Source organism: Saccharothrix sp. 6-C (assembly GCF_016695385.1).
Lineage (GTDB): Bacteria > Actinomycetota > Actinomycetes > Mycobacteriales > Pseudonocardiaceae > Actinosynnema > Actinosynnema texasense.
Window position 1 is genome coordinate 7337279 of record NZ_CP064192.1, and the last position, 55996, is coordinate 7393274.

Annotated in this window: 55 protein-coding genes (2 of these 55 cut by a window edge); 32 read left to right on the forward strand and 23 right to left on the reverse strand. The window is 72.6% G+C overall.

Annotated elements, in window-relative coordinates:
• The 4 genes from IOD16_RS31400 to IOD16_RS31415 form a co-directional block, all read left to right on the forward strand.
• Nucleotides 1–103: the 3' end of a hypothetical protein gene (locus tag IOD16_RS31400; RefSeq protein ID WP_201437380.1), read on the forward strand. The gene continues 299 nt to the left of window position 1, outside the view; 103 of the gene's 402 nt are visible here — the last part of the coding sequence; the start codon falls outside the window, past its left edge; the stop codon is at nt 101–103.
• 16 nt (nt 104–119) lie between these two features.
• The gene (locus IOD16_RS31405) at nt 120–674 is read left to right on the forward strand and encodes a DUF3558 family protein (RefSeq protein ID WP_201437382.1); all 555 of its coding nucleotides are present in this window, start codon (nt 120–122) and stop codon (nt 672–674) included.
• 20 nt (nt 675–694) lie between these two features.
• Entirely contained in the window at nt 695–2239 is a 1545-nt protein-coding gene (locus IOD16_RS31410) for a hypothetical protein (RefSeq protein ID WP_201437384.1), read from the forward strand.
• Between the two features lie 76 nt (nt 2240–2315).
• Nucleotides 2316–2849 carry a DUF3558 domain-containing protein gene (locus IOD16_RS31415; protein ID WP_201437386.1) on the forward strand — a complete coding sequence of 178 codons (534 nt, stop codon included), beginning with the start codon at nt 2316–2318 and terminating at the stop codon, nt 2847–2849.
• 11 nt (nt 2850–2860) lie between these two features.
• On the opposite strand, the gene IOD16_RS31420 is transcribed toward IOD16_RS31415, so the two are convergent.
• The 5 genes from IOD16_RS31420 to IOD16_RS31440 are packed head-to-tail and all read right to left on the reverse strand — an operon-like array spanning nt 2861 to nt 10335.
• Nucleotides 2861–4927, reverse strand: coding sequence for an alpha-galactosidase (locus IOD16_RS31420; RefSeq protein WP_201437388.1), 2067 nt, complete (start codon nt 4925–4927; stop codon nt 2861–2863).
• A complete protein-coding gene (locus tag IOD16_RS31425) occupies nt 4924–5787 on the reverse strand; it encodes an ABC transporter ATP-binding protein (RefSeq protein WP_201437389.1) in 864 nt (287 codons plus the stop codon). Before IOD16_RS31425 ends, IOD16_RS31420 begins: the two co-directional genes overlap by 4 nt.
• Nucleotides 5784–7610, reverse strand: coding sequence for a dipeptide/oligopeptide/nickel ABC transporter permease/ATP-binding protein (locus tag IOD16_RS31430; RefSeq protein WP_236594493.1), 1827 nt, complete (start codon nt 7608–7610; stop codon nt 5784–5786). Before IOD16_RS31430 ends, IOD16_RS31425 begins: the two co-directional genes overlap by 4 nt.
• 18 nt (nt 7611–7628) lie before the next feature.
• Complete coding sequence (locus tag IOD16_RS31435; protein WP_123745673.1) at nt 7629–8618, reverse strand: ABC transporter permease; 990 nt, start codon at nt 8616–8618, stop codon at nt 7629–7631.
• Nucleotides 8619–8646: 28 nt separating this feature from the next.
• Nucleotides 8647–10335 carry an ABC transporter substrate-binding protein gene (locus IOD16_RS31440; protein ID WP_123745672.1) on the reverse strand — a complete coding sequence of 563 codons (1689 nt, stop codon included), beginning with the start codon at nt 10333–10335 and terminating at the stop codon, nt 8647–8649.
• Between the two features lie 156 nt (nt 10336–10491).
• Between IOD16_RS31440 and IOD16_RS31445 the strand changes: the two genes are divergently transcribed.
• A complete protein-coding gene (locus IOD16_RS31445) occupies nt 10492–11763 on the forward strand; it encodes an ROK family transcriptional regulator (RefSeq protein WP_123745671.1) in 1272 nt (423 codons plus the stop codon).
• 37 nt (nt 11764–11800) lie between these two features.
• On the opposite strand, the gene IOD16_RS31450 is transcribed toward IOD16_RS31445, so the two are convergent.
• Nucleotides 11801–12433 (reverse strand): ThuA domain-containing protein, encoded by a 633-nt coding sequence (locus IOD16_RS31450; RefSeq protein ID WP_236594494.1) that lies wholly within the window; start codon nt 12431–12433, stop codon nt 11801–11803.
• 23 nt (nt 12434–12456) lie between these two features.
• Nucleotides 12457–13101 (reverse strand): TetR/AcrR family transcriptional regulator, encoded by a 645-nt coding sequence (locus tag IOD16_RS31455; protein ID WP_201437393.1) that lies wholly within the window; start codon nt 13099–13101, stop codon nt 12457–12459.
• An 85-nt stretch (nt 13102–13186) separates the two neighbouring features.
• On the opposite strand from IOD16_RS31455, the gene IOD16_RS41340 reads away from it, so the two are divergent.
• The 5 genes from IOD16_RS41340 (at nt 13187) to IOD16_RS31480 (ending at nt 17279) form a co-directional block, all read left to right on the forward strand.
• A complete protein-coding gene (locus tag IOD16_RS41340; RefSeq protein WP_201437395.1) occupies nt 13187–13882 on the forward strand; it encodes an MSMEG_6728 family protein in 696 nt (231 codons plus the stop codon).
• Nucleotides 13883–13962: 80 nt separating this feature from the next.
• Nucleotides 13963–14400, forward strand: coding sequence for a DoxX family protein (locus tag IOD16_RS31465; RefSeq protein WP_123745670.1), 438 nt, complete (start codon nt 13963–13965; stop codon nt 14398–14400).
• Between the two features lie 176 nt (nt 14401–14576).
• On the forward strand, nt 14577–15416 hold the full coding sequence (locus tag IOD16_RS31470) for an SDR family oxidoreductase (protein ID WP_201437397.1): 840 nt from the start codon (nt 14577–14579) through the stop codon (nt 15414–15416).
• A gap of 133 nt (nt 15417–15549) precedes the next feature.
• Nucleotides 15550–15981: a YciI family protein gene (locus IOD16_RS31475; protein WP_123745668.1), complete on the forward strand. Its 432-nt coding sequence runs from the start codon at nt 15550–15552 to the stop codon at nt 15979–15981.
• Between the two features lie 56 nt (nt 15982–16037).
• On the forward strand, nt 16038–17279 hold the full coding sequence (locus tag IOD16_RS31480; protein WP_201437399.1) for an RNA polymerase sigma factor: 1242 nt from the start codon (nt 16038–16040) through the stop codon (nt 17277–17279).
• 24 nt (nt 17280–17303) lie between these two features.
• Here the strand turns inward: IOD16_RS31480 and IOD16_RS31485 are convergent, their stop codons facing one another.
• Nucleotides 17304–18473 carry an MFS transporter gene (locus IOD16_RS31485; RefSeq protein ID WP_236594495.1) on the reverse strand — a complete coding sequence of 390 codons (1170 nt, stop codon included), beginning with the start codon at nt 18471–18473 and terminating at the stop codon, nt 17304–17306.
• Nucleotides 18474–18503: 30 nt separating this feature from the next.
• Between IOD16_RS31485 and IOD16_RS31490 the strand changes: the two genes are divergently transcribed.
• Genes IOD16_RS31490 through IOD16_RS31505 form a run of 4 tightly spaced genes read left to right on the forward strand, consistent with a single transcriptional unit; the run spans nt 18504 to nt 20820 of the window.
• Entirely contained in the window at nt 18504–19541 is a 1038-nt protein-coding gene (locus tag IOD16_RS31490; RefSeq protein WP_236594496.1) for a substrate-binding domain-containing protein, read from the forward strand.
• Nucleotides 19538–19930: an MFS transporter gene (locus tag IOD16_RS31495; RefSeq protein WP_201437400.1), complete on the forward strand. Its 393-nt coding sequence runs from the start codon at nt 19538–19540 to the stop codon at nt 19928–19930. Before IOD16_RS31490 ends, IOD16_RS31495 begins: the two co-directional genes overlap by 4 nt.
• The gene (locus tag IOD16_RS31500) at nt 19927–20286 is read left to right on the forward strand and encodes a hypothetical protein (protein WP_201437402.1); all 360 of its coding nucleotides are present in this window, start codon (nt 19927–19929) and stop codon (nt 20284–20286) included. Before IOD16_RS31495 ends, IOD16_RS31500 begins: the two co-directional genes overlap by 4 nt.
• A gap of 27 nt (nt 20287–20313) precedes the next feature.
• Complete coding sequence (locus IOD16_RS31505) at nt 20314–20820, forward strand: GNAT family N-acetyltransferase (RefSeq protein WP_201437404.1); 507 nt, start codon at nt 20314–20316, stop codon at nt 20818–20820.
• Here the strand turns inward: IOD16_RS31505 and IOD16_RS31510 are convergent.
• Nucleotides 20817–21485 (reverse strand): helix-turn-helix domain-containing protein, encoded by a 669-nt coding sequence (locus IOD16_RS31510; protein WP_201437406.1) that lies wholly within the window; start codon nt 21483–21485, stop codon nt 20817–20819. The genes IOD16_RS31505 and IOD16_RS31510 overlap by 4 nt on opposite strands.
• A 61-nt stretch (nt 21486–21546) precedes the next feature.
• On the opposite strand from IOD16_RS31510, the gene IOD16_RS31515 reads away from it, so the two are divergent.
• The gene (locus IOD16_RS31515; protein WP_201437408.1) at nt 21547–22314 is read left to right on the forward strand and encodes an NAD(P)H-binding protein; all 768 of its coding nucleotides are present in this window, start codon (nt 21547–21549) and stop codon (nt 22312–22314) included.
• Here IOD16_RS31515 and IOD16_RS31520 read toward each other — a convergent pair.
• Entirely contained in the window at nt 22311–24977 is a 2667-nt protein-coding gene (locus IOD16_RS31520; protein WP_236594497.1) for an ATP-binding protein, read from the reverse strand. The genes IOD16_RS31515 and IOD16_RS31520 overlap by 4 nt on opposite strands.
• Before the next feature lie 424 nt (nt 24978–25401).
• On the opposite strand from IOD16_RS31520, the gene IOD16_RS31525 reads away from it, so the two are divergent.
• The 3 genes from IOD16_RS31525 (at nt 25402) to IOD16_RS31535 (ending at nt 28650) form a co-directional block, all read left to right on the forward strand.
• Nucleotides 25402–25923, forward strand: coding sequence for a hypothetical protein (locus tag IOD16_RS31525; RefSeq protein WP_201437410.1), 522 nt, complete (start codon nt 25402–25404; stop codon nt 25921–25923).
• A gap of 72 nt (nt 25924–25995) precedes the next feature.
• Nucleotides 25996–27291 (forward strand): PepSY-associated TM helix domain-containing protein, encoded by a 1296-nt coding sequence (locus tag IOD16_RS31530; RefSeq protein ID WP_201437412.1) that lies wholly within the window; start codon nt 25996–25998, stop codon nt 27289–27291.
• A gap of 195 nt (nt 27292–27486) precedes the next feature.
• On the forward strand, nt 27487–28650 hold the full coding sequence (locus IOD16_RS31535) for an alginate lyase family protein (RefSeq protein ID WP_201437414.1): 1164 nt from the start codon (nt 27487–27489) through the stop codon (nt 28648–28650).
• A gap of 139 nt (nt 28651–28789) precedes the next feature.
• On the opposite strand, the gene IOD16_RS31540 is transcribed toward IOD16_RS31535, so the two are convergent.
• Entirely contained in the window at nt 28790–30076 is a 1287-nt protein-coding gene (locus IOD16_RS31540; protein WP_201437415.1) for an isocitrate lyase/PEP mutase family protein, read from the reverse strand.
• Nucleotides 30077–30140: 64 nt separating this feature from the next.
• Between IOD16_RS31540 and IOD16_RS31545 the strand changes: the two genes are divergently transcribed.
• Entirely contained in the window at nt 30141–30818 is a 678-nt protein-coding gene (locus IOD16_RS31545) for an ArsR/SmtB family transcription factor (protein WP_201437417.1), read from the forward strand.
• 14 nt (nt 30819–30832) lie between these two features.
• On the opposite strand, the gene IOD16_RS31550 is transcribed toward IOD16_RS31545, so the two are convergent.
• Nucleotides 30833–31582: a PP2C family protein-serine/threonine phosphatase gene (locus tag IOD16_RS31550; protein ID WP_201437419.1), complete on the reverse strand. Its 750-nt coding sequence runs from the start codon at nt 31580–31582 to the stop codon at nt 30833–30835.
• A 66-nt stretch (nt 31583–31648) separates the two neighbouring features.
• Nucleotides 31649–32689, reverse strand: coding sequence for an ROK family transcriptional regulator (locus IOD16_RS31555; RefSeq protein ID WP_201437421.1), 1041 nt, complete (start codon nt 32687–32689; stop codon nt 31649–31651).
• A gap of 54 nt (nt 32690–32743) precedes the next feature.
• Here IOD16_RS31555 and IOD16_RS31560 point away from each other — a divergent pair, with 54 nt between their 5' ends.
• Together IOD16_RS31560 and IOD16_RS31565 are read left to right on the forward strand one after the other, a co-directional pair.
• The gene (locus IOD16_RS31560) at nt 32744–33763 is read left to right on the forward strand and encodes a Gfo/Idh/MocA family protein (protein WP_201437423.1); all 1020 of its coding nucleotides are present in this window, start codon (nt 32744–32746) and stop codon (nt 33761–33763) included.
• Complete coding sequence (locus IOD16_RS31565) at nt 33760–34221, forward strand: heme-degrading domain-containing protein (RefSeq protein WP_201437425.1); 462 nt, start codon at nt 33760–33762, stop codon at nt 34219–34221. Before IOD16_RS31560 ends, IOD16_RS31565 begins: the two co-directional genes overlap by 4 nt.
• Before the next feature lie 85 nt (nt 34222–34306).
• Here the strand turns inward: IOD16_RS31565 and sigJ are convergent, their stop codons facing one another.
• Nucleotides 34307–35212 (reverse strand): RNA polymerase sigma factor SigJ, encoded by a 906-nt coding sequence (sigJ, locus tag IOD16_RS31570; protein WP_201437427.1) that lies wholly within the window; start codon nt 35210–35212, stop codon nt 34307–34309.
• Nucleotides 35213–35415: 203 nt separating this feature from the next.
• Here sigJ and IOD16_RS31575 point away from each other — a divergent pair, with 203 nt between their 5' ends.
• Nucleotides 35416–35910 (forward strand): carboxymuconolactone decarboxylase family protein, encoded by a 495-nt coding sequence (locus IOD16_RS31575; protein WP_201437429.1) that lies wholly within the window; start codon nt 35416–35418, stop codon nt 35908–35910.
• Between the two features lie 68 nt (nt 35911–35978).
• Here IOD16_RS31575 and IOD16_RS31580 read toward each other — a convergent pair whose 3' ends face one another.
• Entirely contained in the window at nt 35979–37085 is a 1107-nt protein-coding gene (locus IOD16_RS31580) for a serine hydrolase domain-containing protein (protein ID WP_201437431.1), read from the reverse strand.
• Between the two features lie 275 nt (nt 37086–37360).
• Here IOD16_RS31580 and IOD16_RS31585 point away from each other — a divergent pair, with 275 nt between their 5' ends.
• The gene (locus IOD16_RS31585; protein WP_123745651.1) at nt 37361–38989 is read left to right on the forward strand and encodes a glycosyl hydrolase family 18 protein; all 1629 of its coding nucleotides are present in this window, start codon (nt 37361–37363) and stop codon (nt 38987–38989) included.
• 447 nt (nt 38990–39436) lie between these two features.
• On the opposite strand, the gene IOD16_RS31590 is transcribed toward IOD16_RS31585, so the two are convergent.
• Nucleotides 39437–41203: a M14 family zinc carboxypeptidase gene (locus IOD16_RS31590; RefSeq protein WP_236594498.1), complete on the reverse strand. Its 1767-nt coding sequence runs from the start codon at nt 41201–41203 to the stop codon at nt 39437–39439.
• Between the two features lie 154 nt (nt 41204–41357).
• On the opposite strand from IOD16_RS31590, the gene IOD16_RS31595 reads away from it, so the two are divergent.
• The gene (locus tag IOD16_RS31595) at nt 41358–41600 is read left to right on the forward strand and encodes a DUF2630 family protein (protein ID WP_201437433.1); all 243 of its coding nucleotides are present in this window, start codon (nt 41358–41360) and stop codon (nt 41598–41600) included.
• A gap of 73 nt (nt 41601–41673) precedes the next feature.
• Complete coding sequence (locus tag IOD16_RS31600; RefSeq protein WP_201437435.1) at nt 41674–42516, forward strand: MerR family transcriptional regulator; 843 nt, start codon at nt 41674–41676, stop codon at nt 42514–42516.
• Here the strand turns inward: IOD16_RS31600 and IOD16_RS31605 are convergent.
• Nucleotides 42513–42698 carry a DUF397 domain-containing protein gene (locus IOD16_RS31605; RefSeq protein WP_201437437.1) on the reverse strand — a complete coding sequence of 62 codons (186 nt, stop codon included), beginning with the start codon at nt 42696–42698 and terminating at the stop codon, nt 42513–42515. The two genes, IOD16_RS31600 and IOD16_RS31605, sit on opposite strands and share 4 nt — an antisense overlap.
• A 21-nt stretch (nt 42699–42719) precedes the next feature.
• The gene (locus IOD16_RS31610; protein WP_236594499.1) at nt 42720–43577 is read right to left on the reverse strand and encodes a helix-turn-helix domain-containing protein; all 858 of its coding nucleotides are present in this window, start codon (nt 43575–43577) and stop codon (nt 42720–42722) included.
• Between the two features lie 124 nt (nt 43578–43701).
• Between IOD16_RS31610 and IOD16_RS31615 the strand changes: the two genes are divergently transcribed.
• Nucleotides 43702–43917 carry a hypothetical protein gene (locus tag IOD16_RS31615; protein WP_123745646.1) on the forward strand — a complete coding sequence of 72 codons (216 nt, stop codon included), beginning with the start codon at nt 43702–43704 and terminating at the stop codon, nt 43915–43917.
• 2 nt (nt 43918–43919) lie between these two features.
• Here IOD16_RS31615 and recD2 read toward each other — a convergent pair whose 3' ends face one another.
• Both recD2 and IOD16_RS31625 read right to left on the reverse strand, forming a co-directional pair.
• Nucleotides 43920–46085, reverse strand: a complete 2166-nt coding sequence (recD2, locus tag IOD16_RS31620) for an SF1B family DNA helicase RecD2 (protein ID WP_201437441.1) — start codon at nt 46083–46085, stop codon at nt 43920–43922.
• Nucleotides 46086–46121: 36 nt separating this feature from the next.
• Nucleotides 46122–47228, reverse strand: coding sequence for a hypothetical protein (locus IOD16_RS31625; RefSeq protein WP_201437443.1), 1107 nt, complete (start codon nt 47226–47228; stop codon nt 46122–46124).
• A 168-nt stretch (nt 47229–47396) separates the two neighbouring features.
• Here IOD16_RS31625 and IOD16_RS31630 point away from each other — a divergent pair, with 168 nt between their 5' ends.
• The 3 genes from IOD16_RS31630 (at nt 47397) to IOD16_RS31640 (ending at nt 50692) form a co-directional block, all read left to right on the forward strand.
• Complete coding sequence (locus tag IOD16_RS31630) at nt 47397–48071, forward strand: response regulator transcription factor (protein ID WP_123745643.1); 675 nt, start codon at nt 47397–47399, stop codon at nt 48069–48071.
• A 2-nt stretch (nt 48072–48073) separates the two neighbouring features.
• Complete coding sequence (locus IOD16_RS31635) at nt 48074–49156, forward strand: sensor histidine kinase (protein ID WP_442978136.1); 1083 nt, start codon at nt 48074–48076, stop codon at nt 49154–49156.
• 204 nt (nt 49157–49360) lie between these two features.
• On the forward strand, nt 49361–50692 hold the full coding sequence (locus IOD16_RS31640; RefSeq protein ID WP_201437445.1) for a DUF4153 domain-containing protein: 1332 nt from the start codon (nt 49361–49363) through the stop codon (nt 50690–50692).
• On the opposite strand, the gene IOD16_RS31645 is transcribed toward IOD16_RS31640, so the two are convergent.
• Nucleotides 50667–51509, reverse strand: coding sequence for an alpha/beta fold hydrolase (locus tag IOD16_RS31645; RefSeq protein ID WP_201437447.1), 843 nt, complete (start codon nt 51507–51509; stop codon nt 50667–50669). The two genes, IOD16_RS31640 and IOD16_RS31645, sit on opposite strands and share 26 nt — an antisense overlap.
• Nucleotides 51510–51721: 212 nt before the next feature.
• On the opposite strand from IOD16_RS31645, the gene IOD16_RS31650 reads away from it, so the two are divergent.
• On the forward strand, nt 51722–52879 hold the full coding sequence (locus IOD16_RS31650) for a mechanosensitive ion channel family protein (RefSeq protein ID WP_123745639.1): 1158 nt from the start codon (nt 51722–51724) through the stop codon (nt 52877–52879).
• Nucleotides 52880–52923: 44 nt separating this feature from the next.
• The gene (locus IOD16_RS31655; RefSeq protein WP_201437449.1) at nt 52924–53340 is read left to right on the forward strand and encodes a hypothetical protein; all 417 of its coding nucleotides are present in this window, start codon (nt 52924–52926) and stop codon (nt 53338–53340) included.
• 11 nt (nt 53341–53351) lie between these two features.
• Here the strand turns inward: IOD16_RS31655 and IOD16_RS31660 are convergent, their stop codons facing one another.
• Entirely contained in the window at nt 53352–53720 is a 369-nt protein-coding gene (locus tag IOD16_RS31660; protein ID WP_201437450.1) for a VOC family protein, read from the reverse strand.
• A 62-nt stretch (nt 53721–53782) separates the two neighbouring features.
• On the opposite strand from IOD16_RS31660, the gene IOD16_RS31665 reads away from it, so the two are divergent.
• The gene (locus IOD16_RS31665) at nt 53783–54238 is read left to right on the forward strand and encodes a MarR family winged helix-turn-helix transcriptional regulator (RefSeq protein ID WP_123745636.1); all 456 of its coding nucleotides are present in this window, start codon (nt 53783–53785) and stop codon (nt 54236–54238) included.
• Nucleotides 54239–54599: 361 nt separating this feature from the next.
• On the opposite strand, the gene IOD16_RS31670 is transcribed toward IOD16_RS31665, so the two are convergent.
• Nucleotides 54600–55996 carry the 3' portion of a S8 family serine peptidase gene (locus IOD16_RS31670; protein WP_201437451.1) on the reverse strand. 1849 nt of this gene lie beyond the right edge of the window, so 1397 of the gene's 3246 nt are visible here — the last part of the coding sequence; the start codon falls outside the window, past its right edge; its stop codon occupies nt 54600–54602.

Sequence of the window (55996 nt, forward strand, 5' to 3'; positions counted from 1 at the left end):
GCTGCGGGACCAGGTCCTGCAGGCGATGGACCTCTACCGCACCACCGACCAGGGCGCCGCGCACGGCGTCACCGACGCCGGCGGACCGAGCCTCTCCGCCTGACCGCGAGGACGTTGCCGTGGACTCCCGGATAGTCGTGATCGGCCTGGCCGCGGCGGCGCTCTTCGCCGTCACGGCGTGCGGCGCGATCGAGGGCACACCGTCGCCGAACGCGGGCGCGGGCACTGAACCGTCGACGTCGACGGGCACCACCTCGGCCACGACGGGCACCACGTCGGCCGGTGCTCCGGCCGCCCTGCACGACGCCGACCCGTGCGGGCTGGTGACCGAGGAAGACGTCGAGCGGGCCGTGGGCGCGCTCGACGGCGAACCCCGGCGCAACGACCTGGGCACCGCCCGGAGCTGCGAGTACGAGGTGGACAAGCGGCTGCTGGTGGTCGATGTCCGCACCAACGTGGGGCTGGCCGGGGTGAACGCCACCGGGCCGGTGACCGACCAGACCATCGGCGGCCACCGGGTGAAGTCGTGGGTCAGCCAGGGCGGCACCTGCTTCTTCGTCCTCGGGGTGACCGAGTCGTCCCGGGTCGACATCACGCTGCAGCCGAAGACCGGCGGGGTGGAGTGCGAACCGGCGAAGCGGCTCGCCGACGTGGTGGAGCCGAAGCTGCCGTAGCCATCCGGGGAGGGACAGCGATGAACGAGGGAGCACCGGGAAGACCGTCCGCCTACGACAAGTACGACGTCGACCACCGCGCCAAGGTGGCCACGGGCCAGGAGGTGCGGGAGCGGGTCGAGCGGGAGTACGAGCGCTTCGGGCCGTTCGCCGGGTACCTGGCCCACCTGCTCGGCCGGGGGCAGGTGGACGACCTGCTCGACGCGCAGGCCGCCCAGCTCAAGGGTCAGGTGACGACGCGGACCGCGCCGCCGGACCCGGGCGCGGACTACCTCGGCATCTCCCACCGGGAACTGCACGACGGCGTGCACGTCGGCGGCGACCCGGGGCGCGTCGGCGAGCACGGCGACCTGTGGACCGCGCTGGGCAACGAGCTGGTCGAGTTCAACGACGCCATCGTGAAGGCGATCGCCGACAGCGAGCCCGACTGGACGGGCGAGGCCGGTGACCGGGCGCGGCACGCGATGGCCGACCTGGCGCGCAAGGCCGGTGAGACGGCGGTCGCGGCGCAGATGGCGGGCACGTTGTTCGCGCAGCAGTCGAGGGCGTTGTCCACCGCGAGGGCGACGGTGCCGCCACCTCCCGCCGAGCCGTTCGACGTGGAGGCAGCGAACCGGCGGTTGATGACCATCACCGACCCGGTCGCGCTGGCCACCCGGGCGGCGGCGGACCGGGCGGAGTTCGCCAAGCAGCAGGAAGAGCACCGGCAGGCGGCACGGGCGGTGGAGGTGTACGACCGGACGGTGGCGCAGACGGCCGCCGCCCAGCCGTCGTTCGCGCCGCCGCCGGCCGCGCCGCCCACTCCGCCGCGCGGCGAGCCGTCGCCGGCGCGGCCACCCGGCCAGGTGCCGGGCGACCGCGCCGCCGTGCCGCCGCCACCGAGGGTGGGTGACGGCACGGTTGTCGCTTCCGCGGAGCCGGGGGGGCGGCACCGGGGCGCCCACCGGCGGGACGACCACCACCAGCGGCAACGGTTCGGTCCCGGTCACCCCGGGTGGCCGGGACGGTGTGCCGGGCGGGCCCGGTCCCGGAGGTCCGGCGGCGGTGGGCGTGCCGGGCGTTCCCGGGGGTGGATCGGCCGCGGGACGAGGCGGGTCGGGTGCGGGACGCGCCGGGGGCGGGTCGGGTGCGGGACGGGTGGGGCGCGGCGGCGGGTCCGCCGGCAGCGCGGGCGTCGGGGGGCGCGTTCCCGGTGGCGCGGCGCCGGGGTCGGGGTTGCCGGGAGGGCCGGGATCGGCGGTGAGGGGCGCAGCGCCGGGCGGTGCGCACGGGGAGGCAGGCGCGCGGCGCGGCGGTGCGGGGCAGGGCTTGGTCGGTGGAGCGGCGGGCGCGCCGGCCGCCGGCCGGGGCGAGGAGGACGTCGAGCACCAGTCGCCGTCCTACCTGCTCGAACCCGACCCCGAAGCCCTGTTCGGCGGCGGCGGGGCGACGGCTCCGCCGGTGATCGGCGACTGGTCCGACCGGGACTGACCGCAGCGTCGCGCCGATTCCCCGGACCACGGTCTGGTAGCGCTCCCAGAAGGTGCGCTACGGTCGGCGGCACGACGTGTCGGTGCCGGTTGTGAGCGTCACCGGGGCGAGGACCGACCGGAACGCCGGCGGCACGCCCCTCACCGCCCTGACCGACCGGGGAACGACCAAGTGAACCCTCGCACCACGGTGGCCGCGCTCGCGGTCCTGTTCGCGGCCGTCGCCTGCGGCGGGCCCGCCGCCGAGCAGTCCGCCCCCACCGGCGCCACACCGTCGTCCGGCGCCACCGCGCCCGCCGTCGGTCCGTCCAGGGGCGGGCCGCTGGACGGCCTCGACCCGTGCACCCTGCTCACCAAGGCCGAGGCCGAGCAGGTCACCGGCGCGCAGGGGGCCGACCCGGTGGTCGAGCAGCTCGGCTCGGCGCGGGTCTGCAACTTCTCGCCGGCGGCCGGCCGGCTCGGGGTCGGCGTCAGGACCACGTCCGGGCTGGCGGCGGTCCAGTCGAACGGCAACGTGGTGCAGGACCTCGTGGTCGGCCGGCACCAGGCCAAGCAGGCGGTCGGCGCCACCGGCAGCTGCGGCATCTTCCTCGGCGTCACCGAGTCGTCCCGGGTCGACGTCGTGCTGGGCGCGGGCAGCCCCGACGAGGACCCGTGCCCGGCGGCGATGCGGGTCGCCGAGCTGGTCGAGCCGAGGCTGCCCTGACGCCCGCCGGCTCAGGCCGCCAGCCGCACGACGACGGCGGACGGGCCGGCGCCCGCGTGGGTGGCTCGCAGCACCCCTCGGGCCGCGTCCCACTCGAAGGCCCACTCGGGTGACGTCACCGGGAACACCGGCGACACCGTGACGTCCTGCCCCCGCAGGTGCGGCACGGGCAGGTCCGCGGACGGTGGCGCGTCGGGCAGCCGCCACGCGGTCACGTAGCTGTTCGCCGCCGCGCGCAGCCCCTGCGCCACCCACGGGCCGGTGCGGTCGGTCAGGCCGAGCGGCCAGAACGGAACCGACGTGGCGACCTCCGGTCGCAGTCCCTTGTGGACGGACACCGCCTCGCGCACCAGCGCCCGCCGCCCCTCGTCCATCAGGTCCACCCGGCCGGCCAGGTACAGCCGTCCCAGCACGCCGGTGGCCAGCGTGAACGCGGCCTCCGACGGCGTCATCCCCGGCTGCGCGTACGCCCAGTTCCCGGCCTGCTCCGGCAGCACCGACGCCGGCGCGGCGGCGGCGATCGGCGGGTACAGCAGGGGGTTCTGCTGGTCCGACGTGGACTGGAGGTGCAGGCGCGACAGCATCGCGTAGTCCATCCGCATCGCGCCGGACGCGCAGTTCTCCAGCAGCAGCCCCGGGTGCCGGGCCAGCAGCGCGTCGAGCCACGCCAGGTGCGCCCGGTTGTGCCCGAGCAGCCCCTCCCCCGGCGCCAGGCCGCCGACGTCGGTGCCCGCGCCGGGCATGATGTTGTAATCCAGCTTGAAGTACCCGATGCCGAACTCGCCGACCAGCCGGTCGACCACCTCGTCCACGTGCCGGACCGCCTCGGGGTGCCGGAAGTCCAGGTGGAACCGGCCGTGCTCGCCCACCCGCGCGCCCTGGCGCTGGAAGAACGCCTCGTCCGGCAACGACCGGGCCAGCGCCGAGCGCACCCCGACGACCTCGGGCTCCAGCCAGATCCCGGGCACCATGCCGCGCTCCCGGATGCGGTCGGCGACCTCGCCGAACCCGCCGGGGAACCGGGTCCGCGACGGCCGCCACTCGCCGACGCTGTCCCACCACTCGCCGTCTTCGTCGTACCACCCGGCGTCGACGCAGAAGTAGTCCGCGCCGACCGCGGCCGCCGCGTCGATCAGCGGCAGCAGCTTCTCCGTGGTGGGGTCGCCCATCAGGGTGTTCATGTAGTCGTTGAAGACCACCGGCAGCTCGGGGGCGCGCCGGTTGCGCAACGTGGCCCGCCGCTGCCGCGTCAACGCGCCGAACGCCTCGTCCACGCCGCCGGCGACGACCGCCACCGACACGGGCACGGTGGTGAAGCCGTTCCCGGCCGACACCACGCGACCCCACTGGTGCTCGCCGTCGCTGGGCCCCAGCAGCGCCAGGTACGCGCCGGCGACGGTCTCCCCCACCTCGAAGTGCCACGCGCCGTTGTGCTCGATCTGCCACGCGAGCGCCCAGCTGTCGTCCCGCGCCACCAGCACACCGGTCGGCAGGTGCTCACCCGTGGACCACGAGCTGCGCGACGTCAGCGCGAACCGGCTGCGCGACGCGTGGTGGTGCACGGTCGGGTCCATCGCCACCAGGCCGGCCTCGCGCAGCGGCGTGCGGTGCCAGCGCGACTCGGCGACCCAGTCGGAGTCGGCGTGCACGAGGTCCACCTCGTCCACCGAACGGCCTGCGTCCACCAGGAACGCCCCGGTGGACAGCGACGTCACGGCCTGGAGGTGGACCGGCTCGCCCTCGACCGCCACCTCGGTCCAGGTCCGCACGGCGGGCACGCCGGCGACGCCCTGGAACACCGAGGTCACCACCAGCCCGCTCCCCGGGTCGTGCTGCACGACCCGCAGCTCGTCCGCGGACGCGGTGTGCGAGCGGTAGCGCAGGCGGGCGCCGATCGTCGTGTCGGCGTAGCGGTGGCTGCCGGGGAACCGGCCGTGCCCGACGGCCTGGACCTCGACCAGCGGCACCCCGATCCCCTCGACCGGGCCGTCGGGGCGCAGCGAGAGCAGGCTCACCGGGCGGTCGTCCCCGTGGGTCAGCAGCAGCCTGATCGCGCCGGTGGACCAGGTGACCGTCATGTGGCGACTTCCTCCCACGCCCCGGTGTTGTGGTCGTACGCCGCCGCGGCGCCGGCCCGCTCCACGTCCGCCGGGTCGATCTCGACGGCACGGCCGCGCGCCTCAGGGTTCGGCGCGGCGGAGGCCAGGATCTTGGTGTACGGGTGCTGCGGGTTGAGGATCACCTCGTCGGCCGGTCCCCGTTCGACCACGCGCCCCTTGTAGAGCACGAGGATGTCGTCGGAGAAGTGCCGCGCGGTGGCCAGGTCGTGGGTGATGTAGAGGACGGCCAGGTTCTCCTCGCGCTGCAACCGCGCCATGAGGTTGAGCACGCCGAGCCGGATCGAGACGTCCAGCATCGACACCGGCTCGTCGGCGACCACGACCTTCGCGCCCGGCGCCAGCGCCCGCGCGATGGCGACGCGCTGCCGCTGGCCGCCGGACAGCTCGTGCGGCCGTCGCCCGGCGATGTCGCGGCCGGGCAGGGACACGCGCTCCAGCAGCTGCACGACCTCGTCCCAGCCGTGCGGCCGGCCGTGCAGCTTCAACGGCCGCGCCAGGTGGTGCTCGATGGTGTGGAACGGGTTCAGCGACGCGAACGGGTCCTGGAACACCATCTGCACGTTGTCCCGGTACGCGCGTTCGGGCACCTTCGCGCCGTCCGGGCCGGTGAGCGTGATGGCGCCGCCGCTCGGCTTCTCCAGCCGGGCGATCATCCGGGCGATGGTCGACTTGCCCGAGCCGGACTCGCCGACCAGCGCGACCGTGCGACCGGGCGTGAGGGTGAACGACACGTTGTCCACCGCGCGCAGCCGCACCCGCCGCAGGCCGACCCGGACGTGGAAGTCCTTGACCAGCTCGTGAGCTTCCAACGTGGTCATCGGACGCCTCCGGACGAAGTGGTCTCGCCGGACCGGTCGACCGGCGTCAACTGCTCGCCGGAGCGGACGAACGAGCCGCGCTCGCCGGTCAGGCTGGGGAACGAGTCGAGCAGCTGGCGGGTGTAGGGGTGCGCGGGCTGCTCGAACATGTCCTGCGCGGTGGCGTACTCGACGACCTCGCCCTCCTTCATGACCGCGATGCGGTCGGCGAGTTCGAGCAGCAGCGGCAGGTCGTGGGTGATGAACAGGACGGCGAAGCCGATCTCGTCGCGCAGCCGCAGGATCTCGCGCAGGATGCCGCGCTGCACGACGACGTCCAGCGCGGTGGTCGGCTCGTCCATGATCATGACCTGCGGGTCGAGCAGCAGCGCCATGGCGATCATCACGCGCTGCCGCATCCCGCCGGACAGCTCGTGCGGGAACGAGCTGAGCCGACGCACGTCGACGCCGACCAGCTTGAGCACCTCCTCGCACTTGGCCTTGCGCTGCGCCTTGGTCATCTCGGGCCGGTGCGTGGTGAGCACGTCGTCGAGCTGCGCGCGGACCGTGAGGACGGGGTTGAGCGCGTTCATCGCGCCCTGGAACACCATCGACAGCTTCGACCAGCGGAACTCCCGCAGCTCGCCCGGCGTGAGGGCCTGCACGTCGACGTCGCCGCCCTCCCGGTCATGAAACGTGACCGAGCCGGTGGTGACCTCGGCGGGTGGCCGGTGCAGCCGGTTGATCGCGTAGGCCAGGGTGGTCTTGCCGCAGCCGGACTCGCCGGCCAGACCGAGGATCTCGCCGCGCCGCAGGGTGATCGACACGTCCTTGACCGCGTGCACCGGGTTCTCCACCTGGTAGACGACGGACAGGTCGGTCACGGTCAGCACCACGTCGTCGTCCGCGCGCGGCACGGGTTCGGGCGTGCGGGCCGCTACGGCCTCGGTGCGGCGGGGGATGTCGCGCAGCTTGGGGTTGATGATCTCGTCGATGCTGAAGTTGATCAGCGCGAGGCCGCAGCCGAACAGGGCGATGATCAGGCCCGGCGGCACGAACCACCACCACGCGTCCCGTTGCAGCGCGAAGCCGTTCTGGGCGTAGTAGAGCATCGTGCCCAGCGTGGACGAGTTGGACGCGCCCAGGCCGAGGAACGACAGGCCCGCCTCGCTCAGGATCGCGTAGATCACCGAGAACACGAACTGCGAGGCCAGCAGCGGCAGCAGGTTCGGCAGGATCTCGACGGTGATGACGCGCCAGGGCTTCTCGCCGGAGACCTTGGCCGCGGCCACGTAGTCCCGGTTGCGCAGCGACAGCGTCTGGGCGCGCAGCACCCGTGCCGACGCGGCCCACCCGGTGATCGCCAGCACCACCGCGATCGTCCACGAGCCGCGCTGGTCGGCGGGCACGAACGCGGAGATGACGATCACCAGCGGCAGGCCGGGGATCACCAGCATCACGTTGGAGAACAAGGAGAAGCCCTCGTCGACGTACCCGCCGATGTAGGCGCCGACGATGCCGAACAGCGCCGACAGGGCGGTCGCCATCACGCCGACCATCAACCCGATGTACAGCGAGCCCCTGGTGGCGTGGGCGAGCTGCGCCACGATGTCCTGGCCGGTCTGCGTGGTGCCGAGCCAGAACTCGCCGCCCGGCCCGGTGAGGCTGATGTCGCGGATCGTGTTCGGGTCGCCGACCAGGAAGGGGCCGACCAGGCCGATGAACGCGATCAGCCCGACCAGGACCAGGCCGACGCCCAGTTTCGGCGACCAGCGCGGCAGCATCGACCGCCACCCGGCCCGCCCGCGCGGAGCCTCGACGGTGACAGCACTGGGATTCGTCACGGTGTCCGTTTCCCCTTCTCAGCCGCTGACGCGGGTGCGCGGGTCGATGACGGCGTAGAGCAGGTCGACCACGAGGTTCGCGCCGAGCACGGCGACCGTGATGACCAGGAAGATGCCCTGCATGAGGGCGTAGTCGTTGTTCTGCACCGCTTGCAGCAGCTTCGACCCGATGCCCGGGTAGGAGAACACCTGCTCGGTGATGATGGAGCCGGCCACCACGAACCCGAGGGAGATGGCGAACCCGGCCACGGACGGCAGCACCGCGTTGCGGGCCGCGTACTTGATCATGATCCGGGAGTCGCGCAGGCCCTTGGCCTTGGCCGTGAGCACGTAGTCCTCGGCGGTGGCCGACACCATCATGTTGCGCATGCCGAGCAGCCAGCCGCCGACCGAGGAGATCACGATGGTCAACGCGGGCAGCGTGCCGTAGTAGATCGCCGAGCCGATGAAGTCGGCGTTCCAGCCCGGCGAGAGGATGACGTCGTAGCCGCCCTGCAGCGGGAACCAGCCCCACGCCGAGGACAGCACCGCGACCAGGATCAGGGCCAGCCAGAAGTACGGCACGGCCGCCAGCACGGTGGTGGCGGGCACCAGGCTGTCCAGCCAGGTGCCGCGCCGCCAGCCGACGAGCGTGCCGAGGACGATGCCGAGGACGAACGACAGGAACGTCGCGATGCCGACCAGCATCAGGGTCCAGGGCAGGGCGCCCGCGATGATCTCGGACACCGGCGTCGGGAAGCTGCTCACCGAGATGCCGAGATCACCGCGGAACATGTTGCCCAGGTACGAGACGTACTGGCTGAGGAGCGACTCGCCGCTGTTCGTGCCGAGCAGCAGCTCGTACGCCCTGCGGGCCGACGGGTCCACGGTTCCGCCGCGTTGCGCGAGCTTCGCCATGAGGATGTCCACCGGGTTGCCCGGCATGAGCCTCGGGATGAAGAAGTTCAGCGTCAGCGCCGCCCAGAGGGCGACCAGGTAGAACGCGAACTTTCGGGCGTAGTACCTCATCGGTCCGCCTATCGCCTCGTTCAGTCGGTCACTGGCCGGCCGGCTTGAGCTTGAGGAAGATCTCCGAGTGGTCCGGGCGCGACCAGACGGCCGGGAACGCGTAGAGGTCCTCCTTGGTGGGCCAACCGGTGAACTTCTTGGCGTTGTACTCGCTCGTGGTGCCGCCGGTCAGCACCGGGATGTACGGGATCGACTCCTCGATCCTGGTCTGGATGGTGTCGAAGTACGGCTGGCGGGCGGCGTCGTCCTCCGGGTCGATGCCCTTGAGCGCGTTGAGGGCCGCGTCCACCTCGGGGTTGGAGAACCGGGAGAAGTTCGGGTTCGCCGCCTCGCCGACCTTGGCCGTGGTGGCCGTGCTGTAGAAGTAGGACGCGTTGTAGAACGGGTCGGGAGCCGGGCCCTGGTAGGTCGAGTCGATCAGCAGCTCGAAGTTGCCGCGGCCGCGCGCGTCGGACCACTCGTTCCAGGACACCTGCTGCGCGGTCACCTTGATGCCGACCTTCTGCAGCTGCTGGGCCATGGTGTCGACGGCGGTGATGTAGTCGGTCCAGCCGGCGACGACCTTGAGGGTCATGGCCAGCGGCTTGCCGTCCTTCGCGTAGACGCCGTCGCCGCCCTTGGTGTAGCCGGCGGCCTCCAGCAGCTGCGTGGCCTTGGCCTCGTCCGGCTGCATCGGCGCGGTCTTCTCCTTCAGCTTGCCCGAGACCTGGTCCTTGTCCCGGTCGACCAGCGCGGAGCCGGGCGAGATGTCGCTGGAGGTGTTCTCGAAGGCGAGCGCGTTGATCTGCGTGCGGTTGATCGCGTAGTAGATCGCCTTGCGCACGGCCACGTCGGTCTGCGGGCCCTGGCAGCCGAGGGCCGCGTTCGAGCAGGTGAACAGGGCTGTCTGGTTCATCGGGATGGTGATGGCCTTGTAGCCCGGGTAGTTCTTCTCGACGTTCGCGATGTCCGGGACCGGGCCGGTCTGCCAGTCGATCTGGCCCTGCTTCAGCGCGGCCTCACCGGACTGGTTGCCCGACAGCGCCAGGTAGCGGACCTTCTTGAGCGCCGGCGCGCCGGCGTAGTAGTCCGCGTTGGCCTTGAGCGTGAAGGCCTGGTTCTTGAACTCCTCCAGCATGAACGGACCGGTGCCGACCGGCTCCTTGACCACGTCGGTGGCCGGCGTGGCGATGTCCTTCCACTTGTGCTCGGGCACCATCCAGATCCGGCCGAGGACCTGCGGGCCCTCCAGGTAGGACGGCTCGGCGAACTTGATCGACACGTGGGTGTCGTCCACGGCGGTCGCGACACCCTTGTAACCCGTGCCGTTCATGGCCGCGTTCTTGGTGATCAGGTCGAGGGTGAAGACGACGTCCTTGGCGGTGAACTTCTGGCCGTCGGTCCACTTGGCGTCGTCGCGCAGCTCGACGTCGAGCTGGGTGCCGTCGGCGTTCCACTCGAAGCTCTTGCCCAGTCGGGGCCTGGGCTCCACGTCGCGGATGTTGTTGAAGAAGAACAGCGGCTCGAAGATCGTGCCGGGCCCTTCCAACGTGGTCGGCGAGAACGGGTTGAAGTTCAGCTGCCAGTCGCCGGACTGGCCGGTGTACACGATCAGCGTGTCCTTGTTCGCGTCACCGCCCGCGCTCGATCCACCACACGCGGTCGCCAGCAGGGCGACCGCGGCCAGTCCGGCCGCCGCCATGCGCGCCCGTGAGAAGCGCCTTGCCTTCAGGGACATCGTCGATTCCTCTCGTGGCCCGAGACCGGCCGCGGTCCCGCGTTGAGGCAGATTGTTAAGTCATCGAAGAAACGAAGTCAACACCTCCGCGTCATCTGCCGGTCAAGTTGCTACTCTTCGTCCAACGAACGAACTAAGACGAACGCGGGGGACCACGTGAGCGGACCGGCGCGGGCGACGCAACATGCGAGCAGCAAGTCCGCCGTGCTGGACGTGATCCGCGCGGCGGGCACCATCAGCCGCGTCGGCCTGATCAACGCCACCGGCTTCACCGGGGCCACGATCTCGACCGTCGTCCGCAAGCTCATCGACGAGGGTTTGGTCGTGGAGACCGGGCGGGCCGAGTCGACCGGCGGCAAGCGGCGGGTGCTGCTGCAGCTCAACCACTCCTCCCGCTACGCCGTCGGCGTCCACCTGGACCACGCGGGCATCACGTACGTGCTGACCAATCTCGGCGGATCGGTCGTGGCGCGCATTTCGAGGGCCGGCGCGGGCGCGGCGGAACCGCGAACCGTGGTGGCGCGGATGGCGGCCGAGGTGAAGGGCCTGATCGACGGCGTCGGCGTCGAGCACAACCGCGTGCTCGGCCTCGGCCTCGTCTCGCCCGGACCGCTCAGCTCGGACACCGGCATGGGCCTGACCCCGCCGTCCATGCGCAAGTGGGAGGACTTCCCGCTGGCCCAGGAGCTGGAACGGGCGACGAGCCTGCCGGTGGTGCTGGACAACGACGCCACGGCGGCGGCGTTGGGCGAGCACTGGTCGGGGGCGATCGGCGGGACGGCCATCTCGGCGGCCTTGTACATGGGCACGGGCATCGGCGCGGGCCTGGTCATCAACGGCATCACCTACCGCGGCAGCAGCGGGAACGCCGGGGAGATCGGCCACATCTGCGTGGACGCGGACGGGCCGGAGTGCTGGTGCGGCGCGCGCGGGTGCGTGGAGGTGCTGGCGGGACCGGCGGCGGTGGTGGCGGCGGCCCGCGCGGACGCGGCGCTGGCCGGGGCGGCGGGGCTGACCGGGCGCGCGAGGTCGGTGTCGTCGGACTTCGCGGCGGTCAGCCGGGCGGCCCGGCGCGGCGAGCCGTCGGCGTTGGCGATCCTGGAGCGGTCGGCGCGCTACATCGCGGTGGCGGCGCGGACGCTGGCGAACATCATGGACCTGGAGGTCCTGGTGCTGACCGGGCCGAGCTTCGCCATCGCCGGGTCGGTCTACCTGCCCGTGGTGCGCGACGAGCTGGACCGCGCCTTCTTCTCCCGCGCGGCGCACGGCGTCGACGTGCGGCTGTCCCGCTCGGCCGCCACGGCGTCCGCGATCGGCGGTGCGGCGCTCGTGCTGCAGTCCGAGCTCGTGCCGCTGCACGAGGGCCTCAGGCTGCCGGAGAACCTGGCCGACTCGGAGCCCGCCGCGCTGGCCGACTCGGGCAGCTGACCGCGGGCCCGGGCGTTCGGCGGCCCGGCGCGCGGAGTCAGGTGCGGGCGGCCCAGAGCAGGCCTCGTTCGACCATGGTGCGCACCGGCGGCAGCTCCAGGTCGGCCGGGTGGTGGCCGATCGTGCAGGCGAAGACGCGCCCGGCGCCCCAGCGGCGGGTCCACACGGCGGGCACGGTCAGCGGCGCGTGCCACGGCTCGGCGGCGGCGAACGTGGTGGTCGCGTGCACGTCGTCGAGGCCGTCGGTCAGCACCCAGTACTGCTCGGTCCGCAGTTCGAACCCCGTCAGACCCGCCACGATCGGGTGGGTCGACGTGATCTCCACCCGGTGGTCCACGAAGCCGCCGGGGTGGTCGACGAACTGGCCGCCGACCAGCCTCAGGTAGCCGCGCGAGTGGCGGAACGCGTCCACCAGGCCGCCGTGCCACCCGGCCAGTCCCGTGCCCGCGCGCACCGCCGACTCCAGGCACGTGAACTGGTCGTCGGTCAGCACGCCGTCGCTCCAGCACTGGACGACCAGGTCGTACCCGCCGAGGCGCTCGTCGTAGACCTCCAGCGAGTCCGACACGTCGACCGCGAACCCCGACGAGCGCAGGAACGGCAGGAACGCGTCCGTCGCCGCCACCGGGGAGTGCCCCTCCCAGCCACCGCGAACCACCAGTGCCTCCACGGGTCGCACCCTAAGGCCGGCGGTCAGGACCGGGCCACCAACCCGACCAGGTGGTTCACCAGGCCCTCGGTCAGGCCCTCCCGCACCAGCTCGCCCGCCGGCGGGCCGCCCAGCTCCCGCATCACCTGCGCCACCGCGTCCGTCGGGTTCGCGTGCGGCCACAGCCCGGCCGTCATCACCACCACCACGCCCGCGAAGTGGTGCGCGGCGGCCTCGTCCAGCACCGGGACCGCGACCCGCACCAGATCGGCCAACCGGCCTCTGTGCTCGGCGGCCCGGCGCTTGACCACGCGCGCGAAGTCCACCCGGATGTTGCGCTCCAGCACCCCCGCCATGCCGCTGACCAGCTCGCACAGCAGCGGCCGGCCCAGCAGGGTCGTCGCGACCGCGGTGGCCGTGCCGACCGCGTCGGCGGCGCCCGGCGCCAGCTCGCCCTCCAGCTCGTCCAGCCAGGCGCCCCACTCCTGGTCGAGCACCTCCAGGAAGATCGCCTCCCGGCTGTCGAAGTACCGCAGCACGTTCGACTTCGCGAGTCCCACCCGGTCGCTCAGCTCGCGCAGGCTGATGTCGGCGACGGGCCGCTCCCGCAGCATCGCGCACGCCGCGTCGAGGATCGTGCGCCGCCGCTGCTCCACCTGCTCGGGCCGGCGGGCGCGCTTGAACTCCACCGCCGCAGGCTAACAGCCCACCGGTCTGTTGCCGGCTCCGCCGACCGGGGCGCATGACCGGCGGCACGCGGGGTAGCCGGCTTGGGTGCAGACGTTCCTGCCGTGCGCCACCTTCGCCCGCAGCGCCGCCGTGCTCGACTCGCGGCGGCTCGGCAAGCAGCGCGTGGAGACCGCCCAGATCCTGCGCGCCCTCGTCTGGCCCGAGTACGGCTGGAAGCGGCACCCGGCGGTGCTGATGTGGCGCGGTTTCACGCCCGCGCTGGTCGCCTACGGCGTGGCCGTGTGCGACGAGTGGCGGCGGCGCGGCTACCGCGACGGGATGCGCGCCTCGTTCCTCGACTACACCGGCGGCCGGGAGCCGACGTGGTCGTGGTGCCTGGCCGAAGGTCTCCTGCCGCCGTGGCTCGGCGACGACGACCTGCACCGCAGCCACCGGTCCGCCCTGCTGCGCAAGGACCCCGACCACTACCGCCCGCTGTTCCCCGACGTGCCGGACGACCTCGACTACGTCTGGCCGGGGCCCGCGCTCCCGCTGGACGTCCCCGACACGCCCGGCCTGGTCGCGTGCCGCGTCGACCGCCCTCCCCTGCCCGACGACGACCACCCGCCGCCACCGCCGCTGGACCACCGGCCCGGCCCGTCGATCGCCCGTCAACCCTCCGAGGCCGACCTGGCGGCCATGCGCGCCGAGGCGACCGACCCGCGCCAGGTCCGCTTCTTCCGCCGCGGGCAGCGCCTGCCGGCCCCGACCAGCCGGTTCACCCTCCGCCTGAAGGTCTGAGAAGAAAGTTCCGCCGGTGTGTCGATCCGGCGGGGTCCCCGTTCGTCGCATCAGTGAGACCAAGAGATGGGGAGCCCGAGATGACCACGACCGACACCCGCCGCGCCGCCACCCGCACCACCGCCGCCATCGCCACCCAGCGCAACGACCTGGTGCTCGCCGCCTTCCGGGTCGTCGTGTCGTTCCTGTTCGGCCTGCACGGCCTGCAGGGCCTCGGCTTCCTCGGCGGCGTCGACGGCCAGGGCGGCGCCGTCCCGTTCGGCTCGTGGCCGGGCTGGTACGGCAGCGTGATCGAACTGGTCGGGGCCGCCCTGGTGCTGCTGGGGCTGGCCGCGCGCCCGGCGGCGCTGGTGCTGTCCGGCGCGATGGCCTACGCCTACTTCACCGTCCACCAGCCGGCAGCGCTGCTGCCGATGCACAACACGGGCGAGTTGGCCGCCGTCTACAGCTGGGTGTTCCTGCTGCTGGCCGTCCTCGGCCCGGGGGCCTTCACGGTCCGGCGCGCCCTGCGCCGCTGACCTCGACACCAGCCCAAAGACATCAGCCCCAGAGACACAAGCCCAAGAGACACAAGCTCCGAGACACCAGCCCTGAGGGCGCGCCTCCAGCCGGAGACGCGCCCTCAGGCGTGTCCGGACGCGTTCATGCGCGTTCAGGCGTGTTCAGGTCGCACGAGCGTGGGCACCCTGCGGGCATGGCCGAGAACCCGATCAAGTACCCGGGGTTGACCGACGACGTCCACCCCACCCCGGACCACGGTGAAGAGACCTACCGCGGCACGGGACGGCTCACCGACAAGAAGGCCGTGATCACCGGCGGCGACTCCGGCATCGGCCGCGCGGTCGCGCTGGCGTTCGCGCGCGAGGGCGCGGACGTGCTCATCTCCTACCTGCCCGCCGAGGAGAAGGACGCCCGCGACACCGCGCGGCTCGTCGAGGAGGCCGGGCGCAAGGCGGTCGCCGTGCCCGGCGACCTGACCGACGAGTCGCAGTGCGCGGCCGTCGTGGCGCGCGCGGTCGAGGAGTTCGGCCGGATCGACGTCCTGGTCAGCAACGCCGCCTACCAGATGGCGCAGGAGGGCGGGCTGCTCGACATCACCACCGAGCAGTTCGACCGGGTCATGAAGACGAACGTGTACGCGATGTTCTGGCTGTGCAGGGACGCCGTGCCGCACATGCCCGAAGGCTCCTCGATCATCACCACGTCGTCCATCCAGGGTTTCCAGCCCTCCTTCCAGCTCCTCGACTACGCCACCACCAAGGCCGCGATCGTGAACTTCACCAAGGGCCTGGCGCAGAACCTGGTCGACCGGAAGATCCGGGTGAACTCGGTGGCGCCCGGTCCGGTGTGGACGCCGCTCATCCCGGCCACCATGCCGCCGGAGAAGGTGGAGAGCTTCGGCGAGCAGTCGCCCATGGGTCGCGCCGGTCAGCCCGCCGAGCTCGCGCCGCTGTACGTCTTCCTCGCGTCGGCCGAGTCCAGCTACATCACCGGCGAGGTCGTCGGCGTGACCGGCGGCTCACCGATCACGTGAAACCCGCAGGTCAGCGACCTGGAGAAAAATCTTGGAAAAAACTCGGGCCCGGTTGTCGATCCACGCCCCCGTTCGTTCGTCGCGTCAGCAGAGGCCAGGATGGACGGCCGGACGAACCGACAGGGAGAACGACATGCGTTTCATGGTGATCGTGAAGGCGAACGAGGACACCGAAGCCGGCACCCAGCCCACCGCGGCGGAGCTGGAGGCGATGGGCGCGTTCAACGAGGAGCTGGTGAAGGCGGGCGTGCTGCTGGCGGGCGAGGGGCTGCACCCCAGCTCCAAGGGCGCGCGGGTCTACTTCTCCGGTGACAAGCGCACCGTGGTCGACGGCCCGTTCGCCGAGACCAAGGAGCTGATCGCCGGGTTCTGGCTGCTGGAGCTCAAGTCGCTGGAAGAGGCCGTCGAATGGGTCAAGCGGGTGCCGAACCCCACCGGCGACGAGTCGCAGATCGAGATCCGGCAGGTCTTCACCGAGGACGACTTCGTCAACGCCTCGGACGAGCTGAAGGACCGCGAGCGCGAGCTGCGCGCCCAGCAGGAGGCCCGCGCCGCCCAGGGCTGAGCCCGCCCGCCCCGCTTGCCCACGCGCATCGGTAGCTGATCTGATCCCGGGTCGTGATGGCTACCGATGCGCGTCGCGCGGTCGAGGCGGTGTGGCGGATCGAGTCCGCCCGCCTGATCGCCGGGCTGGCCCGGATGGTGCGCGACGTCGGTCTCGCCGAAGAGCTGGCCCAGGACGCGTTGGTCAGCGCCTTGGCGCAGTGGCCCGAGCACGGCGTGCCGCGCAACCCCGGCGCGTGGCTGATGACCGCGGCCAAGAACCGGGCCGTCGACCTCATCCGCCGGGACCGGAACTACCGGCGCAAGCTGGAGCAGGTCGGGCGGGACACCGAGTTCGACCACGCGCCGGACGCCGCCGCCGAGGTCGGTGAGATCGACGACGACCTGCTGCGGCTGGTGTTCACCGCGTGCCACCCGGTGCTGTCCACAGAGGCGCAGGTGGCGTTGACCCTGCGCGTGCTCGGCGGCCTGACCACCGACGAGATCGCCCGCGCGTTCCTGGTGCCCGAGGCGACCGTGGCGCAGCGGATCGTGCGGGCTAAGAAGTCGCTGGCCAAGGCCGGCGTCCCGTTCGAGGTGCCGGAGGAGGACCAGCGGGCCGCCCGGCTGGCGTCCGTGCTCGGCGTGATCTACCTGATCTTCAACGAGGGCTACTCGGCCACCGCGGGCGACGACTGGATGCGCCCGGCGCTGTGCGAGGACGCGGTGCGGCTGGGCCGGGTGCTGGCCGGGCTGATGCCGCGCGAGCCCGAGGTGCACGGCCTGGTGGCGTTGATGGAGGTCCAGGCGTCCCGGGCCAGGGCGCGCGTCGGGCCGGGCGGCGAGCCCGTGCTGCTGCTGGAGCAGAACCGGGCCCGCTGGGACCAGCTGCTGATCCGGCGCGGCCTGGACGCGTTGGCGCGGGCCGAGTCGTTGGGCGGCGCCGGCGGGCCGTACGCGTTGCAGGCGGCGATCGCGGCGTGCCACGCGCGGGCCCGCGTGCCGGAGGACACCGACTGGACCCGCATCGCCGGGCTGTACGAGAGGTTGTCGCTGGTCGCGCCGTCGCCGATCGTGGAGCTGAACCACGCGGTGGCGATCGGCATGGCGTTCGGCCCGGCGGTCGGGCTGGAACTGGTGGACGAGTTGGTCGACGAACCCGCGTTGACGGGCTACCACCTGCTGCCGAGCGTGCGCGGCGACCTGCTGGCCAAGCTCGGCAGGCACGCCGAGGCGCGGGAGGAGTTCGAGCGGGCCGCCGGGCTGACCCGCAACGAGCGGGAGCGCAAGCTGCTGCTGGACCGCGCCGCCGCCTGCTGACCCCGCCGGTCGGTCCCGCTCCCCTCACGGCTGCGACGGCGCGGTGAACGCGGCCGACCGGCGGACGACCACGGCGGAGACCAGGCCGCACGCCGCCGCGACGGCCACCGCCGCGGGCAGGGCGTGGCGGTCGAGGAAGACGCCGCCGACCCAGGCGCCCAGGGCGATGCCGACCTGGAAGGCGACGATGTAGACCGCGGACGCGAGGTCCGGCCGGTCGGTGGCGGCGCGCAGGACGGCGGCCTGCAGCACCACGGCCATCCCGCCCGACGGCACGGCCCACAGCACCACGGCGACACCCGCCACGGCGCCCGAGGCGGGGCCGGCGACCAGCAGCAGGAGCATGCACGCGGCGAGCCCGCCGGTGACCGTGAGCGCGGTGGCCCGCGGCCGGCCGTCCACGTGCCGGCCGAACAGGACCAGGCCCAGCAGCCCCGCCGCACCGTGCGCGAGCAGCAGGACCGACGTCCCGGCGCTCGTCAGGTGGACGTAGTCGGCGATGACCACGGTGATGTAGGTGAACACCGCGAAGTGCCCCGTCACCACGACCACCGTGACCAGGTCGACCGGCAGGAGGGACCGGTCGGTGACGGCGCGGCGGATGGCCGACGACCCCCGGCCCGGCGCCGGGCGCCGCACCGGCATCGGGTCGACCGTCACGCGGATCGCCACGGCGGCGAGCGCCGCGACGCACGCCATCGCGACCACCGCGGACCGCCAGCCGACGACCGCGCCGAGCCACGAGCTCAGCGGCAGCCCGACGAGGAAGGCCAGCGAGTTCCCGGCGAACACCACGGCGGTGGCCCGGCCGACCCGGTCGGGTCCGAGCAGGCGTGCGGCCATCGGCGCGACGACCGACCAGAAGACCCCGTGGCCCACGGCCGACACCAGCCGCGCCACCACCGCGACGCCGTAACCCGGCGCGACGGCCAGCAGCAGGTTGGACAGCACGATCGCGGCCACCGTGACCAGCGCGGTCGTGCGGCGGTCCCAGCGGGCCGTCAGGGCGACCAGCGGCACCACCGACACGGCGACCACGACCGCGTACCCGGTGACCAGCAGCCCGATCGCCGACTCCGTCACCCCGAGGTCCGCCGCCAGCTCGGACAACAGCGCCACGGGCAGGTTCTCCGACGTCACCGACGTGAAGCAGGCGGCGCTGAGCGCCACCAGGGCCACACCCGACCTCCGCATTGTGTAACGATACACAGATACGCTGGCCCCATGTCCGGCCCGAGGTCGTCCCGCGTGACCATGGCCCTGGTGGCGCGCCGCTGCGGCGTCTCGCCGATGACCGTGTCGTACTGCTACAACCAGCCGGACCGGGTCGCGCCCGGGACGCTGCGCCGGGTCCTCGCGGTGGCCGCCGAGCTGGGCTACCCGGGACCGGACCCGACCGCGCGGTCCCTGCGCCGCCGCCACAACGGCGCGATCGGCGTCGTGCTCGGCGAGCACCTCGCGTACGCGTTCGAGGACCCGCAGGCCCGCCGCTTCCTGACCGGCGTCGCCGAGGTCTGCCGCGAGCGCGGCGCCGGGCTGAACCTCATCCCGACCACCGGCGAGGACCAGGACGTCGACCGCGTCCGGTCGGCCTCCGTGGACGGCTACATCGTCTGGACGACGGTCGACTCCGACCCCGTGCTCGGCGTGGTGAGCGGCCTGGACAAACCCGTCGCCGTGCACGGCGGCCCGGCCGTCCCGGGCGCGCGGGTGGTCTCCATCGACAACCGCGCCTCGGCCCGCGAGCTGGCCGCGCGCGCGTTCGCCGACGCCCGCCGCCCGGCCGTGCTCAGCTTCCCCTTCGACCGCGACCGCAGGCCCCGCCTGGAAAGCGGTCCGGACCCGGACCTGGTGCGGTTCCCGGTCACCCGGGACCGGCTGCTGGGCGTGCACGACCACTGCCGGGAGGCGGGCTTCGACCCGGCTCTCCTGCCGGTCGCCGTGGTCGCGCGCAACGACCGCGCCGACGCCGCCGCCCTGGCCGACGCGCTGCTCGACCGCGGTGTCGACGCCGTGGTCGCCATGAGCGACCAACTCGCCTTCGCCGTCCTCGACGCGGCCCGCCGCCGCGGGCTGCGCGTGCCCGACGACCTCGCCGTCGGCGGCTGGGACGACGGCCCGGACGCGCGCCGGGAAGGCCTCACCACCATCGCCCAGTCGCTGCACGACCAGGGCCGGACCTGCGCCCTGATCGCATTGGGCGACCGGCCGCCGAGCCGTGGACCCGGGTGGACGGCCACCGTGCGGAACAGCACGAGGTGACCGACCGCGGGAAGCACACCTCCCTGCTGCGCAACCGCGATTTCGTCCGCTTCTGGGCCGCCGACGCGGTGTCGCTGGTCGGCACGGCGATCACCACGTTGGCGCTGCGGGCGGTGGCGGTGCTGACGCTCGGCGCGTCCGCCACCGAGGCGGGGGTGCTCGAAGCGGCGCGCCGGCTGCCGTACCTGCTCTTCGGCCTGGTCGCGGGCGCGTTGGTGGACCGGCGCAGGCGGCGGCCGGTGCTGATCGGCGCGGACCTGGCCCGCGCCGCCGTGCCGGCCCTGATCCCACTGGCCGCGTTCACCGGCGCGTTGACCATGCCGTCGGCGGGCTGCTCGGCGCGTCCCTGTCCGGGCCGGTCGGCAGGCGGTTCGGCGTCGGACCGGTGATCGTGGCGGCCCGCCGGCTCACCCCGGTCGGCTACGCGCTGGCGCCGTTGGCCACGTGGGCCACCACCGGGTTGGCGCTGCTGTGCGCGGCGCAGTCCGTGTTCTTCCTGTCCGCCATCCTGGACGCCCCGGTGGAGATGGGGTACCGGCAGTCGGTCACGCCCGACCGGCTCATGGGCCGGATGAACGCCACCATGCGGTCGGTCAACCGCGCCATGATCGTGTTCGGCGCGCTGGTCGGCGGTGTGCTGGCCGACCTGCTCGGCAACCGGTCCGCGCTGTGGATCTCCGTGACCGGACTGGTCGCCACGGCCACCGGCATGACCTTCTCCGCCGTCCGCCGGGCACGGCTGTAGCGCCCGCCCGGTTGTACGGTGGGCGCGGTGGAGCTGCGCACCGCCAAGGCGGCCGACTACGACCAGGTCACCGCCCTGGACGACTCGTTCACCACCGACACCGTGCTGCACGTCGTGGCCGCGCCGGGAGGTTTCACCCTGCGTCCCGAGCCGGTCGACCCGCCGGTGCGCAAGGTCTTCCCGCCCGACGACGACCTGGGCGGCACGGTGTTCGTCGCCGCCGACGGGCCGCGCGTGCGCGGGTTCGTCACCGTCGGCTTGGCGAGCTGGCACCGGCGGTTGGTGATCCAGCAGGTCACCGTCGCACGGGGGTACCGAGGGCGCGGCATCGGCCGGGCGCTGGTGGAGCACGCTTGCGCGCACGGCCGCGTGCACGGCGCGCTGACCGCGTGGCTGGAGACGTCCTCGGTGAACGTGCCCGCCGTGCGCGCCTGCGAACGGCTGGGTTTCGCGTTGTGCGGTCTGGACACCACGTTCTACCGGGGCACGCCCGCCGACGGCGAGGTCGCGCTGTTCTTCGCCCGCGACCTCTAGCAGTAGGTCGCCGCGGGCAGGTTCCCGGCCGCGTACGCGCCCGGCGGCACGCCCATGGTGGCCCGGAACTCGCGGCTCAGGTGGGCCTGGTCGTAGTAGCCCAGCTCGACCGCCAGCCGCGCCCACCCGCCGCGCTCGCCCCGGGCCACCACCCGGCGCACCCGGTCGACCCGCGCGTACTGCTTGGGCGACAACCCGACCGCCTTGGTGAACAACGTGCGCAGGTGCCGTTCGCTGACGTCCAGCGCACGTGCCGTCTCCGCCACGCCTCTCGTGCGCAGCAACCGGGCCGCCGCGTGCACCAGGTCCGACCGGCTCGGATCGGTCGACTCGAGCCGGCTCAGCAGCGCCGACCGCAACGCGGCCACGTCGCCCACCGGCCGGCCCCACACCTCGCTCAGCGGCACGACCTGCCCGACCAGCTCGTCCACCGGCACGTCCAGCACCGCCTGCGCCCGCCCCGGCGTCAACCGCACGACGGTCCGCCGCGCGTCCTCCCGCCCGGTCGTGTAGCGGGCCCGGTCGCGCGGCCCGACCACGAACGCGCCGCTGGACGCCGTGCACACCACCAGCGTGGTGGCCGTGTCCGGCGCGTGCACGAACTTCCCGCCGCCGAACGACTGGGTGCCGATGCCGGCGACCCACGGCCGCAAACGCTCTTCCACCCCCACGACAACCGCCGAAACGTCCAAGACGTTCCCGGTCGCCTGCCCGAAGACTGGTCCCATGCTGCTGATCACGGGTGCCACCGGCACCACCGGCCGTGAAGTCGTCCGCCTCCTCACCGACCGCGAGGTCGCGTTCCGCGCCCTGTCCCGCACGCCGACCGGTGACCAGGTGCACGGGGACCACACCGACCCGGCGTCCCTCGACCGGGCGATGGAGGGCGTGGACGGGGTGTTCCTGCTCGGTCCGGGCACCTCCGACCTGCCCGCCTACGAGCTGGCCGTGCTCGACGCGGCCGAGCGGGCCGGCGTGCGGAAGGTGGTGAAGCTGTCCTCGATCCCGGTCGGCCCGGTCGCCGGGTGGCACGGGCCGGGCGAGGAGGCCACCCGCGCGTTCCCGGCTTGGACGCTGTTGCGCGCGAGCCTGTTCGCGACGAACTCGGTGCAGTGGGCGCCGCGGGTCGCGGCGGGCGAGCCGATCCCGAACCCGACGGGCACGACGAAGCTCGGCGTGGTGGACCCGCGCGACCTCGCCGAGGTGGCGGTGCGCGCCCTGCTCGACGACGACCACCACGGCCGCACCTACACGCTCACCGGTCCGGAACTGCTGAGCGTGCCGGATCAGGTGGCCGTGCTGTCGGACGTCCTCGGCCGCCCCCTGTCCACTGTGGACCTCCCGTTGACGGCGTTGCCGCCGGAGTACGCGGAGGGCCTGCGCGCGGTGCTCGGCGGTGAGGGCTCGTTCCTGTCCGACGACGTGGCCGCGGTGCTCGGGCGGCCGGCCGTCGACTACGCCACCTGGGCGCGCGAGAACTACCCGAGGGCCTAGCCGGTCGCGCCCAGCCGCCGGATGCCCTCGCGGGCGATGTCGGTGCGCGACCGCACGCCGAGCTTCGCCAGCACGTGCGACACGTGCGTGGCCACCGTGCGGCCGGACAGGAACAGCCGTTCCCCGATCTGCCGGTTCGACAGCCCCGCCACCACCAGCTCGGTGACCTTCAGCTCCATCGGCGTCAGGCTCTCCCAGCCGTGCGTGGCCCGCCGGTGCTTGGCGTGCGGGCCGCGCCGGATGCCGTGCTCGCGCAGCCGGGCCAGCAGGCGGGTCGAGTCCCAGTCCGCGCCGAGCTCCGCGTGCACGTCCACGGCCTGGCTCAACGCCTCCCGCGCCGAGGCCCGGTCGCCTGCCGACGCGTGCAGCTCCGCCGCCGCCGACAACGCCTTCGCCCGGAACAGCGGCCGTCCCGCGACCCGGTACTCCTCGGCCGCGCGCAGCAACCCGGCCGGGTCCGCCGACACCAGCGCCCGGCAGTACGCGGCGGATGCCCGGCGGTGCGGCACGGCCGGTTCGACGGCCAGCCACTCGGCGTGCGCGACGGCGGCGGAGGCGTCCTCGCCCAGCTCCACGGCCAGCCGCACGAAGTCCGGCAGCAGGTCCTCGGCGCCGTCCCACCCGGTCAGCACCGACCACGCCTCGCGCACCCGGCCCGCCTGCTCCAGCGACAGGCTCACGGCCAGCGCCAACGGGCCGATCACGTGCCCTTCCAGTCCCGTGCCCGCCGCGTCGAGGTGCCGGCGCGCGCCCACCGCGTCACCTCGGTGCAGGTGGATCAACGCCGCCACGCCGTGGTCGCACCGCGACACCATCGGGTGCTTCAGGTCGTCGGCGAGCAGGTCGACGTCGACCAGCGCCTCGTCCCACCGGCCCGCGTCCAGCAGCAACTGCCCCAGCGCGCTCTGCGCCTGCCCGAGCCGCACCAGGTTGCCGACCTGGTCGGCCGCGTGCCGGACCACCTGCGCGGACGCGATGGCCTCCGCACCCCGGTCCAGCTCGCCCAACGTCACGGCCTGGTTGATCTGGAGCAGCAGCCTCAGGTCCGACGTCGCCGGCTCGCCCATGGCGACCGCCAGCGCCCGGTCGAACAGCGGCAGCGCCTCGGTCATCCGGCCGCGCGCCATCGCCACGATCGTGCGCACGTGCAGGGCCCAGCTGGTGGCCCACCGGTCGCAGCCGACCAGCGCCGCCTGCGCCAGCCGTTCGGCGTCGTCGAGCCCGCCGACGTCCCAGTGCGCGCGGGCGGCCAGCACGAGCAGCCGCGCCCGGTCCGAAGCGGTGACGTCCGGCGCCGCGAGCGCGCGCTCCACCTCGACCAACGTCTCCGCCGAACGCCCGGTCATGCTGCGGCACTGCGCCAACGTCCAGTGCAGGTCGACGAGCGTGCCGTGCTCCAACCCGGCCAGCGCCACGGCCTCCGCGCCGTGGTGGTCGCCCAACCGGAACCGCGCCTCGGCCAGGTGCGCCAGCAGCACGCCGCGCCGGCCGCCGGTGTTCGGCGCGACCACGACCCGGCCGAACAGGTCCACGGCGGCTTCCGGCGCGTGCGCGACGAGCATCGAGCCGTGCACGACGAGCCAGTCCGCCACCCAGTCGGGCAGCCGGTCGTCGGCGGCGAGCAGCTGCCGGGTCACCCGGTCCACGCCCGCGCCCGTGTCGGCCAGCGCCCGTGCCGCCTCGGTGTGCCACGCGCCCCGTGCCGCCTCCGGCACTTCGTCGTACAGCGCGGTGCGCACCAGCGGGTGCCGGAACGACAGGCCGGCCGTGCCGTCCACCAGCACGCCCGCCACGGTCGCCTCCTGCAACGCGGGCAGCAGCTCCACCACGCGCAGACCGAGCACGGCGGCCAGGTCGGCGACCGGGAAGTCCACGCCGAGCAGCGCGGCGGCCACCAGGACCCGCCGCACGTCCGCGCCGAGGAACCCGATCCGGTCGGCGATCGCGGCCGACAGCGACGGCGGCACGCCCGCGTCGACCAGCCGGGCCGTGCCGGTGGCGTCGACCCGGATCGCCGACCCCCGCAACAGCGCCTCGACCAGCTCCACCAGGTAGAGCGGGTTGCCGCCCGCGTCCTCGGCCAGCCGCGCCAACGCCTCGTCCGGCCGGCCGCCCGCCAGCCGGCCGGTCAGCTCCACCACGTCGGTCGGCGCGAGGCGCGCCAGCGGCAGCCGGGTCACGCCCTTGCGCAACGCGGCCAGGTCGGCGCGGCGCGGCAACGGCCGCAGCACGCCGATCAGCAGCAGCGGCAGTTGCGGCACGAGACCCGCCAGCCGCCGCCACACCGCGACGCTCGCCTCGTCCGCCCACTGCAGGTCGTCCAGCACCAGCACCACCGGGCCGATCGCGCACAGGTCGTCCACCCGGTCCAGCAGGCGTTCGGCGGTGACCGCCGCGCTCTCCGACCGGGCCGACGCGAGCGCGTCCAGCAGGGGTAACAGCGGGAGGGGCCGGCCGAGTTCGTCGCCCGCGCCCCGGCACACCCGGAACCCGCGGGCCGCCGCGACGTCGCACGCCGCGCGCACCAGCGCCGTCTTGCCGATGCCCGGCTCGCCCTCGACGAGCAGCGCGGTGCCCCGCCCCTGGGCCAGGTCGTCCACCAGCGCCAGCAGGCGGCCCAGCTCGCGCTCGCGCCCGGCGAGACGCAGTGTGACGGCGCGCACACCCTGAGAATACGTCCCAATCGTCAGGTTAACAAGATGTTACATTTTTTACCGATTAACCTGCCCACCGCACATTTTGCAGAATGTTCACGCCGATTACGCTGCACACGCTCCGGCGACTGCAACGGTTATCGCCGGAATTCCCGACCCCTGTCGACTGGAGAACGCATGCGTATCGGACGAGTGCTCATCGCCACCCTGGTGGTCACCTTCTTCACCACCGCCGCCGGAGTGGCAACCAGCCCGTTCGGTGGAATGCCCTACAACTGACCGGCGATATTCCAACCCTCCGGGAAAGATTCCACCCGGGTTGTCCGAATAACGACGAAAGGGCTCGCCCGGACAACGGCGTCGGGCGAGCCCGTCGTCCGGGCGGCCCTTTCGCCCTTCTTCACCCTGGACGTGGCCGCTACGCTGCGGAAGCGTGGCACCGGCCCCGACCCGAGGCGCCGCGCGCGTGGTGCGCTGCGGCGCGGTCGGGCTGTCCACCGGGCTGCTGGCCGTGCTCGCCCACGCGAGCGGCGGCGGCCACCTGCCGTCCCTGCCGCACGTGCTGGTGTTCGCGCTGGCCATCGCGTGGACGTGCGTGCCGCTGACCGACCGGCAGCTCGGGTTCCCCGAACTCCTCGGCCTGGTCGGCGTGGTCCAGGTGGCCGCGCACGTGTTCCTGGCCGTGCTGTCGCGGCACCCGCGCGACGTGCTGCCGTCGCCGTCGATGCTGCTGACCCACGTGGTGGCCACGGCGATCGTCGTCGCCGCCCTGGCGGGCTTCGAGCAGGCTGTGTTCCGGCTGGCCGCCGCCATCGCGGCCGTGCTGCCGCGCCGGCTGAGCGCGCCGCCCGCGTTCGCGCCGCTGCGCATCCCGATCGCCGCGCACCCGCAGCAGCCGCTGTCCGAGGTGCTGCGCCGCCGCTCGCTGCCCCGCCGAGGCCCGCCCCGCTCCTAGGTATGCGCACCTCCCCACCACCGTCCCGGCTCCGGGACCGGTGGCATCCCCCCATACCCAGGAGTTCCCGCCATGACCGAGTCCTGGCGCGGCCTCGTGCTGCGCTTCCACTTCTACGCGGGCGTGCTCGTCGGCCCGTTCGTGCTGGTCGCCGCCCTCACCGGCGTGCTGTACGCCGCGACACCGCAGTTGGAGTCGTGGCTCTACTCCGACCACCTGCGCGTGCCCGCGTCGACGTCGTCCGTGCCGTTGTCGCAGCAGGTCAAAGCCGCGGTGGCGACGCGACCGGGTGACGAGCTGGTCGCCATCCGCCCGGCGCCCGAGCCCGGCACGACGACCCGCGTGCTGTTCTCGTCCGACGGCGACGCGCGCCCGACCGTGTTCGTGAACCCCGCCGACGGCGCCGTCGTCGGCGAGCTGATGACCTACGGCACCAGCGGCGTGCTGCCGTTGCGCACCACCATCGACCAGATCCACCGCAACCTGCTGCTCGGCGAACCCGGCCGGCTCTACAGCGAGCTGGCCGCGTCCTGGCTGTGGGTGGTGGCGCTGGGCGGCGTGTTCCTGTGGTTCAGCCGCCGCCGGACCCAGCGCACCAGGCCCACCACGCGCAAGCACGCCACCGTCGGCCTGACCGTGCTGGTGGGCGCGCTGTTCCTGTCGGCCACCGGCCTCACCTGGTCGGCGTACGCCGGCGAGAACGTCGCCTCCCTGCGCCAAGCGCTCGACTGGAGCACGCCCGCGCTGGCGGGCGGCGGCGACCACGCCGGGCACGACATGACCAACCCGATCCCGGTGATGCCGGGCGAGGTGGACTCCGTGCTGACCCACGCCCGTTCCGCGGGCATCGACGCGGGGCTCATCGAGATCACCGTGCCGCCCATGGCCGGGATGGCGTGGAACGTCACCGAGATCGACCGCGCCTGGCCCACGCAGGTGGACGCGGTCGCCGTCGCCGGCGGGCAGGTGGTGGACCAGGTCCGGTTCGCCGACTACCCGTTGGCCGCGAAGCTGGCCCGGTGGGGCATCGACCTGCACATGGGCGCGCTGTTCGGCTGGCCCAACCAGCTCCTGCTGCTGGCCGTCGGGCTCGGCCTGGTGACGTTGGTGGCCCTGGGCTACCGGATCTGGTGGCTGCGCCGCCCGACCCGCGGCTTCGGCCGGCCCGTGCCCCGCGGGCAGTGGCGGAAGGTGCCGCGATCGCAGCTCGTGGTCGTGCTGGTGGTGGCCGCCGCCGTGGGCTGGTTCATCCCGCTGTTCGGGTTGAGCCTGCTGGCGTTCCTGGTCATCGACGCCGTGCTGAGCGCGCGGTCGCGGCGCGACAAGTCCGGTGAGCAGGCCCCGGAGTCGTCACCGGTGGCCGGGTAGGGCGGCCCGGCGGCCGAGTCGGGGCGGTGTGGCCGCCGCCCTCCCGCTCCGGCTCGGCCGCCGGCAGCACCGCTTCCGGGCGTCCACCTGGCTTTTCCGGCCGGTCGCGCTCCCGGCCGGAAGCGGACGGCGCGGTCGTTTCACCAGCGTGAACGTTGTTGACGAACGTGGTCCAGACCACACAAGCTCGGGGGCATGGTCGGTCAATCGTTCTTCACCGCCGTGTTGGTGGCGGTCGGCTTGGTGGTGGTGCCGGCGCAGGCTCCGGCCGCGCCCGCCACGTTCACCCACCCAGGGGTGTTGGTGAGCAAGGGACAACTGGACTTCGTGCGGGCCAAGGTGAACGCGGGCGCGCAACCGTGGCGCGGCGCGTACGACCAGATGATGGCGCACCCGTTCGCCTCGCTGTCCCGCGTGCCGAAACCGCGGGCGGTGGTGGAGTGCGGGTCGTACTCCAACCCCAACTACGGGTGCACGGACGAGCGTGAGGACGCGTTGGCCGCGTACACGTTGTCGTTGGCGTGGTACGTGACGCGGGACGACCGCTACGCGGCGAAGGCGATCGAGATCATGGACGCGTGGTCGGCGACGATCCGCGACCACACCAACACCAACGCGGCGCTGCAGACCGCGTGGTCCGGCTCGTCGTGGCCGCGGGCGGCGGAGATCATCAAGCACGTGCGCGGGAACTGGCCGAACTCGGGCCGGTTCGCCACCATGCTGCGCGACGTCTACCTGCCGGAGATCGTCAACGGGCGGCCGGCGACGAACGGCAACTGGGAACTGTCCATGATGGAGGCCACGCTCGGGATCTCGGTCTTCCTGGAGGACCGGGCGGTCTACGACAAGGCCGTGTCGACGTTCCGGACCCGGATGCCCGCCTACGTCTACCTGACCACCGACGGCGCCCTGCCCCGCACACCGCCGAACAGCGGCATCGACACGCGCGACGAGATCATCTCGTACTGGCACGGGCAGACCACGTTCGTGAACGGGGTGTCGCAGGAGACGTGCCGCGACTTCACCCACACCGGCTACGGCCTGGCCGCCGCCGCGCACATCGCCGAGACGGCCCACCACCAGGGCCAGGACCTGTGGGGCGAGGTCCGTGAACGCCTGCGCCACGCCTACGGCCTGCACTCCCGGTACCAGCTGGAGCCCATGCCGTCCTGGCTGTGCGGCGGCACCCGCACGCAGGGCCTGGGCCCGAGCACCGAGGTGGCGTTCAACGCCCTCAACACCCGCCTGGGCATCGCCATGACCAACACCCAGACCCTTACCGAACGCCAACGCCCGGCCTCCACGGACCGCCTGTTCGTCGCCTGGGAAACCCTGACCCACGCCACCAACCCCTCCTAACCCCGAGAGTCCAACGTTCAGGGCGCGAGAGTCCAACGTTCGCGATACGTGAGTTGAACGCTGAGCGTTGAATTCAGGTGTCCTGAACGTAGGACTCTCGCGCTGCGAACGTAGGACTCTCGCGCCGTGAAGGTACGACTCACGGGGTGGTCAGGGCGGTGGTTTCCGAGTAGGTGGGGAGGGTGGTCGGGGGCGGGGTGGTGGAGCGGACGGCTTCGGCGGTTCGCACGGCTTCGGCCAGGGCCGCGCGGAACGGGAGCGAGCCGGTGCTCACGCGGCGGACGCCCAACGCGCGGAGCGTCTCCGTGGGCAGGGACGGCAAGGTGTTCAGCGGGACCGGGACAGCGGCGACGGCGGCGGCGATCTCCGCCTCCTGGTCGAGGCCCGGGATGAAGACGCCATCCGCACCGGCATCCACGTAAGCCCGCGCACGGTCGAGCGTCGAAGCGCGGTCGACGCCCAGCCACCACGTGTCGACGCGCGCGTTGACGAACAGCCCCGGCGCGGCCTCCTTGAACGCACGCACGATCGCGGCTTGGTCAGCGGGCTCCGCCAGTCCCGCCCCGCGACCGTCCTCCACGTTCACGCCCGCGACACCGAGTTCCCACAGCTCCGCCGCCAACGCCCGCACGTCGCCGCCGAACCCCGCCTCGACGTCCACCGTCACCGGCACGGGCAGGCGCGTCAGCAGCCGCGCCAACGCCACCGTCTCCGACCGCGCCACCCCCGCCGCGTCCGGCAGCCCGTGCGCCACCGCCACGCCGAGGCTCGTCGTCCCCACCGCCCCGAACCCGGCCCGCACGAAGGCCGCCGCCGACGCGAAGTCCCACGCGTTCGGCAGCACCAGGAAGTCGTCGTGCATCCGGTGGAACGCCCGCGCACCTTCCACCAGCGCCAGCGCGTGCGCCCGCCCCGGGCACGCGTGCCGCCCACCGCCGAACCACGCCTCACCCAGGTCCACCTCGACCACCGCCCCGTCCGGTGCGACCCGCCGCGTCACGGGCACCGGCGGCTCCACGCCGGCGATCAACGCCCTGGTCGCGCCGGACGCCTGCACCAGCACCCCGATCAGGTTGGCCGTCGCCTCGTCCCACGTGCCGCCGCACGCCGTGACCAACCGCGCCACCGCCTCGTCGGCCTCGACGGTCGCGTCGACGTGCGGCTGGTAGCACGCGGCCACCACCGCGACGTCCGACGCGACGGACCGGGGCAGCCCCAGCGCCTCGGCCAACACCGCCACCGGCTCACCCGCCCGCCGCAGCACCCCGGGGTCCACCGCGGCCAACACCCGCTCCGCCGACGCCCGCCGCCGCACGTGCTCGTCGCCTTCGCTGAACCGCGCCACCGACGACCGCAGCCAAGCCACCCCCGACGCGGCCACCGGCACGGGCGGAACCACGTAAGACGAATCCCACAGCTCGTTCATGCCGCCAACGTAAGCCGCCATCGCTTCGGCCACCGCCGAACCGTCACGGGCGCACAATGGCCCCATGGCCGCAGACGAACTGGCGAACCTGGCCGCGTTGCTGGCCGACCGCAGCCGCGCCCGCTTCCTGCTCGCGCTCATGGACGGCCGGGCCTGGACGTCGAGCGAACTGGCCGGCGCCGCCGAGGTGGCGCCCTCCACGGCGAGCGAGCACCTGACCCGGTTGGTCCAGGCCGGCTTGCTGGCCGAACGCCGCCAGGGCCGCCACCGCTACGTCCAGCTGGCCGGCCCGAAGCAGGCCAGGCTGCTCGAGGACCTGCTCGCCTACCTGGGCCCCACCGACCCGCCGGCGCGCACGCTGCGGGCGTCCGCCGCCAACCAGGCGCTGCGCCGCGGCCGGACGTGCTACGACCACCTGGCCGGACGCCTCGGTGTGGCCGTCACCGACGCCATGACCACCCGCGGCCTGCTCACCGACGACCTGGCCCTCACCGACGACGGCCTCACGTGGTTGGAGCGCGAACTCGCGTTCACCCCGCCGGCCACCCGCCGCCCGCTGGCCAAGGCGTGCCTGGACTGGACCGAGCGCCGCTCCCACCTCGCGGGCACCGCGGGCGCGCACGTGTGCGCCCACCTGCACGCCCGGAACTGGGTGCGCGGTGTCGGCACGGGCCGTGCCGTGCGCCTCACGCCCACCGGCGAGACGGCACTGCGCGACCTGCTGGGCGTCTCAGTCCCCTAGCCGGTCCCGGAGCCTCAGCGCGTCAGCCACTTCGGCAGCCACGACGAGTTGCCCGCCGGCAGCACGTCCACCACGACGCAGGTGATGTTGTCCGGTCCGCCGCGCGCGTTGGCCGCCTCGATCAACGTCCGCACGACCTCGTCGCCGTCCGCCGACGCGGCCAGCAGCTCGGCGATCTCCGCCGTGCCCACCACGTCCGACAGCCCGTCCGAGCAGATCAGGTACCGGTCGCCCGCTTCGACGTCCTGGAAGAACAGGTCCGGGTCGTGCGCGCTGCCCGCTTGCAAGGCCCGCATGAGCATGGACCGGCCGGGGTGCTCGGCGGCCTGTTCGGCGGCCATCCGACCGTCGTCCACCAACGCCTGGACCATGGTGTGGTCGCGGGTGATCTGGGCCAGTTCGCCCTCGCGGACGACGTAGCAGCGCGAGTCGCCGATGTGCCCGACCGCGAACCGCTCGCCGTCCCACAGCAGCGCGGTGAGCGTGGTGCCCATGCCGCGCATGTCGAAGTTCTCCTCGGCCAGGTCCGTCAGCCGGATCGCGATCTCCCGCGCCGCGCCGGACAGCTCGCCGAGTGGGTCGTCGGCGTCGAGGTCGAGGTCGGCCAGCACCGCCACCGCGATCGAACTCGCCACTTCGCCGTACGCGTGCCCGCCCATGCCGTCGGCGACGGCGAACAGGCGTTCGCTGAAGTACACGGAGTCCTCGTTCGCTTCACGGCGCAGGCCGGGGTCGGTGCCGACGGCGTACCGGAGCGCATACATGCCGCACAGTGAATCACCCGCACGGGTGCCCGTGAGCAGGGCATGTCGAAACTCGGCCCGCTCCGGTCAGCGAGGACGGCCGTAGAACTCGCTCAGCAGGAGCATCGCCGCACCCGCCGCGACCACGTCATCACCCAGCGGGGTGATCGACACGTCCACCGGCAGCCACTCGTCCTTGGGCAGCCTGGCGCGCACGCCGTCCAGGTAGGCGGCGGGTTCGGCGAGCACCGCGCGTCCGGCCAGCACCACGTGGTCGATGTCGAGCAGCTGCACCAGGTCGGCCACCGCGACGCCGACGACGGACGTCGCCTCGACCAGGTCTCCTCGCGCGGCGGCGAGGTTGTGCAGCGCCTCTATGCAGCCGCTGCGCCCGCACACGCACGGCGGGCCGTCGAGCTGGATGGTGGTGTGCCCGTACTCCCCCGCGTTGGTGCGCACGCCCCGGTGCACGCGGCCGTCGAGCAGCATCCCGATGCCGAGCCCGGTGCCGACGAGCACGAGCACCGCGTCCCGCAGCTCCTCGCCGCGCCGCCACGCCTCGGCCACGACCGCCGTGTTGGTGTCCTTGTCGAGCACCACGGGCAGTCCGAGCCGCCGTTCGGCCAACGCGCGCAGCGGCACGTCCTGCCACTCGCTCAGCCCCGTCGGGTAGTGCACCACGCCCGTGCGGTGGTCCAGCGGGCCGACGAACCCGATGCCCACGCCGAGGAGCCGTTCGCTGCGCAGGCCGTCGACGAGCCGGTTCAGCTCGGCCACGAACGTCGGCGGGTCGAAGTCGCGCGGCAGGGGGGCGACCGCGCGGTCCAGCACGGTGCCCGCGAGGTCGGTCAGCACGACGCGCAGCTCGTCGCGCTCGACCTGGGCGCCGAGCGCGAGCCTGCTGTCGGCGACGAGCTTGAGCAGGGTGCGCGGTTTGCCGACGCCCACGTTGCGGGTGCCGGACTCGACCAGCAGGCCGTCGTCGATGAGCCTGCTCACCACCTTGGACACCGCCTGCGGCGTGAGTCCGCTGCGGTCGGCCAGCTCCACCCTGGTCACCGCTCCGGACCTGGCCAGCCCGAGCACCACCGCGTCGTTGTACCCCCGCAGGAAGCGCAAGTTGGCCACGGGCCCATCATCGCACCTGGCTTTTTACTACACGCCGTTGCTTTAATCACTGCCATGTCTCTCCGCACCGGACTGCTCGGCTACGGCATCGCCGGCCGGGTGTTCCACGCGCCGCTGATCGCGGCGACACCAGGCCTCGAGCTGAGCGCCGTCGTCACCTCGGACGCCACCCGTCGGGCGCACGCCGAGGCCACCTACCCCGGCCTCGCCCTGCCGGCCACGGTCGAGGAGCTGTTCGAGCTCGATCTAGACCTGATCGTGGTCGCCACCCCGAACCGCACGCACGTGCCGTTGGCGCTGGCGGCGATCGAGGCCGGCATCGCGGTCGTGGTCGACAAGCCGTTCGCGCCGACGTCGGCCGACGCGCGCCGGGTCCTCCAGGCGGCGAAGGACCGGAACGTGCCGGTGACGGTCTTCCAGAACCGGCGGTGGGACGGCGACTTCCGCACGGTCCGGTCGCTGCTGGCCGAGGGCGCGCTGGGCGCGGTGACCCGGTTCGAGTCGCGGTTCGAGCGGTGGACGCCGGAGGTCTGGGACAACTGGCGCGAGTTCGGCGCGCCCGACGAGGCGGGCGGCCTGCTGTACGACCTGGGCGCGCACCTGGTCGACCAGGCGTTGGAGCTGTTCGGTCCGGTGTCGACCGTGTACGCGGAACTGGACCTGCGGCGACCGGGCGTCGAGGTGGACGACGACGTGTTCGTGGCGTTGACGCACGTGAACGGCGTGCGTTCACACCTTTGGGCCAGTTCCGCCGCACCGGAGCACGGACCGCGGTTCCGTGTGCTGGGCTCGACCGGCGCGTACGTCTCGCACGGCCTCGACCGGCAGGAGGACGCCTTGGCCGCGGGCAAGCCGTTTGAAGATTTGTCGACAAACGGCCGGTTGGGGCTGCTGGACGACGCGGAGGACGTCGTCGGCCTGCCCGGCGCCTACTCCGAGTTCTACCGGCTGCTGGTCGCCGCGCTGACCGACGGCGGCCCCCTGCCGGTCGAGCCGGAGTCCGCGGTGCGCGCGTTGGAAGTCATCGAGGCGGCGTTCGCCTCCGCCCGGACCGGACAGGTGGTGTCGCTGTGAGCTTGCTGGAGACGTTGGTCGAGCAGGAGTCCCGACTGGTGTTCACCTCCTTCGACAACGAGGTGGCGCTGGCACTGGGCGCGTTCCTGCTGGACGCCGCCCGCGAACGGTCGCTGCCGGTCACGATCTCGGTGCGCCGGGGGCAGCAACGCCTGTTCCACGCGGCCCTGCCGGGCACCTCGGCGGACAATGACGAGTGGATCGACCGCAAGAGCCGCGTCGTGGACCGCTACGGACAGAGCTCCTACCGGGTCGGCGAGAGCTTCCGGGCGAGCGGCAAGACGTTCGACGCGGACTCGCGCCTCGACCCCGACCGCTACGCCGCGCACGGTGGCGTGTTCCCGGTGAACGTGGCCGGCGTCGGCCTGGTCGGCACCGTCGGCGTCTCCGGCCTGCCCCAGGCCGAGGACCACGCGTTCGTCGTGGAGCAGGTGGAGAAGTTCCTCGCCACCACCTAGACCCAGGGCACGGCGGCTGCCGCCCAGCCGCCGCGCTCTTCCCCACCCGACGGCCCGTCCTGCCCCCGGACGGGCCGTCGGGCGTTCAGCGCCTCGCCCGCGCACTCTTCACCGCCAGGTCGACGCGGACGCGGGACAGCCGGTCGGGGTCGGACAGGATGTCGATCTCGACGATCCGCTCGTCCGCGACGGTGAAGCCGACGATCGAGAACAGTCGGCCCTCGACGGTGTTGACCAACCCCGCCGTGCCGTTGACCAGCGCGGGACGCGTGGTGGTGAGGGTCGCCATGCGGTGGAAGGTGTCGAGTTGCCCGGCCACGGCCGCGGCGCCGCGCAGGACCTTCATACCGCCGACGAGCGCCTTGCCGCCGTCGGCGCGCAGGGTGACCTCGGGGTCGAGGACGGCCAGCAGGGCGGTGAGGTCGCCGCCGCGCGCGGCGCTCAGGAACGCGTCGACGACCCGGCGATGCGCCGCCGGGTCGGGGTCCGGCGCGGGCACCGCGCCCTGGACGCGCTGCCGGGCCCGGCTGGCCAGCTTCCTGGCCGCGACCGGCGTGCGGTCCAGGATCGGGGCGATCTCCTCGAACGGCAGGCCGAACAAGTCGTGCAGGACGAACGCCAGCCGTTCGGCGGGGTTGAGCGACTCCAGCACCACCAGCAGCGCCAGGCTCACCGAGTCCGCCAGCAGCACCCGGTGCTCCGGGTCGGCGACCTCCTCGGTGACGACCGGGTCGGGCAGGCGGTCGTCGAGCGGGTCCTCCCGGCGCTGCCGCCGTGAGCGCAGCAGGTCGAGGCAGACCCGGCCGACGACCGTGGTCAGCCAGCCGCCGAGGTTGTCGATGTCCCCGGTCTCGGCGCGGTCCAGGCGCAGCCAGGCTTCCTGGACGGCGTCGTCCGCTTCGGCCAGGGAGCCGAGCATCCGGTAGGCCACCGCCTTCAGGTGCGCGCGGTGCTCCTCGAAGCGCCGGGCCAGGAAGTCGCTGTCGTTCATGATCACCTCTCGTGTCGCGGACGAACCCATGACGAACGGGACGTCCGCGATGTGACCGCCGGACCCGGTCACCTTCCTCGCCATCCACTTCCGAGGTCGTGCGCGGAGAAGTTGCCGCCACCGTCCACCGCGCGGTCACATCCTCGCGCCGAGACGCGTCAACACGGTGACAGCAACGAACTCCGGGAAGGACCCACCCCACCATGACCGCCACCCAGGACACCCGCCAGTCACGCCTGCCCAACCCCGCCGCGCTCGTCCCCGAGCTGGCGCAGATCGGCGGAGCGCTGTTCCAGGCCGTCGGCAACGGCTCCATCCCGCAGACCACCGTCGGCATCGTGCAGCTGCGCGCCGGGCAGATCGTCGGCAGCACCTACCTGACCACGCTGCACACCGGCAACCTCCGCAGAGCCGGTGAGGCGGAGGAGCGCATCACGGCCGTCGCGTCGTGGCGGGACGCGCCCCACTTCACCGCCGCCGAACGGGCCGCGCTGGCGCTCGTGGAGGCCGTGCTCACCCCCAACCCGCTCGGCGAGCGCGTCACCGACGAGCTGTACGCCCTGGCGTCCGCGCACTACGACGACAAGGCGTTGGTCACTCTGACCCTGGCGATCGGCCAGGTCTGCTTCTTCATCCCGGTGGCACTCGTCGGCCGGCCGCTGCCGGGCGTCGCGCCGGCGGAGCAGTGGCGGGACTGAGCGACGAGCGGTGAGGGCGTCCCGGTCGGACGCCCTCACCACGTCACCACGTCACCGCGTCCGGGAGATCAGCAGAACACCTCGTTCAGCAGCTCCTGGTAGCCCGCGAGCTCACCGGGGTCGGGCTCGGAGGTCGCGGACAGCGTCATCCGGGTCTTCGTGTCCGCCGTGCCGATCACCAGGCTGTTGTAGCCGGGGATTCCGCCGCTGTGGCCCCAGACCGTGACGCCGCACGGCATCTGCTGCGCTTCGATGCCCAGGCCGTAGCCCTCGGTGATCGGCAGCGTCGAGGTCAGCTCCCTCTGCTGTGCCGGGCGGAGCAGGCGACCGTCCAGCAGCGCGTCCACGAACCGGTCGAGGTCGGCCGTCGTCGAGATCATCTCGCCTGCCGAGTACGCGGCCGACGGGTTGATCTCCGTGATGTCCACGACCTGGCCGCCGGCCCTGAGGTAGCCGTGCGCGTGCGGACCGGGGATGTCGATCCGGGTGCCGGGCACGGACGTCGACCGCAGCCCCAGCGGGCGCAGCACGCGCTGCGCGACCGCCGCCCCGTACGGCCGGCCGGTGAGCTTCTCCACCAGCATCCCGGCCACGACGTAGTTGGTGTTCGAGTACTGCCACGCGGTGCCCGGCTCGAAGTCGAGCGGTTTGGCCGTGGACAGGGCCACCAGCTCGGTGGGCGCCCACGTCTTGTACCGGGTGGCCACCACGCCGTCCGGGTCGAGCGGCAGGGCCTCGGTGTAGTTGTAGAGGCCGCTGGTGTGCTGCAGCAGGTTGCGCACGGTGATCCGGTCACCGTGCGGGAGCAGGCCGGGCAGGTACCGCTGCACCGGCGCGTCCAGGTCGACCTTCCCCTCGCCGACCAGCTGGAGCACGACGGTCGACACGAACGTCTTGGTGATGCTGCCGACCCGGAACCGGCCGTCGGTCGGCACGGGACGCGGTGAGTCGATCCGCGCCGTGCCGCTGCGGGCGGTGAACTCCTGCCGGCCGTCGACGACCCGGACCTGCACCCCCTGGACCGCCGTGCGCGCGATGTCGTCCAACGCCCGCTGCACGACCTGGCGGTCGACGCGCGCGGCCTGGTCGACCGACGGTTCGGCCACCGCCGTCCCGCCGATGCCCGCGACCGCCAACCCCACGGCGGTGGCTAAGGCGATTCCCCTCTTGACCATCAACGCTCCTCCCTGCGACTCCCTCTGCGAGGCCGAGGATCCCTCGACGGGTTCGAGTCTGGCCGTCCGGCGACGTGCCGACGTCCGCCCCTGGTCTTGGCGGGAGCGCGACTTTAGGCTCATCAACCCCTAGTGGTCGTTCGGTCCCGGAACCGGTTCCGGGGCGGTTGGTGTTACTCCATTAGAGTGACGACAATGGTCTAGACCTTGACCGTGAAGTGGTCTGAACCACATCGTGTGGTCAACCCTGCACTCCTTTCCTGACAAGGAGCACGATGTCCAAGATCCGATGGCATGTCACAGCGTTGTTCGTGGCGGTCGCCACGTTGGTGGTGGGGTTGGTCGTCGCACCCGCGGCCAGCGGTGCGGGCGGCGTCTCGGCCACCTTCAGCAAGGGCTCGGACTGGGGCACCGGCTACGAGGGCAAGTACACGATCCGCAACGGCGGCACGGCCGCCCTGTCGTCGTGGACGGTCGAGTTCGACCTGCCCTCCGGCCACAAGGTCAGCTCCCTGTGGGACGGCTCGTACACCACCAGCGGCCAGCACGTGACCGTGAAGAACACGTGGAACGGCAGCGTGGGCGTCGGCGGCACGGTGAGCTTCGGCTTCAACGTGACCTACTCCGGCGCGTTCAGCGGGCCGGCCAACTGCAAGCTGAACGGCGCGTCGTGTGACGCCGGCGGGACCAACCCGACGACGACCACGACCACCACCACGACGACTACGACCACGACGACGACCACCACCACGGGCACGACGACGACCACGTCGAACCCGCCGGTGGGCTCGCGGAAGAACCTCGGCTACTTCACCCAGTGGGGCGTCTACGGCCGCCAGTACTTCGTGAAGAACATCCACACCTCCGGCTCGGCCTCGAAGCTGACGCACATCAACTACGCGTTCGGCAACGTGCAGAACGGCCAGTGCACCATCGGTGACGCCTACGCCGACTACGACATGGCCTACACCGCGGCGAACTCCGTCGACGGCGTGGCCGACACGTGGGACACCGGCGCCCTGCGCGGCTCCTTCAACCAGCTGCGCAAGCTGAAGAAGATGTACCCGCACATCAAGGTGCTGTGGTCGTTCGGCGGTTGGACCTGGTCCGGCGGCTTCGGCCAGGCGGCGCAGAACCCGGCCGCGTTCGCCGACTCCTGCTACAAGCTGGTCGAGGACCCGCGCTGGGCGGACGTGTTCGACGGCATCGACATCGACTGGGAGTACCCGAACGCCTGCGGTCTGACCTGCGACACCTCCGGCTTCAGCTCGATGAAGACGGTCTCGCAGGCCCTGCGCACCCGCTTCGGCGCCAACTACCTCGTCACCGCCGCCATCACGGCGGACGGGTCGAACGGCGGCAAGATCGACGCGGCCGACTACGGCGGCGCGGCGCAGTACCTCGACTGGTACAACGTCATGACCTACGACTACTTCGGCGCGTTCAACGCCCAGGGCCCGACGGCGCCCCACTCGCCGCTGACGTCCTACACCGGCATCCCGCAGGCGGGCTTCAACTCCGACGCGGCGATCCAGAAGCTGAAGAGCAAGGGCGTGCCGGCGGCCAAGCTGCTGCTCGGCATCGGCTTCTACGGCCGCGGCTGGACGGGCGTGACCCAGGCCGCCCCGGGCGGCACGGCGACCGGCGCGGCGCCGGGCACCTACGAGGCGGGCATCGAGGACTACAAGGTCCTCAAGACCAAGTGCCCGGCCACCGGCACCATCGCGGGCACCGCGTACGCGTACTGCGGCAACCAGTGGTGGAGCTACGACACCCCGGCCACCATCGGCGGCAAGATGAGCTACACCAAGACCCAGGGCCTCGGCGGCGCGTTCTTCTGGTCGCTCGACGGTGACACCTCCAACGGCGAGCTCATCACCGCGATGGGCAACGGCCTCAAGTAACCGCTCTGCACGCCAAGGGCCCTGCGGGACTTCCCGCAGGGCCCTTCGCCTACCCGCGAGAGTCCTACGTTCACGTCGCGTGAGTCCTACGTTCAGAACACGCGTGTCCTACGTTCGGAACGCGTGAGTCCTACGTTCAGAACGCGTGAGTCCTACGTTCACGACCCCTGAATTCAACGCTCAGCTCACTTGCCCACGCGGCGGCCGCACCTTCTCCGGGAGCGGGTTCGACCCCTAGTTGTCCGCGCGGTGGCGCGATCCGGTCACGGGACCCGAGGTCATATCGCGCGCGCTACCGGCGAGTACGACGTCTGAGTGTTCAACTCGGGGTGCGCGAACGTAGGACACACGCGTTCTGAACGTAGGACACGCGCGGTGTGGAGGTTGGACTCTCGCGTGCCGAACGTAGGACTCTCGGGAGGCCTACGTTCGGGACGACGAGGAGGACTAGACGGTCAGGCTCCACGAGTTCAGGTAGCCCGTGTCGGCCGAGTACACGTCCTGCACGCGAAGCCGCCAAGCGCCGTTGCGCGCCTCGGACGACACGTTCGCCGTGTACGTGGTGTCGATGTTGTCGCCCGAGTCGTTGTTCGACGCCTTCAGGCGGTAGGCCGTGCCGTCCGGCGCGATCAGGTCGATCACCACGTCACCCCGGTAGGTGTGCACGACGTGCACCTCCACCTGCGACGACGCCGAAGCGTTGCCCTCACAGCCGGCGATGGTGATCGTGCTGGTGACCGCGGCGCCGTTGTCGGGGATCGCCACGTCGGCGTCGTTGGTCTGCCGGGCGCACCCGACCGGCGGGTTGCCGCCGCCGTAGGGGTTGGCCGCCTTCTTCGCCGCGTACATCAGCATCGGCTTCGTCTTCGGCCAGAACGTCGACGCCTGGCACGAGTAGGTCGGGAAGAACCCGGAGCACGAGCCCGACGACGGCCCGATCTCCCACACGAACGACGCCACGCCCAGGTCGTCGTACACCCAGTCGTCCGTCGCGCCGGCCGCGTTGTAGAGCACTTCACCGGGCTGCCCGTACTGCCAGCCGCCGGCCATCGTCGCCATGTCCTTGGCCATGGCCCGCATCGGCGCGTCGTTGCCGGTCTTGTACTGCGTCGTCCAGCCCCACGGGAACAGCACCAGGTTCGAGTAGCTGTGCATGGAGATCACGACGCCGGTCGTGTCGGCGGGCGCGGCGTCGGTGACGCCGGTGCCGCGGCGGTCGCGGTACAGGTTGCGCCACAGCGCCTGCAACGCCTTCGTCTCCACCTCGGAGTTCGCCGACGGCCCCTTGTACGTCTGGTCGCACGGGTTGGACGACGTGCCCTCGCCGCCCCAGTGGGAGTCGGTGTTGCGGTTGAGGTCGATGCCGATCTGCGACGACGACGTGCCGGAGCAGTTCGACCCGTTCGTGGTGTTGGCGTTCTTGCGCTGGTAGCGGGGCGAGTTGCCGCCCTGCTGCACGATGTTCACGCCGTCCGGGTTGGCGATCGGCACGACCCACACCTCGGTGGTGTCGAGCAGCGCGGTGACCTCCGCGTCGACGCCGTACCCGGTGGTCAGGTGGTCGATCCACTTCCACGCCGTGTCACCGGTGGTGAGCTCGCGGGCGTGCAGCTGGCCCATCACGAAGAACCGCGGCTTCGGCGCGGACGTGTTCAGCGCGCAGTCGCCCGTGTTCTTCTTGGTGATGCAGATGGCGCGCAGGTCGTACCCGCCCGCGCCCTGGGTCTTCTTCCAGGAGTCTCCGTAGTCGACGAGCGTGGTCAGCGCGGGGTACTGCTGCCCGACCAGGTCCAGGTGCGACCAGTGGGCGTTGATCGTGCGGTAGCCGCCGTAGTAGGTCTCGTTGATGTCGGCCGCTTCGAACGTGGGCGACTGCGACTTCTTCGCGGGCGGCTGCCACTGGGGGGCGGGCAGCACCTCGTCGATGACGGCGGTGAACCCGGCTTGCTCGAGGCCCGCGCCGGTGGTCGCGTCGCCGAGCACGAACAGGGAGTCGCCGTCGCGGTCCTCCAGCACGTCGAAGCCGCGCCCGAGCAGGTTCTGGGCGGCGGCGCCGAGCGGCGCGTGGACCTTGTAGACGTAGGTCGGGCCGGCTTGGACGGCGGCGGTCTCGGGGGCGGGGCCGGCGGTTCCGGGGGTGCCCCCGGTGACCACCGCCGCCGCCGCGACACCGGCTATGGCCAGCGTCAGCAGTGAACGTCTGGTCGACTTCACAGTTGTTCCTCCTAGGCAGGGTTGAGCAGGAGGATGGGGGACGAACCGCCTGCTTGCACACCCGCCATCCGGCCATTCCTCACCGCGACGGCACGGGGGTTTTGACAGATGCCGGTGAGGTACCCCGGCGCTTGGTCCGGATGGAGGAGGAGTCGTGACGGACGAAGAACTGGTCGAGCGCATCACCCGCCTGGTGGAGGAAGAGCACCGGTTGGAGGGATCGCGCATCGGCGAGGGCCTGAGCGACGGCGACTTCCGACGGCTGCGAGACCTCGAAGTCGCCCTGGACCAGACCTGGGACCTCCTGCGCCAACGCCGTGCGCGCCGGGCCGCCGGCATGGACCCGGACGCCGCCGAGGCCCGCGACCCCCGCACCGTGGAGGGTTACCGCCAGTAGCCCGCCGTTGGTCCACCAGTGGTCGGACAGGGTGGTTGACTCGTCCCTTGGGGCAGCCTGCAAGGTCATCTCCATGGAGGATGTGGGGGTGGCACGGCTACCGGGCACCCGGCTTCTGGGCATCGGGGAGTTCTCCCGCCGCTCGCGGCTGTCGGTGAAGGCGCTGCGGCTGTACGAACGCCAGGGCCTGCTGCGACCGGCCGAGGTCGACACGGGCAACGGGTACCGGCGCTACCGCGAGGACCAGTTGGCCGCCGCCCGGCTGGTGGCGCTGCTGCGCAGGCTGGACATGCCGCTCGCGGTCGTGGCGCGCATCGTCGCCGCGCCCGAGGACGAGCGGGCGGACCTGGTCGGCGGGTACTGGGCCGAGGTCGAGCACCGGATGGCCGTGCGGCGCGGCTTGGCCGCCCACCTCCGCGTCATGTTGTCCGGAGGGAAGGGATTGCTCGACATGTACGAGGTCAAGCAGCGAGAAGTACCTGATCAGGTGGTCTTGACGGAGCAGCGGCACCTGCTCCAGCCCGCGCTCGTCGACTGGATCGACAGCTCGACGGGCCGGCTGGTCAAGGCGGCGCAGGACCACGGCGGTGTGTCCGGCGCGGTGTTCGTCGTCTACCACGGCGAGGTGAACGAGGACAGCGACGGACCGGTCGAGGCGTGCGTGCCGATCGACGCGGCGGAGCCGCCGGACGGGGTGGCGGCCAGGCTGGAGCCGGCGCACCGGGAGGCGTACGTGCGGCTGACCAAGGCGCAGGTGGCGTTCCCGCAGATCCTGTCGGCCTACGACGCCGTCGCCACGTGGATCAAGGAGAACGGGCACGCGATCCACGACGCGCCGCGCGAGGTCTACTTCGCCGACTTCGACGCCGCCGGCCCGGACGACGAGGTCTGCGACATCGCCTTCCCGATGCGCTAACCCGCCAGGGAGCGGAGGAACGCCTCGAAGGACCGCGCGGGAACGGCCACGTGCCCACCCGCGCGGTTCTTCGTGTCGCGCACCGCCGCGAAGCCCCCCGCCACGGCCACTTCCACGCAGGTCCCGTTGTCCTCGGTGTAGCTCGACGTCTTGAACCGGGCGTCCGAGAAGTCCGGCGTCATGGCGGGGACCACCTCTCACAATCAGGCGTAGCTCTGGGCGACGCCCAGCACGAACCTCCTCGATTCTTCCACCCCGAGCGCGTTCGCGGTGAGGTTGGCCCACAGGTTGGCGTAGTCGGCGACCTCCTTGTCGCCGTCGAGGTAGTCGGCGTCGTGCAGGTTCTCGACGTAGGCCATCTCCAGCGGCGGCGCGGAGGTGGGCGCGGGGATGCGCAGCATCGTGAAGCCGAACGTGCTCGCACCGCCCGGCGCGTCGAACGGCAGCACCTGGAGCCGGATGTTGGGCCGCTGGGCCAGGTTCGCCAGGTGCAGCATCTGCTCGTGCATCACCGCGTTGCCGCCGAAGACCCTGCGCACGCAACTCTCGCTCAGCACGAACGCCGCGTCGGTCGGCTGGTCCCGGAACAGGATCTGCTGCCGCTCCAACCGCATGGTGATCACATCGTCGATCTTGTCGCGGTCGACCCGGTTGCGGGCGACCAGGAGCGCGCGCATGTAGGACATCGTCTGCAACACGCCGGGCACCAACTCCGTGCCGTACAGGCGCAACCCGCTGGAGTCCAGCTCGAAGTCGTAGTACGGGCGCAGCTCCATCGGCACCGTGGCCCGGTGACCGGCCCACCGGCCGCGCTGGCTCCGGGTGCGGGCCAGCTCCACGATCTCGGCCTTCTCCGCTTCGGTGTGCACGCCGTAGTGGTCGAGGAGCATCTTGGCGTCACCGGGGGTCAGGCCCTCCCGGCCCTTCTCCATCTTGGTGACGCGCGTGGTGTCCCGGCCCAGGAGCTTCGCGACCTCTTTGGGCTCGACACCTGCGCGTTCACGGGCTTCGCGCATGTAGAGCGAGAGGAACTTGAGCCGGACCGTGGGTGTCAGCGGCATCGTCGTCATCCGATCGGGTCAATTGCTGACTAGCAGTTGCATAATCATCTGAGCTAGGACCAGGCTAGCAATCGGGCCGCCGAGTTCGGCCTCACCAAGCCTTGAACCACTCGAAAGGGGACCCATGGAGACCAAGCGGGAGTGGCTGATCCGGTGCACGGACAACCAGAACCTGCCGTCCGTCTGCTCGATCGCGGTCAGCGACGGGCTCGTGGAGGTGTGGGACACGAACGGCCACGTGGTCAAGCTCGGCGGCACAGAGATCGAGGACTTCCGCAGCGCCTTCGCCGAGGCGGCCGAGCGGGCGGCGCTGGACGACGGGTCGCTCCAGGCCGGCTGAGGTCACACCAGGCGCGCCAGCCGGTGGTCCAGCGCCGTGTGCCGACGTCCCGCGCCCACGGTGCGGACCGCCTGCCCGATCGCCTTGCGCGACCCGACCAGCACGACCAGCTTCTTCGCCCGCGTGACCGCCGTGTACAGCAGGTTGCGCTGCAACATCATCCACGCGCTGGTCGTGATTGGAATGACGACGCATGGGTATTCACTGCCCTGTGAGCGGTGAATCGTCATGGCGTAGGCGTGGGTCAGCTCGTCCAGCTCGCCGAACTCGTAGTCCACGTCCTCTTCCTCGTCGGTCCGAACGGTCAGCTTCTGCTCCACCGCGTCGATCGCCGTGACGATGCCGAGCGTGCCGTTGAAGACGTTCTTGTCGTAGTTGTTGCGCATCTGGGTGACCTTGTCGCCGACCCGGAACACCCGGCCGCCGAACCGGCGTTCCGGCAGGTCCGGTTTGGACGGTGTCAGGGCTTCCTGCAGCAGCGCGTTCAGGCCGCCCGCGCCCGCCGGACCCCGGTGCATCGGCGCGAGCACCTGCACGTCCGTGCGCGGTTTGAGCCCGAACTTGCGCGGGATGCGGTTGGCGACGACGTCGACGACCAGCGCTGCCGCGTCCTCGGCCTCCTCCGCGGGGAAGAGGAAGAAGTCGGGCATCCCCTGCACGACGGGGTAGTCGCCGTTGTTGATGCGGTGGGCGTTGGTCACGACGCCGGACTGCTGCGCCTGCCGGAAGATGTGCGTGAGGCGGACGTTCGGCACAGGGCTGTCGGCGGACAGCACGTCGCGCAGCACCTCGCCCGCGCCGACGGACGGCAGCTGGTCGACGTCGCCGACCAGCAGCAGGTGCGCGCCCGGCGCGACGGCCTTGACCAGCTTGTTCGCCAGCAGCAGGTCCAGCATCGACGCCTCGTCCACGACGACGAGGTCCGCGTCGAGCGGCCGGTCGCGGTCGTAGGCGGCGTCACCGCCGGGCTTGAGCTCCAGCAGGCGGTGCACGGTGCGGGCCTCGTGGCCGGTCAGCTCGGTGAGCCGCTTGGCGGCGCGGCCGGTCGGCGCGGCCAGCACGACCTTCGCGCCCTTGGCCGCGGCCAGCTTCACGATCGACCGCACGGTGAAGCTCTTGCCGCACCCGGGGCCGCCGGTCAGCACGGCCACCTTGCGGCTCAACGCCAGCTTGACGGCGTCGCGCTGCTTGTCCTCCAGTGACGCGCCGAGCCACGCGAACGCCCGGTCCCAGTCGACCTGCTGGAACGCCGGCATCCGCTCCTCGTCGGTCCTGAGCAGCCGCAGCAGCTGGCTCGCCAATGAGATCTCGGCCCGGTGGAAGGCGACCAGGTAGATGCCCGGCTCGCCGTCCGGCATGACCTCGCGGACCACGCCCTCCTCGGTCACCAGCTCGGCCAGGCACTCGATCACCAGGCCCGCGTCGACCTGGAGGATCTTGATCGCGTCGCCGATGAGCTCGTTCTCGGGCAGGTAGCAGTTGCCGTCGCCGGTCGCCTCGGACAGGGTGAACTGCAACCCGGCCTTCACCCGCTGCGGGCTGTCGTGCGGGATGCCGACGGCCTTCGCGATCACGTCGGCGGTGCGGAACCCGATGCCCCAGACGTCGTTGGCGAGCCGGTAGGGCTCCTCGCGGACGACCTCGATGGCCTTGTCGTTGTACTGCTTGTAGATGCGCACGGCCAGCGATGTCGACACGCCGACGCCTTGGAGGAAGACCATGACCTCCTTGATGGCCTTCTGCTCCTCCCACGCGTCGGCGATCAGCTTGGTGCGCTTCGGGCCGAGCTTGGGCACCTCGATCAGGCGCTGCGGCTCGTGCTCGATGACGTCGAGCGCGGCCACGCCGAAGTGGGTGACGATCCGGTCGGCCAGCACCGGCCCGATGCCCTTGATCAGGCCGGAGCCGAGGTAGCGGCGGATGCCCTGGATGGTGGCCGGCAGCACGGTCGTGTAGTCGTCGACGTGGAACTGCTTGCCGTACTGCGGGTGCGAGCCCCACCGGCCGCGCATCCGGATCGACTCGCCCGGCTGCGCGCCGAGCAGCGACCCGACCACGGTGACGAGGTCGCCGCCCCGGCCGGGGTCGACCCGGGCGACCGTGTAGCCGGTCTCCTCGTTGGCGAACGTGATCCGTTCCAGCACCGCTTCCAGGACCGCGTCAGCCACCGGGTCACCCTAGGACGTGCCCCCGACAGCCGGTGGTCAGGGCCACAGCAGCGGCCGGCCCCCGTACTCGCCCACGACCACGCCGGCGTCGTTGATGCCCTGGGCGGAGCCGGAGGTCCCGGACGGCGCCGGCAGCAACGTCACCTCGCCCGACGCCGACCAGCGGATCGGGCGGTGGTACCGGCTGATCGCCGTGCCGGCGGCCACGCCGCGGTCGTTGAGCTCCAGCACCTCCCCCGCCGCGTACCCGTCCGGCAACGCCATGATCGACACGGCGCCGTCCGCCGCCCACCTCGCCGGACGGCTCGTGACCTGCCCGAACGCCGTGCCTTCCGCGTCGACGGCGTGCATGAGGCTGTGGTCTCCCGTCGGTGACGGCACCTCGCTGAGCGCCGTGCCGTCCCACCGCACGCCGAAGGCGGTCCGGTCGCCGCGCTGGACCCGGCCGACGACGTACCGCCCGTTCACGTCCGTCACGGCGGAGTACGTGGCGCCGGGCACCACGCCCAGGACGGTGAGGACCCCGTCGTCCCACCGCACGTGGTGGGCGAGGTCGTCCTCGGTGGTGGCGATGCCCGCGATGACGCCCGCCTCGTCGATCGCGCTCGCCTCGGCGGCGGTCGTCGCGGCCGGCCCGGGGGCGGGCAGCACGGTGGCGGCCCCGTCGCGGCCCCAGCGGACGGCACGGCGGACGCCGGTCGCGTAGTCGCCGCTGTAGCCGACGACCGTGCCGCCGTCGTTCACCGCGAGGGCGAAGCTGTAGGTGTCGCCGGGCGGGACGTCGAGGACGGTCGTGGAGCCGTCCGGGTTCCACCGGGTGGCCTGCGAGTTGCGGCCGGGGGCGCTGGTGTTGCCGTACGCCGCGCCGTCCGCGTCGACCCCGAAGACCTTCCCGGGCGTGGCGCCGGGTGGCGGGGTCAGCTCGGTGATCCGGCCCTCGGCGTCCCAGCGCACGGGTTTGGCCCTGCCCGCCGCGTCGGTGCCGCGGCCGACGACCACGCCGGCGTCGTTGATGTCGACCGCCGACCCCTTGGTCCCGCCGGGCAGCAGGGCGAGTTCCACGTATCCCGGCCCGGCTGCCGCCGGCGGCGTCGCCGAGATCACCGATACCAGCGCCAACACGGCGCTCAACGTCCGTCGCACGACCAGACCTCCTCGTCGAAGTCCCGCCCGTCCGCCAGCTAAGCAGCTCCCGACTGGGAGCGCTCCCAGATTCCCTCGTTCGGCCCCCCGCCCGGACGTGCGCGGTCTCCACAGGACGTTCACAAGTCACACCGCCCACCTCCACGGCTCGGACATAGAGTCGGCCGCATGACACGCCGGGTTCTGGTGGTCGAGGACGACCTGACCATCGCCGAGTCCGTGGCCGCGAGGCTGCGGGCGGAGGGGTTCGAGGTCGAGCTGGCGCACGACGGCCCGTCGGCCGTCTCCCGTGCCCGTGACGTGCGGCCCGACCTGGTCGTGCTGGACGTCATGCTGCCCGGGTTCGACGGGCTGGAGGTGTGCCGGCGCATCCAGGCCGAGCGGCCCGTGCCGGTGCTGATGCTGACCGCCCGGGGCGACGAGACGGACCTGCTGGTCGGCCTCGCGGTCGGCGCGGACGACTACCTGACCAAGCCGTTCTCGATCCGCGAGCTGGCGGCGCGGGTGCACGCGCTGCTGCGGCGGGTGGAGCGGGCGGCGTCGGCGGCGGCGCACCGCATCACCGTGGCCGACCTGGAGATCGACCTGGCCGAGCGGCGGGTGGTGCGCGGCGGGGCGGAGGCGCACCTGACGCCGACCGAGTTCGAGCTGCTGGTGCACCTCGCCGAACGGCCGCGGGCCGTGCAGTCGCGGGAGCGGCTGCTGAGCGAGGTGTGGGGGTGGGCCGACGGCACGGGGACGCGGACCGTGGACAGCCACATCAAGGCGTTGCGGCGGAAGTTGGGCACGGACCTGATCCGGACCGTGCACGGGATCGGGTACGCGCTGGAGGTTCCCCGGTGAGCCTGCGGACGGCGATCGACACGGCGGTGGAGCTGCTGCCGCGCCCGCTGGACCCGGTGCGGTCGATCAAGCTGAAGCTCGGGATCCTGCTGGTGTCGGCGATGGCGGCGGGGTTCGCGTTCTTCCGGTGGCGCATCGGCTGGCTGGCGCCGGGCACGACGTTCGGCGCGGTGGCGATCGTGCTGGTGACGTCGCAGATCCTGGCCCACGGGATGACCAGGCCGTTGCGGGACATGACGGCGGCGGTGCGGGCGATGCGGGCCGGCGACTACAGCAGGCGGGTGCGCGCGACGGCGCGGGACGAGGTCGGCGAGCTGGCCGGTGCGTTCAACCAGATGGCGGCGGACCTCGGTGCGGCGGACCAGCAGCGGCGGGAGCTGATCGCGAACGTGTCGCACGAGCTGCGCACGCCGATCACGGCGTTGCAGAACGTGCTGGAGAACGTGGTCGACGGGGTGGCGCAGCCGGACGCGGCGACCATGCGGACGGCGTTGGCTCAGACCGAGCGGCTCGGCCGGCTGGTGGCGGAGCTGCTCGACCTGTCGCGGATCGACGCCGGGGCGCACCGGCTGGACCGGGCGGAGTTCGCGTTGGAGCCGTTGCTGGCGGACGTGGTGGCGGAGGCCTCGGTGGCCGCTCGAGGGGTGCGGTTCACCGTGGCCGTGTCACCGCCCGGGGCGACGGTGTGCGCGGACGAGGCGCGGCTGGCCCAGGTGGTGGCGAACCTGCTGGACAACGCGGCCCGGCACGGCCCGGCCGGCGGCGAGGTGCGGGTGTCGGCCGCGGTCGGCGCGGAGCTGGTGCTGGAGGTCGCCGACGACGGGCCGGGGATCGCGCCGCAGGACCGGGAACGGGTCTTCGAGCGCTTCACGCGCGGTGAGCGCGCCGGCGACGGCGGGACGGGCCTGGGGCTCAACATCGCGCGCTGGGTCGTGGACCTGCACGGCGGCACCATCGCCGTGGTCGACGGACCGGGCTGCCGGATCCGGGCCACCCTCCCGGCCACCTGCCCCGCCCCGCCCCCAACGCCGACCCCCGCCCCGGCCGGGTCCCGCACCCGCGGCGGGCACACCGAGAACGCCTGAGCGACCGGAAAAGCGTTGCCCCGCAGAGGTCCCCGCCCAGGGGAACCCTGAATTCATTCAACCACGCACCACCGACAATTCCGGGCCCTGAGCCCGTCCCCCGTCGTGCCCGAGGGCCGGCGAACCCACCGATCCGCACCACCCGCCACGCCACCGCACAGTGCCGCGCGGGGCGATGGCGCACGCCTTGGAGGCGACACCCACATGACACCCAACCGCGTACTGCTCACCGGCGCGGCGGCCGGGATCGGGGCGGCGGTCCTGCTGCCCCTCGACGAACCCGGCCTCGGTTGGTCCCTGACGGCGGTCGTCGTCTTCGCCCTGCTGCGCGAGGTCGAACTCGGCTGGGCGGTGCTCTCCGTCGCGCTGTTCGGCGTCGGCGCGTTCGTCTCCGCCGGCTGGCTGTTCGCGCTCTGCGCCGTCGCCGGCTGCGCCACCGGGTCGCTCGCGGTCGCCGGGGGGCGGACCGCGCGTGGCCTCCTCATCGGCGCGGGCGCGGTGCCGGTCGCCGCGGTCAGGGCCTTGCCCTGGGTCGCCCGAGGCGTCAAGGAGGGCGGCACGCCCCGCCTGGCCCGCCCGGTCCTGGTGACCGCCGCCCTCCTGCTGGTCTTCGTGCCGCTCCTCGCCGGGGCCGACGCCGCGTTCGCGGACCTGCTCGGCTCGATCACCCCCGACGAGTCCTCCGGGCAACCGGTCGTGCTGTTCCTGGCCGTCGGCCTCGGCACGGTCGGCGCGGCCTACCTGCGGGTCTCGCCGCGTCGACCCGACGAGACGAGCGACCTGCCCCGGACGGTCGCGCGGCGCGACTGGGTGCTGCCGGTCGGCGCGTTGGTGCTGCTCTTCGCCGCGTTCGTGGCCGTCCAGCTCAAGACCCTGTTCGCGGGCGACCAGCACGTCATGGTGACCCCCGACCTCACCTACGCCGACTACGCCCGCAGCGGCTTCTGGCAGCTGCTCGCCGTCACCGTGCTCACCCTCGGCGTGATCGCGGTCGTCGCGCGCCTCGCCCGGCTCGACTCACCGACCGACCGCCGCTGGCTGCGCGGCCTGCTCGGCGCGCTCAGCGCGCTCACCCTGGTGATCGTCGCCTCCGCGCTCGCCCGCATGTGGCTCTACCAGCAGGCGTACGGCTTCACCGTGCTGCGGGTCCTCGTCGCCGCCTGCGAGGTGTGGCTCGGTGTCGTCTACCTGCTGGTCCTGGCGGCGGGCGTGCGGCTGGACGGCCGGTGGTTGGCCCGCGCGGTCTTCGGCACCGGGTTCGTCGCGCTGGTCGGGCTCGCCGCGCTGAACCCGGAGCGGTTCATCGCCGAGCGCAACGTCGACCGCTACCACGCCACCGGGAAGATCGACGTCCGCTACCTCTCCCGGCTGTCCGACGACGCCGTGCCCGCCCTCGCCGCGCTGCCCGCGGACCTGGGGGCGTGCGCCTTGCGGTTCCGCCACGTCGAGCCGGACGACTGGCGCTCCTGGAACCTCGCCCGGCAGCGGGCCGGGGACGCGCTCGCGCGGATCAGGACGACGGACTGTGCGCGGTGACGTGGTCGGTGACCAGGCGCGCCACCGCGTCGGCGTGCGTGATCGGCGCCCAGTGGCCGGCGTCGACCACCCGCCGCCGCACGTCCGACGCCCACCGCTCCACGTCCTCGGTCACCCCGGCGGTCACGTACCGGTCCCGCGACGGCTGCACCACCTGCACCGGCACGTCGGTCCGCCGCACGCGGGGCGACCGCAGCCGCGGGATGAAGTTGGCCCGGTACAGCGCGATGCCCTGCACGCCGTCGCGCACGATGGTCGGCGACACGTGCGGCGCGACGCCCTCCAGCCGGTGCGCGATCGCCTGCCGGCGCGGGCCGATCACGTGCCGCCACAGCAGGGGCGCCACGAACGGCAGGTGGAACATCCCGATGTACCACGAGTGCAGCAGCTGGTCGAGGTGCCGCCTGGTCGGCCGGCGGCGCATCCAGTGGCCGACGTGGTCCAGGCACGGGCCGGAGATCGACGTGTAGGAGGCGATCGGCGCGCCAGGCGTGGTCACCGCCTCCCACGCCTGGATCGACCCCCAGTCGTGCGCGACGACGTGCACCGGCGCGTCCGGGCTGACCGCCGCGACCACGGCGAACAGGTCCCGCGCCAGCACCGGCAGCCGGTAGGGGGCCAGCCCGCGCGGCGCGGACGACGCACCAGCGCCGCGCACGTCGTAGGTGACCACGTGGAACCGCTCGGCCAGCAGCGCCACGACGTCGTCCCACACGCGGTGCGTGTCGGGGTAGCCGTGCACCAGGACCACGGTCGGCGCGGACCGGTCGCCCTGTTCGAACACGGCGAGCCGCGCGCCCTCGGACTCCACGAACACCGTTGCCTCCGAGCGCTTCCTACGCCTGAGTAACTTGGTGAGAGCCATGCCACCGTAGCCGACGGCGGTTTCGACGCGCTGAGCGCGGAGTCCGTGGCCGGCCGCTGTGGTGAACCTCCCAATCACGCCGAACGCGGTTGAAACACGGCTGAACTACTCCGTTCGTGGGTACGGCTCCGGGGACGTACCCACGCAGAGGAGGTGCCCGTCCCGTGCTCGCAGCCGTGGTCACGTTCGCCGGCTCGCTGCTCGTCGCGCTGCTCGCCGTCACCCTCGTCCACCGCGTCGTGCGCCGCATCGGCCGCCGGTCCGCCCTGTTCGCCGGGCTGGCGCGGCACGCCCACCGGCCCGCGCTGGCGGTCGCGGCGCTGGTGGCGGTGCAGCTCTCCCTCGGCGTCGCGGCGCACGGCGACTGGCGGCCGGTCGCCCTGCACGTCACCGGGATAGCGCTGATCCTCGCCGGGGCGTGGCTGCTCGCCGCCCTGCTCGTGGTGATCGAGGACGCGACGCTGGCCCGCATCCGGGTCGACGTGTCGGACAACCGGCACGCCCGCCGCGTGCACACGCAGATCACGCTGGTCCGGCGCGTCACCGTGGTCGTGGTGAGCGTGCTGGCGGCAGCGGCGGTGCTGATGACGTTCCCCGCCGCCCGCGCGGCCGGCACGAGCCTGCTGGCGTCCGCCGGTGTCATCGGCGCGATCGCCGCCCTGGCCGCGCAGTCGCTGCTGGGCAACGTGTTCGCGGGCGTGCAGATCGCGTTCAGCGACGCGTTGCGGCTGGACGACGTGGTGGTCGTGGAGGGCCAGTGGGGTCGCGTCGAGGACATCACCCTCACCTACGTGGTCGTGCACCTGTGGGACGACCGGCGCCTGATCCTGCCCACCGCCTACTTCCTCAAGACGCCGTTCGAGAACTGGACGCGGACCCAGTCGGCGCTGCTCGGCACGGTGGAGCTGGACCTGGACTGGACCGTGCCGGTGGAGGAGCTGCGGCAGGAGCTGCGGCACGCGCTGGAGACGAGCGACCTGTGGGACGGCCGGGTGTGCGTGCTCCAGGTGACCGACGCGGTCGGGTCGTTCGTGCGGGTCCGCGCGCTGGTGAGCGCGTCGGACGCCGGACGGCTGTGGGACCTGCGGTGCGTGGCGCGCGAGCACCTGGTCGCCTGGCTGCGGGCCCGGCACCCCGGCGCCCTGCCGCAGGTCCGGGTGCGCGAGCTGCCCCGCGCCGCCGCGACCGCGCCCGTGCCGGCGGCGAACGGCTCCTCGGACAACCGGGTGTTCGGCGAGAGCGCGGACGGCGAGGAGCGGGTGCAGGCGTTCAGCGGCCCCGAGCAGACCGCACCGTCCGCGCAGCCCGTGCAACCGCGTTGACCTCCCGTTCCGTCCTGGTGGCAGGATCCGCCGCAGGAGGACGCATGCGAAAGCTCGTGGTGACGACGGCGCTGGCCGGGCTCGTGCTGGCGGGCTGCGCGCAGCGGCCGGCGGAGACCGGTTCGCCCGGGACGCGACCCCCGGGCAGCGGGTCGGTCGGCGTGACGTCGTCGACCGTGCCGCCCGCCCGGCTCAGCCCGCAGGGCGAGGACGCGCTGGAGCGGGCCAGGCGTGACGGCGCGCGCAGCGTCGGGCTGACCGTCTCCACCGAGCCCGGCCGGGCCGACGAGGTGGCCGGCGCCGTCGACCGGCTCGGCGGGACCGTGGAGGCCACCGACGCGACCATCGGCTACGTGCGCGTCACCGTGCCGGTGGAGCTGGCCGAGCAGGTCGTGTCCGTCGACGGCGTCAGCCGGGTCGACGTGGACGAGCCGCTGTCCAACGGCGACCCCACCCCCTGACCCCTGCTCCGTCAGGCGCGGTCGTGGAGGGTGACGTGGTAGCCGTCGGGGTCGGCGAAGGTGAACGTCCGGCCGAAGGGGCCGTCGACCGGCGCGGAGACGATGGTGTGGCCGTCGGCGTCGAGAGCGTCGTGGATGGCCTGGACGTCGGTGGCGTGCAGCCAGATCGCGGCGCCGAGGCCGGGCCGGTCGGCGGACGCGAGGTCGGTGCCGGGGACGACGTCGCGGAGCGCGAAGGCGATCGGCTCCGTCTCGAAGACGACCGCGTGCGGGGGTCCGGCCTGCGAGCGGACGAGGCCGAGGTACCGCTCGTAGAACGCCCGCGAAGCGTCGAGGTCGCGCGCCTGGAGCGAGATGAAGTCGGGGCCGGTGACGGGCATGGAGGCACTCCTCGTGTTGTGTCAGTATCCTGACACGAGGCAACCTATGTCAGAATGCTGACATGAGTCAAGACGGTGTCGGCGTCGACCTGGAGACGTCACTGGGCTACCTGCTCAAAGAGGCGTCGAGCGCCCTCCGCGCGGCCATGGAGGAGGTGCTCAGGCCGCTCGGGATGACCGTGACGCGCTACGCCTGCCTCGAACTGCTGGCCCAGCGACCGGGCTTGTCCAACTCCGAGCTCGCGCGGGGCGCGTTCGTGACGCGGCAGTCGATGAACGTGCTGCTCCAGACCCTGGAACGGGAGGGCTACGTGACCAGGCCCGCGGAGGCGCCCGTCGGGAAGGTCCTCCCCACGCGGCTCACGCCCCGCGGCCGGCGGAGCCTCGGGAAGGCGACCGCGGCGGTCCGGGCCGTCGAGGTCAGGATGCAGGCCGGGCTGACCGGGGCCGAGCGGGCGGACGCGTTCCGGATCCTGCAGAGCATGATCCACTCGCTGCGCGACGGCGACGGCTCGTAGCCCCTCCCCTGCCGCGCCGAGCCCCCACCAGCCGGGGGTGTCACCGGGCAACCACCCGTGCGGCGCCTGAACGCCGTGGTGCCGAACCCCACCCCGGCGGCGGGAAAGGAGCATCTGCTCCGCATCCAGGAGGCGTGGGAGAAGATCAACGCCCGGCCGCGGCATCGTGGCCCGGCGCGCGAATCCGACGACGGCTACCGGCGGCTAGGCCGCATCACGACGTCGAAGGGCCGGGTGCACCGGACCGACAACGACCGGGACGACGTGGAGCCCGGCCGCGCCGCGCGACAAAGGCGGAAAAGGCTCAGGGCCACCCCCGCGCGAGGCGGGAGTGGCCCTGAGGTCCGTCAAGCGGGTGGCGTCAGGCCACGTTCCGCAGGATCACCGCGCCGCGGCCGACGATCGCGCCTTCCGAGGTCTGCACGGTCAGCTCACCGCGCAGCACCCGGCCGGCGCCGGCCTGGCCACCGGCGGTCACCGTGGCGGGGACCGTCCAGGTCTCGCCGGCGGTGCGCTCGGCGTCGGCGTCGGTCACCGCGACCGAGCCGAGGCCGGCGGCGGCGAACAGGTCGATGTAGTCGTACTCCGTGGTGCCCGCGGGCACCTCGTAGCCGTCGACCGTGACCCGCCACGCGCCGGCGGCGGGGTTGTTGATCGTCACCGACTCCTCGGAGTCGCCGTCCGCCGACTGACCGGCCAGCACGCACGTGCCGGTCGAGCAGTTGTAGACGAACAGGTCGAGGTCGGCCGAGACGTCACCGGTCCTGCCGATCGTCGCGCGCAGCGACGTCGAGCCCGGCGCCACGGTCAGGTCGTAGTTCTGGACCGTGGCGTCCGCGATGGTCGGCCGGTCGATGCGGGCGCTGGACAGCGAACCGCCGACGAGCTTGCCGGTGAACGTGGCCAGCGAGTTGGTCACCGTGTACTCGCGGCTGATCGGCGTGCCGATCACGGCCGACTCGATGGTGTCCGGGTTCGGGCTGATCGTCGTGCCCAGCACGGACGCGGTCACCGAGTACGGCGCGGCGTCGGCGTCGGAGGTACGCCGGGCCTCGACCACGATCTCCCACACGCCCGGCAGCGGGTTGCTGACCGTGCGGCTGGTCGGCGAGCCACCGGCACAGCCGGCGCCCGCGTCGGGGTTGTAGCAGTTGGTCGAGGTCGTGGTGTCGAACGGCACGCCGTACGGGTCGTAACGCAGGAACCGGACCTGGCCCTTGCCGGCCTCCGTGCCGCCCGCCGCCATGTCGACCTTCAGCGCGCTCGTGCCCGCGGGCACGTTCACGAAGAAGCTCTTCGACTGGTTGCGCGCGATCGTGCCGGTCTTGGTCACCGCGTACTTGCCCGCCGCGGTGAACTCGTCCGCCGCGAACACCGTGTTCAGGGTGAACACGTCGATGCCGCGGGTGGCCGGGTTGTCGAGCTTGAGCACGGCCGAGTGCGCGCCCGCCTTGGTCGGCTTGACCTTGACGTCGAACTTCACCGGCGTGTTCAGCGGCAGGCTGACCAGGGACTTCGACGAGAACGTGCCGTCGTTGCCCTGCCAGTTGACCATGAACTGCTGGTTGCGGTTCGGGCCCGTGGTGCGGGTCAGGGTGTACGTCCGGGTGTACTCCTTGCCCAGGACGACGCCCTCGCGGTCGTGGATGCCGACACCCGTGTCGGGGGTGGCGAGCAGGCCCGACAGGGCGGTGTTCACGGTCACCGAGGTGCTGACCGCCTGCGTCTCCGGGTGCGCGTTGAGCTGCGTCCACGCGC

What these genes read in the sequence shown, in the direction of transcription:
- IOD16_RS31640 (WP_201437445.1), top strand. Translation starts at nt 49,361, where the DNA reads ATGACACCCAACCGCGTACTGCTCACCGGCGCGGCGGCCGGGATCGGG.
- IOD16_RS31615 (WP_123745646.1), top strand. Translation starts at nt 43,702, where the DNA reads ATGGAGACCAAGCGGGAGTGGCTGATCCGGTGCACGGACAACCAGAAC.
- IOD16_RS31470 (WP_201437397.1), top strand. Translation starts at nt 14,577, where the DNA reads ATGGCCGAGAACCCGATCAAGTACCCGGGGTTGACCGACGACGTCCAC.
- sigJ (WP_201437427.1), bottom strand. Translation starts at nt 35,212, where the DNA reads ATGAACGACAGCGACTTCCTGGCCCGGCGCTTCGAGGAGCACCGCGCG.
- IOD16_RS31550 (WP_201437419.1), bottom strand. Translation starts at nt 31,582, where the DNA reads ATGTATGCGCTCCGGTACGCCGTCGGCACCGACCCCGGCCTGCGCCGT.
- IOD16_RS31655 (WP_201437449.1), top strand. Translation starts at nt 52,924, where the DNA reads ATGCGAAAGCTCGTGGTGACGACGGCGCTGGCCGGGCTCGTGCTGGCG.
- IOD16_RS31425 (WP_201437389.1), bottom strand. Translation starts at nt 5,787, where the DNA reads ATGACCACGTTGGAAGCTCACGAGCTGGTCAAGGACTTCCACGTCCGG.
- IOD16_RS31540 (WP_201437415.1), bottom strand. Translation starts at nt 30,076, where the DNA reads ATGAACGAGCTGTGGGATTCGTCTTACGTGGTTCCGCCCGTGCCGGTG.
- IOD16_RS31580 (WP_201437431.1), bottom strand. Translation starts at nt 37,085, where the DNA reads ATGGTCAAGAGGGGAATCGCCTTAGCCACCGCCGTGGGGTTGGCGGTC.
- IOD16_RS31535 (WP_201437414.1), top strand. Translation starts at nt 27,487, where the DNA reads ATGGTCGGTCAATCGTTCTTCACCGCCGTGTTGGTGGCGGTCGGCTTG.
- IOD16_RS31475 (WP_123745668.1), top strand. Translation starts at nt 15,550, where the DNA reads ATGCGTTTCATGGTGATCGTGAAGGCGAACGAGGACACCGAAGCCGGC.
- IOD16_RS31420 (WP_201437388.1), bottom strand. Translation starts at nt 4,927, where the DNA reads ATGACGGTCACCTGGTCCACCGGCGCGATCAGGCTGCTGCTGACCCAC.
- IOD16_RS31480 (WP_201437399.1), top strand. Translation starts at nt 16,038, where the DNA reads ATGGCTACCGATGCGCGTCGCGCGGTCGAGGCGGTGTGGCGGATCGAG.
- IOD16_RS31610 (WP_236594499.1), bottom strand. Translation starts at nt 43,577, where the DNA reads ATGCCGCTGACACCCACGGTCCGGCTCAAGTTCCTCTCGCTCTACATG.
- IOD16_RS31515 (WP_201437408.1), top strand. Translation starts at nt 21,547, where the DNA reads ATGCTGCTGATCACGGGTGCCACCGGCACCACCGGCCGTGAAGTCGTC.
- IOD16_RS31530 (WP_201437412.1), top strand. Translation starts at nt 25,996, where the DNA reads ATGACCGAGTCCTGGCGCGGCCTCGTGCTGCGCTTCCACTTCTACGCG.
- IOD16_RS31660 (WP_201437450.1), bottom strand. Translation starts at nt 53,720, where the DNA reads ATGCCCGTCACCGGCCCCGACTTCATCTCGCTCCAGGCGCGCGACCTC.
- IOD16_RS31440 (WP_123745672.1), bottom strand. Translation starts at nt 10,335, where the DNA reads ATGTCCCTGAAGGCAAGGCGCTTCTCACGGGCGCGCATGGCGGCGGCC.
- IOD16_RS31490 (WP_236594496.1), top strand. Translation starts at nt 18,504, where the DNA reads ATGTCCGGCCCGAGGTCGTCCCGCGTGACCATGGCCCTGGTGGCGCGC.
- IOD16_RS31410 (WP_201437384.1), top strand. Translation starts at nt 695, where the DNA reads ATGAACGAGGGAGCACCGGGAAGACCGTCCGCCTACGACAAGTACGAC.
- IOD16_RS31630 (WP_123745643.1), top strand. Translation starts at nt 47,397, where the DNA reads ATGACACGCCGGGTTCTGGTGGTCGAGGACGACCTGACCATCGCCGAG.
- IOD16_RS31585 (WP_123745651.1), top strand. Translation starts at nt 37,361, where the DNA reads ATGTCCAAGATCCGATGGCATGTCACAGCGTTGTTCGTGGCGGTCGCC.
- IOD16_RS31600 (WP_201437435.1), top strand. Translation starts at nt 41,674, where the DNA reads ATGGAGGATGTGGGGGTGGCACGGCTACCGGGCACCCGGCTTCTGGGC.
- IOD16_RS31665 (WP_123745636.1), top strand. Translation starts at nt 53,783, where the DNA reads ATGAGTCAAGACGGTGTCGGCGTCGACCTGGAGACGTCACTGGGCTAC.
- IOD16_RS31435 (WP_123745673.1), bottom strand. Translation starts at nt 8,618, where the DNA reads ATGAGGTACTACGCCCGAAAGTTCGCGTTCTACCTGGTCGCCCTCTGG.
- IOD16_RS31560 (WP_201437423.1), top strand. Translation starts at nt 32,744, where the DNA reads ATGTCTCTCCGCACCGGACTGCTCGGCTACGGCATCGCCGGCCGGGTG.
- IOD16_RS31605 (WP_201437437.1), bottom strand. Translation starts at nt 42,698, where the DNA reads ATGACGCCGGACTTCTCGGACGCCCGGTTCAAGACGTCGAGCTACACC.
- IOD16_RS31485 (WP_236594495.1), bottom strand. Translation starts at nt 18,473, where the DNA reads ATGCGGAGGTCGGGTGTGGCCCTGGTGGCGCTCAGCGCCGCCTGCTTC.
- IOD16_RS31465 (WP_123745670.1), top strand. Translation starts at nt 13,963, where the DNA reads ATGACCACGACCGACACCCGCCGCGCCGCCACCCGCACCACCGCCGCC.
- IOD16_RS31545 (WP_201437417.1), top strand. Translation starts at nt 30,141, where the DNA reads ATGGCCGCAGACGAACTGGCGAACCTGGCCGCGTTGCTGGCCGACCGC.
- IOD16_RS31575 (WP_201437429.1), top strand. Translation starts at nt 35,416, where the DNA reads ATGACCGCCACCCAGGACACCCGCCAGTCACGCCTGCCCAACCCCGCC.